54 protein-coding genes and 1 tRNA gene (1 of these 55 running past the window's edge) are annotated in these 56,600 nt (G+C 61.8%); 37 read left to right on the forward strand and 18 right to left on the reverse strand.

Features of this window, described 5'->3' with window-relative positions; genetic code table 11:
* The 5 genes from ENE74_RS09195 to ENE74_RS09215 form a co-directional block, all read left to right on the forward strand.
* On the forward strand, positions 1 to 1,595 hold a 1,595-nt coding region (locus ENE74_RS09195), incomplete at its 5' end, for a tandem-95 repeat protein (RefSeq protein WP_164847438.1).
* 348 nt (positions 1,596 to 1,943) lie between these two features.
* Entirely contained in the window at positions 1,944 to 4,373 is a 2,430-nt protein-coding gene (locus ENE74_RS09200) for a type I secretion C-terminal target domain-containing protein (protein ID WP_164847439.1), read from the forward strand.
* 616 nt (positions 4,374 to 4,989) lie between these two features.
* Complete coding sequence (locus ENE74_RS18495) at positions 4,990 to 6,270, forward strand: sugar transferase (RefSeq protein ID WP_241241929.1); 1,281 nt, start codon at positions 4,990 to 4,992, stop codon at positions 6,268 to 6,270.
* Between the two features lie 248 nt (positions 6,271 to 6,518).
* Positions 6,519 to 7,820, forward strand: a complete 1,302-nt coding sequence (locus ENE74_RS09210) for a UDP-glucose dehydrogenase family protein (protein ID WP_127690659.1) — start codon at positions 6,519 to 6,521, stop codon at positions 7,818 to 7,820.
* Between the two features lie 2 nt (positions 7,821 to 7,822).
* A complete protein-coding gene (locus ENE74_RS09215; RefSeq protein ID WP_127690660.1) occupies positions 7,823 to 8,800 on the forward strand; it encodes an SDR family NAD(P)-dependent oxidoreductase in 978 nt (325 codons plus the stop codon).
* A gap of 28 nt (positions 8,801 to 8,828) precedes the next feature.
* Here the strand turns inward: ENE74_RS09215 and ENE74_RS09220 are convergent, their stop codons facing one another.
* The 4 genes from ENE74_RS09220 to ENE74_RS09235 all read right to left on the reverse strand — a co-directional run bounded on the left by ENE74_RS09220 (position 8,829) and on the right by ENE74_RS09235 (position 13,765).
* Positions 8,829 to 9,965 (reverse strand): glycosyltransferase, encoded by a 1,137-nt coding sequence (locus tag ENE74_RS09220; protein WP_127690661.1) that lies wholly within the window; start codon positions 9,963 to 9,965, stop codon positions 8,829 to 8,831.
* 92 nt (positions 9,966 to 10,057) lie between these two features.
* Positions 10,058 to 10,930 carry a UTP--glucose-1-phosphate uridylyltransferase GalU gene (galU, locus tag ENE74_RS09225; RefSeq protein ID WP_127690662.1) on the reverse strand — a complete coding sequence of 291 codons (873 nt, stop codon included), beginning with the start codon at positions 10,928 to 10,930 and terminating at the stop codon, positions 10,058 to 10,060.
* 143 nt (positions 10,931 to 11,073) lie between these two features.
* Positions 11,074 to 12,822, reverse strand: coding sequence for an MFS transporter (locus ENE74_RS09230; RefSeq protein ID WP_420902580.1), 1,749 nt, complete (start codon positions 12,820 to 12,822; stop codon positions 11,074 to 11,076).
* A 43-nt stretch (positions 12,823 to 12,865) separates the two neighbouring features.
* Positions 12,866 to 13,765, reverse strand: a complete 900-nt coding sequence (locus ENE74_RS09235; protein ID WP_127690663.1) for a LysR family transcriptional regulator — start codon at positions 13,763 to 13,765, stop codon at positions 12,866 to 12,868.
* 93 nt (positions 13,766 to 13,858) lie between these two features.
* Between ENE74_RS09235 and ENE74_RS09240 the strand changes: the two genes are divergently transcribed.
* The 21 genes from ENE74_RS09240 (at position 13,859) to ENE74_RS09330 (ending at position 30,775) form a co-directional block, all read left to right on the forward strand.
* A complete protein-coding gene (locus ENE74_RS09240; protein WP_127690664.1) occupies positions 13,859 to 15,964 on the forward strand; it encodes a malate synthase G in 2,106 nt (701 codons plus the stop codon).
* Between the two features lie 102 nt (positions 15,965 to 16,066).
* On the forward strand, positions 16,067 to 16,249 hold the full coding sequence (locus tag ENE74_RS09245) for a CsbD family protein (protein WP_127690665.1): 183 nt from the start codon (positions 16,067 to 16,069) through the stop codon (positions 16,247 to 16,249).
* 177 nt (positions 16,250 to 16,426) lie between these two features.
* On the forward strand, positions 16,427 to 17,134 hold the full coding sequence (locus tag ENE74_RS09250) for a CoA transferase subunit A (protein ID WP_127690666.1): 708 nt from the start codon (positions 16,427 to 16,429) through the stop codon (positions 17,132 to 17,134).
* Positions 17,134 to 17,769, forward strand: coding sequence for a CoA transferase subunit B (locus ENE74_RS09255; RefSeq protein WP_127690667.1), 636 nt, complete (start codon positions 17,134 to 17,136; stop codon positions 17,767 to 17,769). Before ENE74_RS09250 ends, ENE74_RS09255 begins: the two co-directional genes overlap by 1 nt.
* Positions 17,732 to 19,093: a serine hydrolase domain-containing protein gene (locus ENE74_RS09260; RefSeq protein ID WP_127690668.1), complete on the forward strand. Its 1,362-nt coding sequence runs from the start codon at positions 17,732 to 17,734 to the stop codon at positions 19,091 to 19,093. Before ENE74_RS09255 ends, ENE74_RS09260 begins: the two co-directional genes overlap by 38 nt.
* Before the next feature lie 114 nt (positions 19,094 to 19,207).
* A complete protein-coding gene (locus ENE74_RS09265) occupies positions 19,208 to 19,660 on the forward strand; it encodes a hypothetical protein (RefSeq protein ID WP_127690669.1) in 453 nt (150 codons plus the stop codon).
* A 696-nt stretch (positions 19,661 to 20,356) separates the two neighbouring features.
* Positions 20,357 to 21,043 (forward strand): glutathione S-transferase family protein, encoded by a 687-nt coding sequence (locus ENE74_RS09270; RefSeq protein ID WP_127690670.1) that lies wholly within the window; start codon positions 20,357 to 20,359, stop codon positions 21,041 to 21,043.
* Between the two features lie 66 nt (positions 21,044 to 21,109).
* Positions 21,110 to 22,546, forward strand: coding sequence for a 3-isopropylmalate dehydratase large subunit (leuC, locus tag ENE74_RS09275; protein WP_127690671.1), 1,437 nt, complete (start codon positions 21,110 to 21,112; stop codon positions 22,544 to 22,546).
* A 31-nt stretch (positions 22,547 to 22,577) separates the two neighbouring features.
* Positions 22,578 to 22,709, forward strand: coding sequence for a hypothetical protein (locus ENE74_RS18660; protein WP_277601366.1), 132 nt, complete (start codon positions 22,578 to 22,580; stop codon positions 22,707 to 22,709).
* Positions 22,709 to 23,302 carry a 3-isopropylmalate dehydratase small subunit gene (gene leuD, locus ENE74_RS09280; protein WP_127690672.1) on the forward strand — a complete coding sequence of 198 codons (594 nt, stop codon included), beginning with the start codon at positions 22,709 to 22,711 and terminating at the stop codon, positions 23,300 to 23,302. Before ENE74_RS18660 ends, leuD begins: the two co-directional genes overlap by 1 nt.
* 100 nt (positions 23,303 to 23,402) lie before the next feature.
* Positions 23,403 to 23,561, forward strand: coding sequence for a hypothetical protein (locus ENE74_RS18225; protein ID WP_164847440.1), 159 nt, complete (start codon positions 23,403 to 23,405; stop codon positions 23,559 to 23,561).
* Positions 23,548 to 23,871: a DUF1476 domain-containing protein gene (locus tag ENE74_RS09285; RefSeq protein ID WP_127690673.1), complete on the forward strand. Its 324-nt coding sequence runs from the start codon at positions 23,548 to 23,550 to the stop codon at positions 23,869 to 23,871. The genes ENE74_RS18225 and ENE74_RS09285 overlap by 14 nt, the downstream gene beginning before the upstream one ends.
* Positions 23,872 to 23,881: 10 nt before the next feature.
* A complete protein-coding gene (locus ENE74_RS09290) occupies positions 23,882 to 24,115 on the forward strand; it encodes a BolA family protein (protein WP_127690674.1) in 234 nt (77 codons plus the stop codon).
* 31 nt (positions 24,116 to 24,146) lie between these two features.
* A complete protein-coding gene (grxD, locus tag ENE74_RS09295; RefSeq protein WP_127690675.1) occupies positions 24,147 to 24,479 on the forward strand; it encodes a Grx4 family monothiol glutaredoxin in 333 nt (110 codons plus the stop codon).
* 141 nt (positions 24,480 to 24,620) lie between these two features.
* A complete protein-coding gene (locus ENE74_RS09300) occupies positions 24,621 to 24,989 on the forward strand; it encodes a BlaI/MecI/CopY family transcriptional regulator (RefSeq protein WP_127690676.1) in 369 nt (122 codons plus the stop codon).
* On the forward strand, positions 24,986 to 26,641 hold the full coding sequence (locus tag ENE74_RS09305; protein ID WP_127690677.1) for a M56 family metallopeptidase: 1,656 nt from the start codon (positions 24,986 to 24,988) through the stop codon (positions 26,639 to 26,641). The genes ENE74_RS09300 and ENE74_RS09305 overlap by 4 nt, the downstream gene beginning before the upstream one ends.
* Positions 26,642 to 26,710: 69 nt before the next feature.
* The gene (locus tag ENE74_RS09310; protein WP_127690678.1) at positions 26,711 to 27,592 is read left to right on the forward strand and encodes an MBL fold metallo-hydrolase; all 882 of its coding nucleotides are present in this window, start codon (positions 26,711 to 26,713) and stop codon (positions 27,590 to 27,592) included.
* On the forward strand, positions 27,589 to 28,182 hold the full coding sequence (locus ENE74_RS09315) for a DUF4230 domain-containing protein (protein WP_127690679.1): 594 nt from the start codon (positions 27,589 to 27,591) through the stop codon (positions 28,180 to 28,182). The genes ENE74_RS09310 and ENE74_RS09315 overlap by 4 nt, the downstream gene beginning before the upstream one ends.
* A 7-nt stretch (positions 28,183 to 28,189) precedes the next feature.
* Positions 28,190 to 29,185: a quinolinate synthase NadA gene (nadA, locus tag ENE74_RS09320; RefSeq protein WP_127690680.1), complete on the forward strand. Its 996-nt coding sequence runs from the start codon at positions 28,190 to 28,192 to the stop codon at positions 29,183 to 29,185.
* On the forward strand, positions 29,185 to 30,054 hold the full coding sequence (gene nadC / locus ENE74_RS09325) for a carboxylating nicotinate-nucleotide diphosphorylase (protein ID WP_127690681.1): 870 nt from the start codon (positions 29,185 to 29,187) through the stop codon (positions 30,052 to 30,054). Before nadA ends, nadC begins: the two co-directional genes overlap by 1 nt.
* Positions 30,047 to 30,775 carry a ribonuclease T2 family protein gene (locus ENE74_RS09330; protein WP_127690682.1) on the forward strand — a complete coding sequence of 243 codons (729 nt, stop codon included), beginning with the start codon at positions 30,047 to 30,049 and terminating at the stop codon, positions 30,773 to 30,775. The genes nadC and ENE74_RS09330 overlap by 8 nt, the downstream gene beginning before the upstream one ends.
* A 636-nt stretch (positions 30,776 to 31,411) precedes the next feature.
* Here ENE74_RS09330 and ENE74_RS09335 read toward each other — a convergent pair.
* The 4 genes from ENE74_RS09335 to ENE74_RS09350 all read right to left on the reverse strand — a co-directional run bounded on the left by ENE74_RS09335 (position 31,412) and on the right by ENE74_RS09350 (position 35,500).
* Positions 31,412 to 31,834, reverse strand: a complete 423-nt coding sequence (locus ENE74_RS09335) for a DUF4112 domain-containing protein (RefSeq protein ID WP_127690683.1) — start codon at positions 31,832 to 31,834, stop codon at positions 31,412 to 31,414.
* A 21-nt stretch (positions 31,835 to 31,855) separates the two neighbouring features.
* Positions 31,856 to 33,322, reverse strand: a complete 1,467-nt coding sequence (locus ENE74_RS09340; RefSeq protein WP_127690684.1) for an ABC transporter substrate-binding protein — start codon at positions 33,320 to 33,322, stop codon at positions 31,856 to 31,858.
* Between the two features lie 83 nt (positions 33,323 to 33,405).
* Positions 33,406 to 34,338: a DUF808 domain-containing protein gene (locus ENE74_RS09345; protein ID WP_127690685.1), complete on the reverse strand. Its 933-nt coding sequence runs from the start codon at positions 34,336 to 34,338 to the stop codon at positions 33,406 to 33,408.
* Positions 34,339 to 34,453: 115 nt separating this feature from the next.
* On the reverse strand, positions 34,454 to 35,500 hold the full coding sequence (locus ENE74_RS09350) for a FemAB family XrtA/PEP-CTERM system-associated protein (RefSeq protein WP_127690686.1): 1,047 nt from the start codon (positions 35,498 to 35,500) through the stop codon (positions 34,454 to 34,456).
* A gap of 191 nt (positions 35,501 to 35,691) precedes the next feature.
* On the opposite strand from ENE74_RS09350, the gene wecC reads away from it, so the two are divergent.
* The gene (gene wecC / locus ENE74_RS09355; RefSeq protein WP_127690687.1) at positions 35,692 to 36,987 is read left to right on the forward strand and encodes a UDP-N-acetyl-D-mannosamine dehydrogenase; all 1,296 of its coding nucleotides are present in this window, start codon (positions 35,692 to 35,694) and stop codon (positions 36,985 to 36,987) included.
* A gap of 49 nt (positions 36,988 to 37,036) precedes the next feature.
* Here the strand turns inward: wecC and ENE74_RS09360 are convergent.
* From ENE74_RS09360 to moaA, 3 genes are all read right to left on the reverse strand, one after another.
* A tRNA-Asn gene (locus ENE74_RS09360) sits at positions 37,037 to 37,111 on the reverse strand.
* Between the two features lie 93 nt (positions 37,112 to 37,204).
* Positions 37,205 to 37,981 carry an NAD kinase gene (locus ENE74_RS09365; RefSeq protein WP_127690688.1) on the reverse strand — a complete coding sequence of 259 codons (777 nt, stop codon included), beginning with the start codon at positions 37,979 to 37,981 and terminating at the stop codon, positions 37,205 to 37,207.
* 4 nt (positions 37,982 to 37,985) lie between these two features.
* Positions 37,986 to 38,999 (reverse strand): GTP 3',8-cyclase MoaA, encoded by a 1,014-nt coding sequence (moaA, locus tag ENE74_RS09370; protein ID WP_127690689.1) that lies wholly within the window; start codon positions 38,997 to 38,999, stop codon positions 37,986 to 37,988.
* Between the two features lie 90 nt (positions 39,000 to 39,089).
* On the opposite strand from moaA, the gene ENE74_RS09375 reads away from it, so the two are divergent.
* A complete protein-coding gene (locus tag ENE74_RS09375) occupies positions 39,090 to 40,874 on the forward strand; it encodes a putative bifunctional diguanylate cyclase/phosphodiesterase (RefSeq protein ID WP_127690690.1) in 1,785 nt (594 codons plus the stop codon).
* On the opposite strand, the gene ENE74_RS09380 is transcribed toward ENE74_RS09375, so the two are convergent.
* Entirely contained in the window at positions 40,864 to 41,484 is a 621-nt protein-coding gene (locus ENE74_RS09380) for a PNPOx family protein (RefSeq protein ID WP_127690691.1), read from the reverse strand. The genes ENE74_RS09375 and ENE74_RS09380 overlap by 11 nt on opposite strands.
* 7 nt (positions 41,485 to 41,491) lie before the next feature.
* Complete coding sequence (locus ENE74_RS09385) at positions 41,492 to 42,130, reverse strand: carbonic anhydrase (RefSeq protein ID WP_127690692.1); 639 nt, start codon at positions 42,128 to 42,130, stop codon at positions 41,492 to 41,494.
* A gap of 94 nt (positions 42,131 to 42,224) precedes the next feature.
* Between ENE74_RS09385 and lipA the strand changes: the two genes are divergently transcribed.
* On the forward strand, positions 42,225 to 43,166 hold the full coding sequence (gene lipA / locus ENE74_RS09390) for a lipoyl synthase (protein ID WP_127690693.1): 942 nt from the start codon (positions 42,225 to 42,227) through the stop codon (positions 43,164 to 43,166).
* Positions 43,153 to 43,629, forward strand: a complete 477-nt coding sequence (locus ENE74_RS09395; RefSeq protein ID WP_127690694.1) for a type II toxin-antitoxin system RatA family toxin — start codon at positions 43,153 to 43,155, stop codon at positions 43,627 to 43,629. The genes lipA and ENE74_RS09395 overlap by 14 nt, the downstream gene beginning before the upstream one ends.
* On the opposite strand, the gene ENE74_RS09400 is transcribed toward ENE74_RS09395, so the two are convergent.
* Entirely contained in the window at positions 43,575 to 44,093 is a 519-nt protein-coding gene (locus tag ENE74_RS09400; RefSeq protein ID WP_127690695.1) for a CinA family protein, read from the reverse strand. The two genes, ENE74_RS09395 and ENE74_RS09400, sit on opposite strands and share 55 nt — an antisense overlap.
* A 5-nt stretch (positions 44,094 to 44,098) precedes the next feature.
* Entirely contained in the window at positions 44,099 to 45,271 is a 1,173-nt protein-coding gene (locus tag ENE74_RS09405) for a bifunctional 2-C-methyl-D-erythritol 4-phosphate cytidylyltransferase/2-C-methyl-D-erythritol 2,4-cyclodiphosphate synthase (RefSeq protein ID WP_127690696.1), read from the reverse strand.
* 94 nt (positions 45,272 to 45,365) lie between these two features.
* Between ENE74_RS09405 and dusB the strand changes: the two genes are divergently transcribed.
* The 7 genes from dusB to hflX all read left to right on the forward strand — a co-directional run bounded on the left by dusB (position 45,366) and on the right by hflX (position 54,743).
* Positions 45,366 to 46,421, forward strand: a complete 1,056-nt coding sequence (gene dusB, locus ENE74_RS09410; protein WP_127690697.1) for a tRNA dihydrouridine synthase DusB — start codon at positions 45,366 to 45,368, stop codon at positions 46,419 to 46,421.
* A gap of 2 nt (positions 46,422 to 46,423) precedes the next feature.
* The gene (locus ENE74_RS09415; RefSeq protein ID WP_127690698.1) at positions 46,424 to 47,539 is read left to right on the forward strand and encodes a two-component system sensor histidine kinase NtrB; all 1,116 of its coding nucleotides are present in this window, start codon (positions 46,424 to 46,426) and stop codon (positions 47,537 to 47,539) included.
* A gap of 20 nt (positions 47,540 to 47,559) precedes the next feature.
* Positions 47,560 to 49,017 (forward strand): nitrogen regulation protein NR(I), encoded by a 1,458-nt coding sequence (ntrC, locus tag ENE74_RS09420; RefSeq protein ID WP_127690699.1) that lies wholly within the window; start codon positions 47,560 to 47,562, stop codon positions 49,015 to 49,017.
* Positions 49,018 to 49,109: 92 nt separating this feature from the next.
* Positions 49,110 to 51,371, forward strand: a complete 2,262-nt coding sequence (locus ENE74_RS09425; RefSeq protein ID WP_127690700.1) for a sensor histidine kinase — start codon at positions 49,110 to 49,112, stop codon at positions 51,369 to 51,371.
* Entirely contained in the window at positions 51,361 to 52,734 is a 1,374-nt protein-coding gene (gene ntrX / locus ENE74_RS09430; protein ID WP_127690701.1) for a nitrogen assimilation response regulator NtrX, read from the forward strand. Before ENE74_RS09425 ends, ntrX begins: the two co-directional genes overlap by 11 nt.
* Before the next feature lie 131 nt (positions 52,735 to 52,865).
* Complete coding sequence (gene hfq / locus ENE74_RS09435; protein WP_277601371.1) at positions 52,866 to 53,372, forward strand: RNA chaperone Hfq; 507 nt, start codon at positions 52,866 to 52,868, stop codon at positions 53,370 to 53,372.
* 54 nt (positions 53,373 to 53,426) lie between these two features.
* Positions 53,427 to 54,743, forward strand: coding sequence for a GTPase HflX (gene hflX / locus ENE74_RS09440; protein ID WP_127690702.1), 1,317 nt, complete (start codon positions 53,427 to 53,429; stop codon positions 54,741 to 54,743).
* Here hflX and mazG read toward each other — a convergent pair.
* The 3 genes from mazG to ENE74_RS09455 form a co-directional block, all read right to left on the reverse strand.
* Positions 54,724 to 55,557, reverse strand: coding sequence for a nucleoside triphosphate pyrophosphohydrolase (mazG, locus tag ENE74_RS09445; RefSeq protein ID WP_127690703.1), 834 nt, complete (start codon positions 55,555 to 55,557; stop codon positions 54,724 to 54,726). The genes hflX and mazG overlap by 20 nt on opposite strands.
* Before the next feature lie 62 nt (positions 55,558 to 55,619).
* The gene (locus tag ENE74_RS09450) at positions 55,620 to 56,195 is read right to left on the reverse strand and encodes a retropepsin-like aspartic protease family protein (RefSeq protein ID WP_127690704.1); all 576 of its coding nucleotides are present in this window, start codon (positions 56,193 to 56,195) and stop codon (positions 55,620 to 55,622) included.
* Positions 56,196 to 56,218: 23 nt separating this feature from the next.
* Positions 56,219 to 56,600: the 3' end of an MBL fold metallo-hydrolase gene (locus ENE74_RS09455; RefSeq protein ID WP_127690705.1), read on the reverse strand. It continues 389 nt past the right edge of the window; 382 of the gene's 771 nt are visible here — the last part of the coding sequence; its start codon lies off the right edge, out of view; it ends in the stop codon at positions 56,219 to 56,221.

Raw genomic sequence — 56,600 nt, forward strand, 5'->3', positions numbered from 1 at the left:
GCTTCGTGTATACGCCGAACGCTAACTACAACGGCACGGACAGCTTCACCTACACGCTGAGCGACGGCGCGGGCGGCAGCGATACGGCGACGGTGAGCCTCACCATCGCGGCCGTCAACGATGCGCCCGACGCCGTCAACGATAACGGCGGGTCCACTGCCTATGAAACGCCCCGGTCGATCAGCCTGGCCAGCCTGCTGGGCAATGATACGGACATCGATGGCGGTGCGCTCAGCGTCGTTTCGGTCCAGAACGCGGTCAACGGCAGCGTTGCGATCGTCGGGGGCAATGCGGTCTTTACGCCGACGGCGGGCTATTCGGGTGCGGCAAGCTTTACCTACACGGTGAGCGACGGGGCAGGGGGCACCGATACCGCGACGGTGGCGCTTACGGTATCGCCGCCGGTCAGCGGCGATGATGATCTGTTCTTCAGCACGCTGGCCGACGAGCTGTTCGACGGGGCGGCGGGGAACGATACCGTCAGCTATCGCAACATCGCGATCGTGAACGGTCAGGGCGTGACCATGCGGCTGCGCGACAATACGCCGCTCAATACTGGCCCGGCAGGCATCGACACATTCATCAGCATCGAGAACATGAATGGGTCTTTGGGCAATGACGTGCTCTATGGCGACAGCAAGATCAACGTGCTGCGCGGCGACAGCGGCAATGACCGTCTGTTCGGTGGCGCCGGGAACGACCAGCTTTTCGGTGACGATGGCGATGATTTCGTCGATGGCGGTCTGGGCGATGATATTCTGTCCGGCGGTCTCGGCATCGACACGCTGGATTACCAGACGATGACGGTCGGCGTCACCGTTAGCCTTGCCAACAGTGGTGTCCAGAATACAGGCGGCGCGGGTCTTGACCGTGTGAGCGGTTTCGAAAATCTGCGCGGGTCGCGCGCCAACGACGTGCTGACCGGTAATGCCGGCAACAACGTCATTGGCGGCCAGACGGGTAATGACCGGATCATCGGCGGCGCGGGTAACGATCAGCTTTCCGGGGATTCGGGCGACGACATCATCGACGGCGGCCTTGGCGATGACGTTATGGCGGGCGGCACCGGCATCGATACGCTCGATTATTCGTCGATGACGACCGGCGTCACGGTTTCGCTGGCCATCACCCAGTTGCAGAACACCGGCGGGGCGGGGACCGATCGGGTCAGCGGCTTCGAAAATCTGCGCGGATCGCGCGTCAACGATGTGTTGACGGGCGATGGCAACGCCAATGTCATCAGCGGCCAGACAGGCAATGACATCATCTACGGCGGAGCGGGAGACGATCAACTCTTCGGCGACGCGGGCGACGATATCCTGTTCGGCGGTGCGGGCAGGGATGTTCTGGCCGGGGGTGTCGATGCCGACACGTTCGTCTTTACGTCGCTGGACAACGATCTGGTGAAGTTCGATGCAGCCGACGTCATCAACGTGTCGGCCTTTGCGGGAGCGAATGTGGCGATCAACAACGTCTATGGGCGCTGGTTCGTGACCTTCGATACCGACAACGACGGCCTGTTCGACAATGGCGGTTTTGAAGTGCAGGGTGCTGGTTTCGACGCTTCGAAACTAGATTTCGCTCCGCTGATCTGACACCGCGACACAGGCCCCAAAAAAAAAGGCGCATTTCGATGCGCCTCTTTTTTGTCGTCAGAAGGCTTACGCCGCGGTCGGCTGTGGCGTCGCGCCCGTGAATGGAGTGCACGGCCCTATCGACCATCGCCAACCGGCATGTCATGGTGAAAATCATCAAGCCCTGCCGTTTTTCTGACTGATCCGGCCAAAGGAATGGTTCTTGTGCTCAGCATGGTCGCGCATATTCGCCGGATTATCGCGCATTTCCGCCGCTTTGATGGTTTACGCCTGATCAACTGCGTTCACTTACTTGGTTTTACGCTGGCGCTGTCAATTCTGCCCTCACCAATTTCCAAGGGGCAGGCAATGAGCGATACTGTGGGAGCATTTGAAGGCGCGGAAGGCTTCGGTGCGGCGACCGTCGGCGGGCGCGGCGGCACCGTCGTGCACGTCACCAATCTGAACGATACCGGGATCGGGTCTTTGCGCTGGGCGCTCGAAAGCCTGAGCGGTCCTCGTATCATTGTGTTCGACGTCGGTGGCACGATCAACCTGAAAAGCAACATCCTGATCCAGAATGGCAATGTGACGATCGCGGGACAGACGGCACCGGGTGAAGGCATCACGCTCGCCGGAGCGGGTGTGCGGATCAAGGCCGACGAAGTCATCATGCGCGGCATGCACATTCGTCCCGGCGACGGCGAAGGGCACAAGCCGGACGATCGCGACGCGCTGATGATCGGTACGACCGACTTCGTCGTGAATAATGTCGTGATCGATCACAACAGCTTCACCTGGGCGATCGATGAAAATGTCGCGATCAACGGGAAGGTGCAGGACGTGTCCTTCACCAACAATATTGTTGGCGAAAGCCTGAGCCGCAGCCTGCACAGCAAGGGCGAGCACAGCAAGGGGCTGCTGATTTCGAACTGGGGCGGTGCAGACGATGATGCGCAGCGGATTACCGTTGCCAAGAATCTGCTGACCGACAATATGCAGCGCAACGCCGAAATCCGCGCCGGGCAGGATATCGAGTTCATCAACAACTATATCCATAACTATGGGCTGGCGCATGCCGGAACGGCGATCGGTGGCGGCAACAGCGGGACGCTGACGACCTCGGTCGACGTGATCGGCAATGTCTGGCAGCCGGGCGTCGATACGGGTAACAAAACCAAGGCACCGGTGATGCTGGCAACCATGGCTTCCGACAGCCTGATAACCCTTGTCGACAACGTCTATTTGAAGACCGCCGTGGACGCGAATGGTAACCAGAATCAGAACGGTATTTATTATCGACATTCAGGCAACGCCACCGTCCGCCTGGCCGATGACGACAGCAGCGGCCTCACCATTCTCGATTCCAGTGACGTGCGCAGCCATGTCCTTGCCAATGTCGGCGCCGTCAACGGCTCCGGCCGCGACGCGATCGATACGCGCATCGTCGCCGAGGCGGCCAGCGGCACCGGGCGCATCATCAACACGGTTTCTGAAGTCTACACCGCCCCGGCAGAGAAAGCCCAACCGGTCGCCGCAACGGACAGCGATCGCGACGGCATGGCGGACTGGTATGAGGATCTGTACGGCCACGACAAGCGCGTTGCCGACGACAAGGGCGATGCCGACGGCGATGGCTACACCAACGTCGAAGAATATATCAACGGCATCATCGACGGCTTCGATGAGAAGGGCGCGCGCCTGTCCGCGAAGAAGGTCGACCTGTCAAAAGGCGAAAAGCTGGATGTCGTGGCGCTGAACACGCCGCAGGCCGTCCTCGGTTTCCTGGCAGGCGGCGGCAAGGTCGACCTGAGCGCCGTGGTGAAGAGCTTCGACAGCAGCCAGAACCAGTTGTCCGATTTCGTCGAGATCGCGCATGCCGACGGCAACAGCTATGTTTCGGTCGATCACGATGGCGTGGGCGGCACCTCGATCAAGACGCTGGTTGCAGTGGTGCAGGACAGCCTGATTTCCATGACCGATGTGACAGTAAACCCCGCGAAGCAGGCGGCCGATGCGCAGGTGCCAGTTGTGGAGGAGGATGTGGCGCTGGCTGTACCGCCGGCCTATGATCCCACCATCTATGTACAGGGCACCAGCGGCAACGACACGTTCACCGTGCGATCGGAACTGGAGCGCATCGTGGAAACGGCCGATGGTGGTGCCAAGGACCTGGTGGTGAGCTATGTGTCGCACACGCTCGATGCCCATGTCGAAAATCTGTCGATGAAGGATGGTGCCATCAACGGCACCGGCAATGGCCAGGACAACCAGATCGTCGGCAATGCGGCGAATAATATCCTGACTGGTCTTGATGGAAACGACCGGTTGTTCGGCGGTGCCGGGAACGATCAGATCATCGGGGGAACTGGCAACGACTGGCTCGAAGGTGGTCTGGGCGACGACATGTTCTTTGGCGGCACTGGCGCCGATACGTTGTTCGGCAACGGCGGAAAGGACTTTTTCTGCTTCACTTCGGGCGAAAGCGGGGCGACGGTGAAAGCTGCCGAGGACCGTATCGTCGATCTGACGGCCGAAGATTGCGTTCTGATCGACAACAAGCTCGTCGAATGGGCCGATGTGACCGGCGTGATGATGACGCGCGGCAATTATGCGACGGCATTCGGCCTTGCTTCCAGCCTGATTGCCAAGGGCGAGGACAAGGTTGCGGTGCACGGCGCGCGCGATAGCTGGCTGTTCTGGGACAGCGATGGCGACCACATCATCGACTCCGGCGTCACCATGACCAACGCTTCATCGGTGCTGGCGTCGCTTACGACCGGTGCACCCGTCCTCTGACATCACGCATCCCATGTAGCAAGCATGCCGGGCCCTGTTCTACGGTGCTGCCGACCGAAGGACAGGGCCTGTCGCTGCCCGGTGCGGCATATCAGCTATATTGACGCGGCCGTTTCCGGTTTCCGCAAGACTGCTGCAGGGTGAACCGGTTTACATCGCTGCGTCCTCCGACCATCGGTGGCGCAGGTGCGGCGAACCGCGCTTCCGCAACGCGTTTTTTGCGTGGCAGCATAAGTATCTGTAAGCATGGGCTTAACTGCCCTCGCCGGAGTTCTGGCCAGTCCCGCTTTGAGACAGCGATACGCTGCGCGACCAGCATTTGCGGGCGATTTCTTCTGCTGAATTACTTATATCAGTTCGTCGCTATATATAGTCCGGTGCTCGTATAACACTATATCAACCATTGCTATCCATACAGTAGGCACGTAGAAATGCTGTGCCGCAGCAAAATCGGTGTTAGAGAGTTCGCCGCCAGTTCCGAGCCAACAGTTACTCGAGGTAACTTGTGTCGAAATTAGAGTATATTAGCCGTCCTGCTGCCCCGATAGAGACGGGCGCCCGCCTTGATAAGGAATCGTTGCGGCTCCGGCTGTACAGCGTGCTTTGCCTGGGTGATGTGGCATCCATCCTCGTCGGGTTCCTGCTGGCATCGCGTATTCCCTTGGTTACCGCGAGCCTCGAACAGGGGTTGTTTGTCGCTTTGATCATCGTGCCGATCTACGGTGTGTTCGCATTCGCAAATCAGGCTTACTCGCTTGCCGCGGTGGTCAGCAGCGTCGCGAGCGTCCGTTCCGCGCTGTTGTCTCTGGCGGCTACGATTTCGGTGGTGATCGCCGGATGTTACGCCATCCAGATGCTCGAACATCTCTCGCGGGGACTGGTCGGCGCAGGCAGCCTCATCAGCGCGTTTCTCATCGTGATAAACCGTACCGGCATGCGGCATTATGTCCGGCAGGCGCATGGCAAGGGCCTGAGCAGCGAAATCGTGATTGTCGATGCGCCGCTCGACGATGTGCAGGTGTCGGGCGAGAATATCGTCATCGCCCGCTACGCCGGGATCGAGCCTAATTTGAACGACCCGCTGATGCTGCATCGCCTTGGCGTCATCCTCCGCAGCTTCGACCGTGCGGTCGTCATTGCGGAGCCTGAACGCTGGGCGTCATGGTCGCTGCTGTTGAAAGGGGCCAACATCACCGGCGAATTGATGATGCCGTCGATCAACATGATCCGGCCAGTCGGTGTCGGTCGGCATGGCACTGACCATACGCTGGTTGTCGCACATGGCCCGCTGGCGCTGGCGAACCGCGCCAAAAAGCGTGCGCTCGACCTGCTGGTAACGATTCCCGCGCTGGTGCTGCTTGCGCCGCTCATGCTGCTTGTCGCGCTGGCCATTCGGCTGGATTCGCCCGGACCCATTTTCTTCAAGCAGCAGCGCATCGGTCGCGGTAACCGCATGTTCAACATCCTCAAGTTCCGTTCGATGTATCACAACCAGTGTGACCTTGAGGGCGCGACATCGGCCAGCCGCACCGATAACCGGATTACGCGCGTCGGTCGCTTCATCCGCGCGACCAGCATCGACGAGCTGCCTCAGCTTATCAACGTGCTGATCGGTGACATGAGCCTCGTGGGGCCGCGCCCGCATGCGCTTGGCTCTCGCGCCGGGGACAAGCTGTTCTGGGAAGTCGACCCGCAATATTGGCATCGCCATGCGCTGAAGCCCGGCATCACCGGTCTTGCGCAGATCCGCGGGTTCCGCGGCGCGACAGAGCAGCATTCGGACTTGCAGAACCGGCTGAACTCCGATCTTGAATATGTCGAGGGGTGGAGCATCTGGCGGGATTTGTCGATCCTTATCGCGACGGGGATGGTCGTGGTGCACAAAAACGCATTCTGATCGGCAATCAATCCAGGCTTGCTCGACAGTGCGTCGGCCTCATGCGTGTTACGCAATGCAATGGATCGTGATGCACCGAACAGCTTGGCTCTTGCGGGATTTCATAAATCTGACTTTGTCTTCTGTTGAAAGCCGCGGATGAACGGATTATCGCCGCAGGCCTGCCTATATCGCGGTTAATCGCCTTGCGAACTTCTTTGCCGCCACTATGGTGCGGCGCAACATAAAATGGTGGAGCTGCTACGACGATGCATATCACGATGATTGGTTCAGGCTATGTCGGTCTGGTTTCGGGGGCGTGCTTTGCCGATTTCGGCCATGACGTCGTTTGCGTCGATAAGGACGAGCGGAAGATCGCGGCGCTTCTGGAAGGGCGCATGCCGATCTTTGAGCCTGGCCTGGACGAGCTGGTCGCGCGCAACGTCGCGGCAGGGCGGCTGCGTTTCACCACCGATCTCAAGGAAGGCGTGAAGGACGCCGACGCCGTGTTTATCGCGGTAGGCACGCCGTCGCGTCGCGGTGACGGCCATGCCGATCTGTCCTATGTCTATGCCGCCGCCGAGGAAATCGCGCATGCCATCACCGGCTTCACCGTAATCGTGGACAAATCCACCGTGCCTGTGGGCACTGGCGACGAAGTCGAGCGCATCATTCGCGAGGCCAATCCGCAAGCCGAGTTTGCCGTCGTTTCCAATCCCGAGTTCCTGCGCGAAGGTGCCGCGATCGACGATTTCAAGCGGCCCGACCGCATCGTGATCGGTGGCGACGATCCACGCGGTCTGGAAGTCATGCGGCAGGTCTATCGCCCGCTTTATCTCAACAAATCGCCACTGATCGAAATGAGCCGTCGCGGGGCCGAACTCACGAAATATGCCGGCAATGCATTCTTGGCCACCAAGATCACGTTCATCAACGAAATCGCCGATCTTTGCGAAAAGGTGGGCGCGGATGTGCAGGATGTCGCGCGCGGCATTGGGTTGGACAACCGCATCGGATCGAAGTTTCTGCATGCCGGTCCGGGCTATGGCGGGTCGTGCTTCCCGAAGGATACGCTGGCCTTGCTCAAGACCAGCCAGGATTATGATGCGCCGCAGCGGATCGTGGAAGCGGTCGTTGCAGTCAACGACAATCGCAAGCGCGCCATGGGCCGCAAGGTGATTGCGGCCATGGGCGGCGACGTGCGTGGCAAGACCGTCGCCTTGCTTGGCCTGACCTTCAAGCCCAACACCGATGACATGCGCGACAGCCCGGCGATCGCCATCGCCCAGACGCTCGAAGACGCCGGTGCCACCGTGCGGGCCTATGATCCCGAAGGCATGGAGCAGGCAAAGCCTCTGCTGCCCAAGCTTGTGTACTGCACCGGTGCCTATGATGCCGCAGAAGGCGCAGATGCGCTGGTCATTGCGACCGAATGGGATGCGTTCCGCGCGCTCGATCTCGACCGGATCAAGGCGCTGCTGACACAGCCGCTTATCGTCGATCTGCGCAATGTCTATCCGCGCGACATGATCGAAGGTGCAGGCTTCACCTATCATGGTGTCGGCCGGTGAGCATGAGCGGACCTGTACTTGTCACCGGTGCCGCGGGGTTCATCGGGCACGCCACCGCGCATCGTCTGCTGGAGCGCGGTGAAACAGTCATCGGCGTCGATATCGTCAATGATTATTACGACCCGGCCCTGAAGGAAGCGCGGCTTTCGACCTTCAACGGGCGTCGGGAGTTCAGCTTCCATCGCGCGGACGTGTCCGACGTCGAAGCGATGGCCGCGCTGGTGCGTGACAACGGGGTCAAGCGGGTGGTTCATCTCGCGGCGCAGGCCGGGGTGCGCTACAGCATCGAGAACCCCTTTGCCTATGAGAAGTCGAACCTGGCGGGCCATCTTTCCATGATGGAAGCGTGCCGGCACGCCGAAGGCTTCGAACATCTGGTCTATGCGTCGTCCAGTTCCGTCTACGGCGAAAAGCCGATGGGCGGTGAAGGCTTTACTGAGGATGAAGCGGCGATGTCGCCCGTGTCGCTCTATGCTGCGACCAAGCGATCCTGTGAGCTGATGAGCCAGGCCTATGCCAAGCTTTATGGATTTCCGCAGACGGGACTGCGTTTCTTCACTGTCTACGGACCCTGGGGTCGGCCCGACATGGCCTATTTCTCCTTCACGAACAAGATCATGAAGGGCGAACCGATCGAAGTCTATGGGGAGGGCAAGATGGCCCGGGACTTTACCTACATCGACGATATCGTCGATGGCATCATCGGATCGCTGGACAATCCCCCCGAACGCGGTGTCAACCGGGTGCTCAACATCGGCGACAGCCATCCAGTGGGCCTGATGACGATGATCGAGACGCTGGAGGAGGCGATCGGCCACAAGGCGGAAAAGATCATGCGGCCGATGCAGCCAGGCGACGTGACAGCGACCTATGCCGATGTGTCCAAACTGCACGCCCTGACGGGGTACAAGCCCAAGGTGATGCTGAAGGAAGGCCTAGGTCGCTTTGCGGAATGGTATCGAGACTATTATAATCGCTGAATGATAGTCCGCCGCCTTTCCTGCGCGATCAGTTGCGGGAGGCGGCGGGCGTCCATATGGCGTAGGTACGCCCGCGTAGCGCATCGATAACGCCGATGAAGGTGGCCGCGATCGATAGGGCTATTTCGGTTATCTGCGACAGCACTGGCACCGCAAACAGTCGGCCAGCGACGAACAGCGCACCGCTCGCCAGGGCCAGACCGAGCGCATAGGCACCAAGACCGTTCAGCGTCATTGCAAGCAGCAGCGCGGCTATGCCGCAGGCCAATATCGGTGCGCCGAACCAGCGCAACAGCTTGTGCGACAGATATTTGTAGACATCTAGCGCCGTGAAATGCCGCCGGATGGAAGGCCAGAGATGGCGATGCGTGTTGAACGCCCGGCAGGCAATCCGCCGCTTTCGACGAAACTCGTCACGCGGATCGGTGGTGCCTTTTTCATAGGCGACGACATCGGACGCGCGGATCAACCGCAGACCGTGAAACGTCACGCTGATCGAGGCTGTCATGTCATCCAGCAGATGCGCGGGGACATGCGGATAGAGCGCGCGCCGTGTCGCGAAGATCGCGCCGTCGGCGCCCATCATCGATCCGCAGCGGGATTCCAGTGCCTTGATATGCTCTTCCAGCCGCCAGTAGAGACCGCCGACGCTGGCCGTCACGCCATCGGCATCGTTGATATAGCGCAACGTGCCGGACACGCCGCCAACGGCAGGATCGCGGAAATAGCTAAGGAGCGGTGTCACCGCCGCAGGATCGAGCAGGACATTTGCGTCGGTGAAGATACAGATGTCGCCGGTCGCTTGCGCCACCATGCGCCGCATACCCGTCGCCTTGCCCGTGCGTTCGGTCGCAGGCACAAGCGTGAGCAGGTCCGGCCGCCTCGCGAGCATCGCGGTCGTCGCGTCGCTACTCATGTCGGAATAGGCCAGGATCTCGATGTCAGGATTGCAGGCCTTGATCGCTTCGAGATTGGCGATCTTGGCGGGCAGCGCGGCCTCTTCGTTATAAGCGGAAAACAGCAGGCTTGCCGTGGGGAGCGGCGACGCGGGATCGGGCGCAAGCGGCCGTGCGCGCAACAGGCGCAGGCTCAGCGGATAGGTGACATAGGGGTGCAGGAACAGAACTGCACAGATCGCCGCCAGAAAATAGAAATGCGGTGACATGAGCGAAATGGCGACTTCCTGTCCAAAAGCTGTTCCCCGGCGCAGCCGGGGAACGCTCTAGCCGCAGGTCAGGTCATCACGCAAGGACGCTGTCACGCGCTCCGCGCGAGCATCTTCGTCGCGAAATCGCGAATATGCGCGCCGATGTCGTCGCGTTCCAGCGCCAGCGCGAAATTGGCTTCGATAAACCCGGCCTTGGAACCGCAGTCATAGCGGTCGCCTTTGAACGTCACGCCATGGAACGGCTGGCTGTCGATCAGCTTCGCCATGGAATCGGTAAGCTGGATTTCGCCGCCCGCGCCTTTGCCCTGCGTTTCCAGGAGTTTCATGACTTCCGGCTGGAGGATATAGCGGCCCGCGACGATCAGATTGGATGGCGCCGTTCCCGCCGCAGGCTTTTCCACCAGACCTTTTACGATCGTCAGGTCGCCATTGGTGCCCGCCGGATCGAGCACGCCATAGCTGGGCGTCTGTTCCATCGGCACTTCCAGCGCGCAGATGAGGTTGCCGCCTACCTGTTCATAGGCATCGACCATCTGCTTGAGGCAACCGGGTGTGCCGTGCATGAACTCGTCGGGCAACAGGATGGCAAACGGCTCGTCACCGACGATATCGCGCGCGCACCAGATCGCATGGCCCAGGCCCAGGGGCTCCTGCTGACGGATGAACACAGCGTTGCCCGGCGCCAGCCGGGTTCCTTCCAGCGCCGACATGTCCTTGCCGCGTTCCCGCTGCGTCGCTTCCAACTCGAAGGCCATGTCGAAATGATCCTCGATCGCATTCTTGCCGCGCCCGGTGACGAAGATCATTTGTTCGATGCCCGCCTCCATGGCTTCATCGACGGCATATTGGATCAGCGGACGATCGACGACCGCCAGCAATTCTTTGGGTACGGCCTTCGTCGCGGGGAGGAAGCGGGTGCCGAGACCGGCAACCGGGAAAACAGCCTTGCGTATCCGTTTCATGTGATTCCCACTGTTAAAGATGGAGAGCGTCTCGCCCGGCAGTCAACGCTTTGTCCTAGCCCGAATATCGTGACAATTGCGTGCAACGATGCACATCAAATCCGCATTTCGCAAGTGCGGTAACCATGTGCTTCGTTTCCCGGTCACCTGTTCAGAACACTCTGCCGCAGAGGCATGCCGCAACCAATGCTGTCCATGTGCGCGCGCAGCGTGGCGAGTGCACCGGCCTGGACACGCGCAGGCGGGATGCCGAGCGGAAGGAACGCCGCCCGGTCGAACAGCGCGACGCTGTATCCCGCGCAGAGCCGATCAATCGATGCAGTATCGAGCATCCCGAGCGAGAGCACCAGCGGCCGGACAAAGCGTCCGTGCTGGCTGCGCGCCAGATCGGTCGCGTAGACGCCGCCGCGCGGATCGACGATCACGAGATCGGTCGGGCTGGAGCGGATCAGCCGGTCGGCGGCGGCATAAGGCGCGACCCACAGATGCGCGCGCCAGGCAAGAAATGCCGTGCTGCAACAGGCAAGGACGCAGGCCGTCGCCAGCAACCGCAGCGGCAGGCGCCCCTGGCGTGACAAGGCGATCCAGCCATAGCCGCCCAGCAGACAGAAGCTGCCGATATAGCCGTGCATGTAGCGAAAGCCCCAGCCATAGACTTGAGCCGTCATCAGCGCCGCCCCCGCCGCGCAGCCCAGCGCCAGCGGGAGCACCGGTGTATCGCCCCGAAACAGACCGCGCCATCCGGCCGAGAGCACCGCCAGAACGGCCAGCGGTATCAGCAACAGGTTGTTCCAGGCAATGAAGCGGACCGAATAGGCAAGGGGGTACCAGCTACGGAACACGCGGCCGAAGAGGCTGGAAATCTTGTCGGCGACCCCGGCGGAGGGGCGTATGTCCGACGCCGGTCCGTAAAGATCGATCAGCAGTGCGGGCCACAGCTTCGCCCACAAGGCTACGATAACGACACAGACCAGCGCATGAAAGGCAAGGGCCGCCCAGCGGCGGTTCAGTGCGAACCAGAACAAAAAGCCGACGATAAAAAGCAGGACGAAATGCCACTGGTGTAGCCCGCCAGCAAGCACCGCGACGATGGCGGCCGCGCCATGCCCCCGCCAGCCGCCGCGCAGAATAGCAGCCAGCCAAAGCATGTTGAACGCAAAATGACCGGTCATCGCATAGGGCGTCATCGCCGTAACGAGAAGCTGCGCCGAGGTGAACGCCAGGAGCAGCGTCACCCACTGCGCATCCGGGCGGTCGGGGAACAGGAGGCGGGCATTATGCCACAATGCCGCAAGCCCGACAGCAAGCAGCACCGGCGCGGCCAGATCAGGATCGCCCAACCCGTCGAAAAGAGCGCGGATCGCGCTGTTCACCGGCAAATAGGTCGCCGCCCAATAATGGGTCGCGCCAAAGGGCGAAAAGAACTCCGGCACCAGTGCGCGGCGATAGTTGACCCATTCGGGCGGGATCGGCCAGGCGAGATGCCCGGCGCGCATATAGGCAGCGGCGAACTCCGCCATCTCTTCGTCACGCGACAGGCTGTAGTCCTGAAACACGATGGTCCGTCCGGCCCACGCCATCAGGAGGATTATCAGCATCGCGCCGCCCGCAATCCGCATGCTGGGCGGGCGCGGTGCGAAGGTCGATCCCCGTGTAGTCCAGAAGGCCAGCAAAACGATCGCGAGCAGGGTGCCCCACACCACGGGGAAATCCTGATCGAGCAAGAATATCTCTGCGATGCCGCGCCCCTTGGCCCAGCGGACATGCGCCAGATATGCCGCGCCAAGCAGCAACGCCATCGGGATGGTCCAGTCGAGCACCCATTCGCGTAGCCTGGCAGACGCCCCTGCTGACGTGTGCGTGACGGAGGAAGGCGGCGCGGCTGGCGTCATGCGCGGTGTCTTTGCCGGGCGCGGACGGCGGTGGCAACCCTCTTCACCTCTGCCGGTCCCATGGTGGCACGGGCGAATATAAGCCCTTGAGGAATTGTATGAACGCCGCGAGCGCGGGTGGCATATGCGGCATGGGAGGATGCACGGCATAAATCGCGATCCCCTGCGCCCCGGCGAAATCGGGCAGCATGCGTACCAGCGCACCCGAGTCCAGATCGCCATGGACATCCCACAAGGATCGCAAGGCGATGCCGACACCGCTGAGGGCCAGCTCGCGCACCACTTCGCTGCTGTTCGTGCGCACATGACTGACGCCGTGATGCAGCACCGTACCGCGCGGACCGCTGAGCCGCCAGGGCAATTGGCCCGTGGCGGCGAGCAGGCGATGCCCGGCAAGCTCCGCCAGCCGCTGCGGGGTGCCATGGGCCGCAATATAGGCCGGTGCGGCGCACAGCACGCGGGCATTGTCCGCCAGGTGATGCGCGGTGAGGCCGGGCGGTACATCGGCGGTAATGCGGATCGCGAGGTCGACAGTGCCTGCCATCAGATCGATGAAATCGTCCGAAAGGTCGAGCATAAAGTCGACGCGGGGGTGCGCGGATAGAAATGCCCCGACATGCGGCGCCAGATGAAGGCGTCCGAACGAGGTTGGCGCGGATATGCGAAGCGGCCCGCCGGGCGCTTCGACGTCGCCAGCCACTGACCGCTCCGCCTGCGCGAGCGCAGCCATGATGCCTTCAAGATCTGCATGAAACCTCTCGCCCTGCGCAGTCAGGGCAAGGCGGCGCGTCGACCGGTGGACCAGGCGCGTCCCGAGCCGCGTCTCCAGGCGGGAAAGCCGCTTTGACGCCATGGCGGGCGATATCCGCAGGCTGCGCCCTGCACCGGTCAGACTGCCGGTCGCGACAATCGCCATAAACAAGTCGTAATCGGGGTCCATCATGATTTTTGCATAGTAAGAAAAACTGTTGATCCTTTTACTCCTCTAGTAGGAATAATGCCGATCGTCTACATGCTGCAGCGAAGGAGAGATGCCATGACGATGATCCAGAAATCCGGCCTTCATGTCGCAGAGGTGCTGGCACGATTTACCGAGGAGCAAGCCTTGCCCGGTACCGGCATCGCGCCGGATGCGTTCTGGGCAGGCGTGGCCGATATTTTCGATCGTTTCGCGCCGCGCAATGCTGGGCTCCTCGCGAAGCGCGACGCCCTCCAGGCGCAGATCGATGACTGGCATCGCGAACGGGCGGGGAAGCCGATCGACATGGCCGAATATCGCGCCTTCCTGACGGCGATCGGGTATCTCGTTCCCGAACCCGACGCCTTTGCGATTACGTCCGCCAAGGTCGATGACGAATTGGCGACGCTGGCCGGGCCGCAGCTCGTCGTGCCGATCCTGAACGCGCGTTTCGTGCTGAACGCAGCCAATGCACGCTGGGGCAGCCTGTACGATGCGCTTTACGGCACCGATGCGATACCGGGTGCGGCGAGCGGCAAGGGCTATGACGCGGAACGTGGCGCACAGGTCATTGCCTGGGCGAAGGCGTTTCTCGACAAGGCCGTGCCGCTGGCGTCGGGTTCATGGTCGGATTTGGATGATGTTTCCGGCGGTATCGCGCTGCGCGATCCCGCGCAATATGTCGGCCAGTCGGAAAAGGGCCGACTGTTCCGCCACAATGGCCTGCATATCGAAGTGGTGTTCGATTCCGATCATCCCATCGGAAAGACCGATCCGGCGGGCATAGCCGACGTCATCCTCGAATCCGCCCTGTCCACCATCTGCGATCTGGAAGATTCGGTCGCCGCCGTCGATGCGGAGGACAAGGTGGCCGCCTATGCCAACTGGCTGGGGCTGATGAAAGGCGATCTGGCGGACACGTTCGAGAAAGGTGGGGCGATGATGACGCGCCGCCTCAATCCCGACCGCAATTACACCGCGCCTGATGGCGGCACGATCACGCTGCCGGGTCGCAGCCTGCTGTTCGTGCGCAATGTCGGGCATCTGATGACGACGCCCGCCGTCCGTCTCGCCGATGGCAGTGAAGCGCCGGAGGGCATTCTTGACGGCATCATGACCAGCCTGATCGCGCTGCATGACCTGAAGCGTGGCGGCGCGTTCGTGAACAGCCGCGCGGGCAGCATCTATATCGTCAAGCCCAAGATGCACGGGCCGGAGGAATGCGCCTTCACAAACGACCTGTTCGACACGATCGAGGATCTGCTGGGGCTGGAGCGGTACACGATCAAGGTCGGCGTGATGGATGAGGAGCGCCGCACCTCCGCCAATCTTGCCGCCTGCATCCATGCGGTGAAGGACCGGATCGTGTTCATCAACACGGGTTTCCTCGATCGGACCGGCGACGAGATGCACACATCGATGCAGGCCGGGCCGATGATCCGCAAGGGCGACATGAAGACGTCCGCGTGGATCAAGGCCTATGAGGATCGCAATGTGCAGATCGGCCTCGCCTGCGGCCTGTCGGGCAAGGCGCAGATCGGCAAGGGCATGTGGGCCGCGCCGGACCGGATGGCCGATATGCTGGAACAGAAGATCGGCCATCCGATGACCGGCGCGAATACCGCCTGGGTGCCGTCCCCCACTGCCGCGACGCTGCACGCGACGCATTATCATGCCGTCGACGTTTTTGCCCGGCAGGCGGAACGCAAGGCCGAACCCGTTGCGGACCTCGATGCGCTGCTGACCATTCCTGTCGCCGCCGGACAGAACTGGTCGCAGGAGGATATCGCGCAGGAGTTGGACAATAATGCGCAGGGCATATTGGGCTATGTCGTGCGCTGGGTCGATCAGGGGGTCGGTTGTTCGAAGGTGCCGGATATTCACGACGTCGGCCTGATGGAGGACCGCGCGACGCTACGCATTTCTTCGCAGCACATGGCCAACTGGCTGCTGCATGGGGTGTGCACGGCGGAACAGGCGGATGCGGCGCTGGTCCGGATGGCGGCCAAGGTCGATGCGCAGAATGCTGGCGATCCGCTGTATCGCCCGATGGCGGGGCGGGAAGCGGAGAGCCTGGCGTTTCAGGCAGCGCGCGCGCTCGTGTTCGACGGGATCGAACAGCCCAACGGCTATACCGAGCCGCTGTTGCACAGCTATCGTGCACGCGTGAAAGCGGCGGGGTGAGTGTCTTTCGGTTCGTCGCATCTGCGGGAACCGGAAGCACATATGGGCATTCTCCTCGATAGCGGGTCGGCAAGGCATCTGACGCACAGAAGGAGATTTCTCATGGGTGAACTGATCGACAAGGCCAAGGGCCTGGCGAACGAAGCCGCCGGCAATGTGAAGCAGGCTGTGGGCAATGCCCGTAACGACCCGGCGCAGGTTGCCGAAGGGCGCGCGCAGGAGCGTAAGGGCGAAGCGCAGAACCTCAAAGGCTCCGTAAAGGGCGCATTGGGCGACAAGGTCTGATCCGTCACGGATTGCGCCTGACATAGGCAAGGAAGGGCTGCACCACCGGTGCAGCCCTTTTTTGTTGTGGCCATTTGGTTTCAGGCATTTCCCTGCCAAAACCCAAATTGACCCGCGCGTTTCCGCCGCTTAAGGGCATTGCATCATCGCTATCCTTAAGAACGAGGGGCCACACCCATGAAGAAGCTGTATCCCGATGCCGCCGCTGCTTTGGAGGGGCTTTTGTTCGACGGCATGCACATGTGCGCGGGGGGATTTGGCTTGTGCGGTATCCCTGAGCGCCTGATTGACGCGATCCGCGACGCAGGCACGAAAGACCTTACGATAGCGTCCAACAACGCAGGGATCGACGGCGAGGGGCTGGGGAAGCTGCTCCGCACTCGGCAGGTCAAGAAGATGATTTCGAGCTATGTCGGCGAGAACAAAGAGTTCGAGCGGCAATATCTGGCAGGGGAGCTGGAAGTCGAGTTCTGTCCGCAGGGTACATTGGCGGAACGCTGCCGCGCGGGCGGGGCGGGTATTCCCGGTTTCTACACCAAGACCGGCGTCGGCACGCAGGTGGCCGAGGGCAAGGAAGTCAAGAGCTTCGACGGGCAGGACTATATACTGGAGCGCGGCATCTTTGCCGATCTGGCAATCATCAAGGGGTGGAAGGCCGACGAGTGCGGTAACCTCATCTTCCGCAAGACCGCGCGCAATTTCAACCAGCCGATGGCTACGGCAGCGAAAATCTGCGTTGCGGAAGTCGAGGAAATCGTGCCGGTGGGATCGCTCGATCCCGACAGCATTCACCTTCCGGGCATCTATGTGAAGCGCATGATCATCGGTGCGCCCTATGACAAGAAGATCGAGTTCCGCACTGTGCGTGAGAGGGAGAACGTATAATGCCCTGGACCCGTGACGAGATGGCCGCGCGCGCCGCGCAAGAATTGCAGGATGGCTTCTATGTGAACCTGGGCATCGGCATTCCAACGCTGGTGGCGAACCATATCCCCGATGGCGTAGAGGTTACGCTTCAGTCCGAAAATGGCATGCTGGGCATTGGGCCATTTCCGTTCGCGGGGGAAGAGGACGCGGACCTTATCAACGCAGGCAAGCAGACGATCAGCGAACTGCCGCAGTCGGCCTATTTCAGCTCTTCAGACAGTTTCGCCATGATCCGCGGCGGGCATATCGACCTGACCGTGCTGGGCGCGATGGAAGTTGCGGAAAATGGCGATATCGCCAACTGGATGATCCCCGGCAAGATGATCAAAGGGATGGGCGGCGCGATGGATCTGGTCGCGGGGGTCAAGAAGATCATCGTCGTGATGGAGCATACGTCCAAGAACGGCGACCCCAAGTTCATTCCCGCCTGTACCCTGCCGTTGACGGGCAAGAATGTTGTGGACATGATCATCACCGACATCGCCGTGTTCCAGCGGCCCGATCATGACAGTCCGTTCAAGCTGATCGAGACCGCTCCGGGCGTATCGGCGGAGGATGTACAGGCAAGGACGACGGCGCATTACATCGTATAAGATCAAGCGTAAGCCTCCCAAAGGCGGCCTGTTTTCGGGCTGGCGAACCAAGACGGTCGCCGCGTTGCTTCTGGGCGGTGTCGCGCTGGGCCTCGCGGCCTGGCCGTCGCACGGCCCGTCGCCGGATGGATCACGCTGGCCGATCGCGGCGCTCGCAGCCCAGCCGCAGCTTCCGCTCAGCCCCGAAGACTGGCGTGGCAAGGTCGATTATCGCGCGTTCGACGCCCGCATTCGCGCCATGATGGCGGACAAGGCGATGGCGGGTCTGGCCGTGGCGACGGTCGAGGATGGCAAGATCGTCTTCGTGCGCGGATACGGTCTTGCCTCCGTCGAAACGGGCGAGAAAGTGAATGAGCGCACGGCGTTCCGCTGGGCCTCGCTATCCAAGGGCGTGGCGGGCACGCTGGCGGCGCGGCTGGCGGCGGACGGGGTGCTGTCGCTGAACGATATGCTAGGCCAATATCCCACCACGCTGCGCCTGCCGGGTGAGGCACAGCGGATGCTGACGCTCGAGCAATTGCTCTCGCAACGCAGCGGCCTGCCGAAAAACGCCTATGACGACCGGCTGGAGGCGGGGCAGGAGCCGCAGGGCATCCGCCAGAGCTTCGCCGACGTACCCTTGGTCTGCGCAGTGGCGACCTGTCACAGCTATCAGAATGTCGCGTTCGACGCGATCAGCGAAGTCATCGGCGCGGCGACCGGCAAGCCTTATGGCGAAGTCGCGATGACGCGGCTGTTCCAGCCGATCGGCATGATCGGGGCGAGTGTCGGCATCGACGGGCTGCTGCGTGCGCAAAGCTGGGCGCGGCCGCATCGGGGACAGCGGACGCTGCCGGTGCTCGATTATTATTATCGCGTGCCCGCCGCCGCGGGCGTCAATTCCAGCATCGTCGATTTGGCCCGGTGGATGCAGGCGCAGATGGGGCTTTCCCCCGATGTGCTGCCCGCCGATGTGCTGACGACCGCGCAGCAGCCGCGCGTGAACACGCCGCGCGTCTATGGCAACACGCCGCTGGGGCGCGAACTGAAAGATCCGGGCTATGGCCTTGGCATGCGCAGCTTCACCTACAAGGGGCATCGGCTGGTGGGGCACAGCGGTGCCGTATCGGGATATCGCTCCACGATGATGTTCGATCCCGCGACGAAAAGCGGCATCGTGATGCTGTGGAACAGCGACGCGGGCGTCCCCTTCCGGTTACAACCGGAGTTCTTCGACCAGTATTACGGACTGCCGTTTACCGACTGGCTGGCGCTGAAGCCGGGGCAGGGCGAAGGCGAAGAGGGGCTGGGGGTGACGGAGCCTACGGTGGTGAAGGAAAGGTGATCAAATAACATTTTGCAAACCTGTTTATGTCAGGTTTTTGCACATCGCGGAGATATAATGTTGTAACTTCTCGGATATGCCGATCAACTTCATTGAAAATTGAACAGGCGAAAGATGAGAATATTCACTGCCATCGCCATCGTAACCCTCCTTTCGGGGTGCGCAAAGCCAACATGGCCGGAACAATATTTTCCGGCAGAGGTGGAAGTCAAACAAATCCTGTTTGCTAATAGTCAATTCGCCTTTCGTGAAGGCTGTACTGCTGTTGTAGCTGAAATAACGGACAGGGCCGGAAATAGTGTGCGTCGGTTTGAGCGGCGAAATGGCAGTGTGCATCCGCTGCCTCCAGATGGGTGGAAGAGTACGCCTATTGAAGATGAACCGCGCCAATATCGATTTTATGAGTCCGCCTTTGGAGGGTGTACCGGTGCGGGAGGATCGCCTCCAGGTGATTTAACGGGGGCTTTAATGCGGCCGGGAGCATTCTATAGAGTGACGCACAATGGGGAGGCTATCGCCATCATTGTCCCCGCTGCAAAGTTGGCTGGATTTTTCAGCTTCGGATGAAAGAAGCTTCAACTCTGCTCGCGCGATTTTTCTTTTGTCGCTTGCGAAGATTACACGAAAATGGCTGTTAGTACTTCTGTACCATCATTGTTGTTTCGCGCTCACGTTTAAGGAGCGTAATCGCATATTTCCCCTGTCCTACACCGCTCGAGCCTTGCTACCGCCCCACCAACGCCCATAGCCCTTGCCCTGCACGCAGGTCCATGCCGCACGCCCCGCCAGCCTCACAGAAGGCTGGTCAGCCAAGCGGCAGATGACTGCATTATGCACTGGCGAACATTGGCCCGGCGTTGATACCGCGCGGCGTCCTTTCGCCACGCAGGACGCACGACCGGGTGGGGTGCCTCAGGCTGGCCCGGCATTTGCGAGATGGGAATGTAAGTAAAGCGTGCAATCTTCCCATCCCCGTCATGCTGACGAAAGTCGGCATCCATTGGCTCTCCCGAAGAGAAAACCCGCAAACTTCGTACCAATGGATGCTGACTTTCGTCAGCATGACGGGAATATCGGTTAGTGCGAAACGAGCTTCTAAACATCCCCGATGTAGGAAAATGGGGCGCGACGTGCCGTGAACTTCCGCGCCTGGCGACCGCTTTTGATGCTGCTCATACAAGCCCAGCTTATCACCGCCCCTGCATTTCCATTTGGCGCGCGCCGTGTCCCCCGATACACCCCGCCGCGAAAAGGGAGACGACCATGACCTACACACTCATCACCGCCAACCGCAATTATTCGAGCTGGTCGCTGCGGCCTTGGCTGCTGATGAAGGCGCTCTCCATTCCCTTTGCCGATAGGGTCGAGCCGTTCGCGGCGGACAGCAATTACGATGCGTTTCGGGCATTCTCGCCCACCGGGACGGTGCCGGTGCTGGTCGATGGGGATCGCACGGTCTGGGATTCGCTGGGGATTACGCTCTATCTGGCGGACCGGCATCCCGGCGTGTGGCCGCAGGATGCGGCGGCGCGCGCCTTTGCGCAATGCGCGGTCACGGAAATGCACAGCGGCTTTTCCGCGCTTCGGAACGACTGCACGATGAATGTCGGCGTGCGTGTCGCGCCCAAGCCCATGTCCGATGCGCTTCGTAAAGACGTCGCCCGCATCGCGGAACTATGGGCGCAGGGGATCGGGAACTCCGGCGGACCCTGGCTGGCGGGCGCGGATTTCACGGCTATCGACGCCTTCTTTGCGCCCGGAGCCTTTCGCGTGCGGACCTATGGGCTGAACGTCGGCGCGGCGGGGCAGGCGTGGGTGGATAATATTCTGGCACACCCCGCGATGCAGCAATGGGAGACCGAGGCACTGGCCGAAAGCTGGCGTGAGGCGGGGCATGAGGCCGAACTGGCCGCCTGCGGTACGATCATCGCCGATTATCGCGTACGATAGACATTTAGTTACGCCGTTCGCATGGCCCTCTTTAACTATCGCAATGTTGGCGCTAGGGGGACGGGCATGACAGAGGCTCGCACACTTTACGACAAGATATGGGATGCGCATGTCGTCGAACAGCGGGACGACGGCACCGCGCTGATCTACATCGACCGGCATCTGGTACATGAAGTCACCAGTCCGCAGGCGTTCGAGGGGCTGCGCCTGGCCGGACGCCCGGTGCGCAGGCCGGAGCTGACGCTGGCGGTGCCGGATCATAATGTGCCGACGACCGCGCGGGTCGATGCGGACGGCAAGCGCATCCCAATCGCGGACCCGGAAAGCGCGCAGCAACTTGCGGCGCTGGAGCGCAATGCGCCGGAGTTCGGCATTCGGTACATCGACGCTACGGCACCGGAACAGGGCATCGTGCATGTCGTGGGGCCGGAACAGGGCTTTACCCTGCCGGGCCTGACCTTGGTCTGCGGAGACAGCCATACCGCGGCACATGGCGCACTGGGTGCGTTGGCATTCGGCATCGGCACCAGCGAGGTCGAGCATGTGCTGGCAACGCAGACGCTGCTGCTCAAGAAGTCGAAAAGCATGGAAGTGCGAGTCGAAGGCGATCTGGGATTCGGTGTCAGCGCCAAGGATGTGATCCTGGCGATCATCGGCCGGATCGGGACGGCGGGCGGCACCGGCCATGTCATCGAGTATCGCGGCACTACGTTCGACGCCATGAGTGTCGAGGGTCGGCTGACGGTTTCCAACATGTCGATAGAGGCAGGCGCGCGGGCAGGGGTGTTTGCGCCCGATGAAGCGACCTTTGCCTATATCAAGGGCCGCCCGATGGCACCGCAGGGCGCAGATTGGGACAAGGCCGTCGCCTATTGGAAGACGTTGCGGACCGATGACGGTGCCCGCTTTGACCGCACGGTCCATCTTGATGCAACGCAGATTGCGCCCAATGTCACCTGGGGCACCAGCCCCGAGGATGTCGTGCCGATTACCGGCAGCGTGCCTGATCCCGACAGTTTCGAGGATGCTTCGAAACGCGCGGCTGCGCGCACGGCACTCGACTATATGGGCCTTTCGAGCGGACAGCGGATGCAGGATGTCGGCGTCCAGCACATCTTTATCGGCAGTTGCACCAACAGCCGGATCGAAGACCTGCGCGCCGCCGCCGCGATATTGCGGGGGCGTCATATCGCGGGCGGCATCAAGCAGGCGCTGGTCGTGCCCGGGTCCGGCCTAGTCAAGCGACAGGCGGAAGCCGAAGGGCTGGACCGGATATTCGTGGAAGCCGGTTTCGAATGGCGGGAGCCGGGCTGTTCCGCCTGCCTCGGTATGAACCCGGACAAGGTGCCTGCGGGCGAGAGCTGCGCCTCGACATCCAACCGCAATTTCATGGGACGCCAGGGTCCGGGTGCGCGCACGCATCTGGTGTCTCCGGCGATGGCCGCCGCCGCCGCAGTGACCGGACGGTTGACGGATGTGCGCGAACTGGCGACAAGAGATTGATGGTTAACAAGAAACGAGTGGGACGGGCGCAATGAAGAAGGCATTCTGGTTGTTGGCGCTGGGCGCGCTGGCGAGTGCCGTGATGGCGGCAAGCATCGGCCGGGCGGAAGACAAGCCGGTCGGTCGGGCACCTTCGCAAATCCGGGGTGGGACAGCACACTGATGGAGCCGGTCACCCAGATCGACGGCCGCGCCTATCCCTTTGGCGTCAAGAATGTCGATACCGACATGATCATCGCGGCCGAATGGCTCAAGACCATCAGTCGCGTCGGCCTTGGCAAGGGGGCCTTCGCCGCGCTGCGCGCCGATCCGGCCAATGTGTTCGACGATCCGGCCTATGCGGGTAGCCCCATCCTGATTGCGGGCGACAATTTCGGTTGCGGATCGAGCCGGGAGCACGCAGCTTGGGCGCTCGCGGACATGGGTGTGAAGGCAGTCATCGCGCCAAGCTTTTCCGACATCTTTTCGGGTAATGCCTTCAAGAACGGTATTCTCACGGTCGTTCTGCCGCAGGAGCAGGTCTACCGCCTCATGGAGGTCGCGCGCACCGATACGATCCATATCGATCTTGCCGAGCAGATGGTGACGACCCCGTTCCAGGATCGCATGCCGTTCGATATCGACCCGTTTCGCAAGCAATGTTTGATGGGTGGGTTGGACGAGGTGGGCCTGACGATGGCGCGCGGCGAAGCGATTTCCGGGTATGAAATGCGACGCATGCAGGCGGAACCGTGGCTGGTGCCTGTAGCGGCTTAGACTTCAATAGCGTTGATCCCGTTACTCTCGTCATGCTGACGAAAGTCCAGACCCACACCCTGCCTGGATTGCATGTTTCTGCAAAAAACTGCGCTAATGGATGCTGAACCAGGTTCAGCATGACGAATGGGTGATAATTCTGCTGCCACAGGAATTGCTTTCCACCCTCTGCGCCGTTGCCTATTCGCCGCGCCCGCTCTATCCCGGTGCCAAGAACGCTTATTCAGCCAGTGAGGCCCCCATTCATGACGACCTTTGACGAACGTGAGCGCGCTTTTGAAAATCAGTTCGCGCATGACCAGGAGATGCAGTTTCGCATCACCGCGCGGCGCAATCGCCTGCTGGGTGAATGGGCGGCGGCCAGGATGGGACTGACCCCGGAAGAGACCGATGCCTATGCAAAAGCGGTGGTTCAGGCTGATTTCGAGGAAGCGGGCGATGAGGATGTGATCCGCAAGATCGTCGGCGATCTGACGTCGGCCGGGATCGATATTGACGAACCGACCGTACGCAGCGCGCTGGAAGAACAGGCGGTCATTGCGCGCCGCCAGTTCATGGAACAGAAGTAAGGCCCGCCCCATGCCCATGGCCGCCGACGACATTATCGCTATGATACGCGACGCCATTCCCGACGCGCAGGTCGAAATTACCGATCTGGCGGGGGATGGCGATCATTATGCAGCAAAGGTCGTATCCGGCAGCTTCCGGGGGATGAGCCGGGTGAAACAGCATCAGGCCGTGTACGCCGCGCTCGGCGGGCGGATGGGCGGGGTACTGCATGCCTTGCAACTCACCACGGCCGTTCCCAACTAGCGGCCACGCTATCAGCACTGGAACCCAAGACATGACCGAAGCCGTCGAAACCCGTATCGCCCAAATCGTCCGCAGCCACGATGTCGTGCTGTTCATGAAAGGGACGCCGCTATTCCCCCAATGCGGCTTTTCGAGCAAGGCGATTGCGATCCTCGAGCATCTCGGCGTCGATTATGACAGCGTCGACGTGTTGCAGGATCAGGAAATCCGGCAGGGCATCAAGAGCTTTTCCGACTGGCCGACGATTCCGCAGCTCTATGTCAAAGGCGAGTTCGTCGGCGGCAGCGACATCATGATGGAAATGTATGAAGCTGGCGAATTGCAGGCCATGATGGACGAACAGGGTGTCGCCAAAGCGGGCTGATCCCTGGTCTTGCCCCCGGCCCGCACAGCAGACGTCATCTCACCTCCGCTCATTACGTTAATGTTGCGTTCATCCGTTCGATTACATATGTAGTCGTATCGACGACAATCGTAGTCGTCGGGTATAGGCAGGGTGGGCGGCATGACCGAAAAGATCAGCGACGCGGAACATGCCGTGATGGAGGCGCTCTGGGAGAGCGCACCACTGACCGCCGCCGAGGTTGCCGAACGGGTTCAGGCCAGTCGCGGTTGGAGCATCCAGACCGTCAAGACCCTGCTTTCACGACTGATGGCAAAGCGCGTCATTGGTGCCGAGCAGGACGGTCGGCGTTTCCTTTATCGGCCGCTGGTTGACCGTGACGCCTATGTGACCGGCGAATCGCGCCGTCTGGTCGATCGGTTGTTTGGGGGCCGTGCCGCGCCACTGGTTGCGCATCTTGCGCAACAGGATCAGTTGAGCGATCAGGACATCGCCGAGATCGAGGCGCTGCTGAAGGCGCTCAAGCAATGACGGTATCGGCAATCGGGCCATGGCTGGCCGAGGCGCTGATCGCTTCTGCCTTGCTGATGGCAACGGTGCTTGTGCTCCGCCAACCCGTTATGCGTTTCCTTGGAGCGCGCGCAGCCTATGCGCTGTGGATCGTGCCCGCTTTGCGCTTCGTTCTGCCGCCCCTGCCGGACGGCGCAGCGCCCGCGACGTTGCTGCTGCCTGGCGCGCCAGTTGTTAGTGTGACGGCCATGCGCGAAGCCGTGACAATGCCCGCCACACAGATCCCATGGCTGGAACTGGCGGTCACCGTGTGGCTGGGTGGGGTGATTCTGTTCCTCGCGATCCATGGCATCGGCTATCTGCGGTTTCGCGGCATGATGTTGCGCGACGGCATAGTCATCGGTCGATCGAGGGGTGTCACGTTGCTTGAAAGCGTTCATGCGACTGGCCCTTTGGCATTCGGCATCGTCCACCGGCATGTGGTGGTCCCGATCGACTTTACCGATCGCTACACTGCCTCGGAGCGCCAACTGGTTCTGGCGCACGAATACACGCACCATGCACGCGGGGATCTGGCCGCCAACCTGCTGGCGATCGTTCTGCTGGCGCTGCACTGGGGCAATCCGATTGCGTGGTTTGCCTACCGCGCGTTTCGCGCCGATCAGGAACTGGCCTGCGACGCGCAGGTGCTTGGCGAAAGCGGCCAGGACAAAGCCCAGGATTACGGACGGGCGATATTGAAAGCGGCGATCGCGGGGCCTGCTTCGGGCATGGATCGCTTCAGCATCTGCCATTTGAACAGCGTCGATACACTGAAAGGGAGGTTGAAAATGCTCTCCACACATTCCGCTACGCTTCATCGGATCACTTGGGGCATGTCGGCCGTTGCGGTCGTCACGGTCGCCGGGCTTGCGTTGACCGCTTCGGGCAGCAAGGCCGCCCAGGAAATGGCCACCGTGTCACGTCAGTTTTCGGACACGAAATTGTCGCGCCTCGCCTCGCTGCTCCCTTCATCTGCACCGCGCGCCGATCTGCCAGAGCCGCAGGCGCCCCTGGCATTGCCTTCGGTTGCGGCAATAGCGCAGGCGCCGGATACGCTCGAAGCGCCCGAGCCTCCGGCGCCGCCCGCAGCCACACAAGCCCCGGCCGCGCCAATGCCGCCCGCCGCGCCTTCCACAACACGTCGCGTGAAAATCACGTCGCATGATGGCACGACATTCTATCATGACATCGCTGCCCCGACCGAAGCGGAAATTGCCGCGATGGTGCCGATTGTCCGGGTCGATCATCGTTGCGACGGCGCAGCGATGGTGCGGACGCAGGACTATAGCGACGCGTCCGGCAAGCGGCATGTGAACGTCTCGATCTGCCAGCGGGCCATCGATCGCACGGCCATGGCGGAGGCCAAGGCGAGCATGGCGGATGCAAAGGCTGCATTGAAGCTGGCACGAGCTGAAAATGCACGAACACGCGCAGAGGCCCATGCGGCCGATGGGATTGCAAGAGCACAGGCCCGCGCCGAAGATGCGCGCGCGCGCGCCGAGGCTCACGCACAGGACAAAGCCGCAAGAGCGCTGGCATGGGCCGAGAATGAACGAGCCCGCGCCGAGAATGAAAGAGCCCGCGCCGAAGCAATGCGTGAGAGGGACAGGCAGAACATTCCAGCCCGCTAATCTCCGCCCCTTCGTCCATTTCGCCGACAGCATGCTTGAAAAAAGGTGCCGAGGTGGCACATGGGGTGCATGGACGCGCCCTTCGACATCACGAGCCTGCCTACGGGGGTGCTCATGCCCCTGTCGCCCTTGGTTTCGCGTGTGCTGGCACCCAATCCGTCGCCGTTCACCTTCACGGGCACGCAAAGCTATTTCGTCGGGCAGACGGAACTGGCGGTGATTGATCCCGGTCCCGCCGATCCTGCGCATATCGCGGCGCTGATGCACGGCATTGCAGGGCGGCCGGTTACGGCAATCCTGTGCACCCATACGCATCGCGATCACAGCCCCGCCGCGCGTCCGCTTGCCGCCGCAACTGGTGCGCCCGTCATCGGTTGTGCGCCGCTGACGCTGGAAGACGATGGCCCGCGCGCCGATGCCGCGTTCGATCCCGATTATGCACCCGATCATGTGCTTGCCGACGGGGATCGGGTCGCAGGCTCCGGCTGGACGCTGGAGGCCGTTGCGACACCTGGGCATACATCCAATCATCTCTGCTTCGCCCTGCTGGAGGAGCACGCACTGTTCACCGGCGATCATGTCATGGGCTGGTCCACCACCGTAGTTTCACCTCCGGACGGGAACATGGCCGATTACATGCGATCGATGCAGCGGCTGATCGATCGCGACGACCTGGTCTATTATCCTGCGCATGGAGATGCGGTAGAAAAGCCGCAGCGGCTGGCCCGGTCCATGATGGGGCACCGCCGTCACCGCGAGGGGCAGATATTGCGGCATCTGGAGTCGGGCGGCTCCGTCGCGATCGCCGATATGGTGGCCGACATGTACCGGGGCGTGGACCCGCGGCTGCATCCCGCCGCAGGACGATCGGTGCTCGCCCACCTCCTTGATCTCCAGACGCGCGGCCTGACGCGGGAGCATCATGGCCGGTGGGAAGCCGTTGCGGCATGAAGAGCCTGATCAAATGGATCATCCTGGCGCTGATGATCTTCGGCCTCACCTTTGGTGGCGCTTATTATTATCAGCAGCAAGCTAACCTGAAACAGGGTGGCGCGGCCCGATCGACTGCCGCTACTACGCTGAAAAGCTTGCAGGAACAGCCACGGCTGCCCGTGTTTTCCGCCAGCTTCGTTGCTGTCGTCAGCGGTCAGCCTGCCACGCTGGTACCCGGCGTGGTGCGCTATGAGATAGATGTTGCGAAGATCGCGCAGCGGGACGTGAAGTGGGATGACAAGCGCAAGACGCTCGCCATCGCCCTGCCGCCGCTCGTTCTTTCCGCGCCGGAGGTTGACGCCGGCGCCATTCGGGCGATCGATAGCGGTGCCGCCGCGGCGATTCCCGACGGCGCGGAGCCGCTGCCCGATGATGCGGTACGCAAGTCGGGGGAAGACGAAATAGCGAAACTGGCGCGCGGCGAATCGGCGATGGCTCTTGCGCGGGAGGCCGCGCGCGGTGTCATCGAGCGCAGTTTTGCTATGCCGCTGCGTGCGGCCGGGATAAAGGCCGTCGTAAAGGCGACTTTCGCCGACGAACAAGGATAGGACGGACATGGACGCGAGACATGGCATCGGCGGCAGCCTGAAAGGGCTGGATCTGCGCGCGGAGATCGACCGGCTGCGCAAGGAGCGCAACGCCGTCATCCTGGGCCATTATTACCAGAAGCCGGAAATCCAGGACCTGTCCGATTTCGTCGGCGATTCGCTGGAGCTTTCGCGCAAGGCGGCGGAGACGGATGCGGACGTCATCGCCTTTTGCGGTGTGCGGTTCATGGCTGAAGTGGCCAAGATTCTCAGCCCGGAAAAGATCGTGATCCTGCCCGATATGGAGGCGGGATGCAGCCTTGAGGACAGTTGCCCGCCCGCGCAGTTCAAGGCGTTTCGAGAGGCCCATCCCGATCATATTGCCTTGAGCTACATCAACTGTTCGGCGGAAGTGAAGGCGCTCTCCAACATCATCGTCACCAGCAGTTCGGCGGAGAAGATTCTGAGTCAGATACCCAAGGAACAGAAGATCATCTTCGGCCCGGACAAGCATCTGGGCGGCTATCTGAAGCGCAAGCTGGGCCGTGACATGCTGCTGTGGCCGGGTGTGTGCATCGTGCATGAGAGCTTCAGCGAGACGGAATTGCTCAAGCTCAAGGCGCAATATCCCGGTGCGCCGGTCGCCGCGCATCCCGAATGCCCGCCTTATATTGTCGATCATGCGGATTATGTCGGGTCGACCAGCGGAATCCTAACTTTTGCCAAGACGATGCCCGGCGAAACGCTGATCGTCGCGACCGAACCGCATATCATTCACCAGATGGAAAAGGCGGTGCCGGAGAAGCGCTTCATCGGGGCGCCCGGCGCGGACGGCAACTGTAACTGCAACATCTGCCCCTATATGGCGCTCAATACGATGGAGAAGCTGTACGTGGCGCTCCGTGACCTGACACCGCGCATCGCGATGAACGAAACCCTGCGCCTCGCCGCTCGTAAGCCGCTGGATCGCATGCTGGAGATGGCAAGCGCGACGGTCGGGCAGGGGGATGTGGGCGCGCGGTGATGCAGCAGCCATCGCCCCGATCAGAATTACGTCTTTCTGGATTTGATCTGTCCGCCTTCATCGCCGCAACCCTTGCCGAAGATCTAGGCCCGGATGCGCGCGATGTGACCAGCGAGGCGGTGATCCCGGCCGATGCGCGCTTTAGCGGGGTCATGGACAGCCGCGACGCCGTGACGATCGCGGGTTTGCCCATCGCTGCCGCTTTCTTTCGCGCGCTCGATCCCGATGTGGAGATCGAGATGCTGGTGCAGGATGGCGACCGGGTGGCGGCGGGAACCGACATCATGCGGTTGCGCGGCCAGGCGCGGGCGATGCTGACGGCGGAGCGGTCAGCGCTCAACACGGTGCAGCATCTGTCCGGCATCGCGACGATGACTCGCGCCTATGTTGATGCGATCGCGGGCACGGGCGCGACCCTGCTCGACACGCGCAAGACGATCCCCGGCCTGCGCGCGCTGGAGAAATATGCGACGCGGATGGGCGGGGCGACCAATCACCGCATGGGCCTGTGGGACGCGGCGATGATAAAGGACAATCATATCGCCGTTGCCGGATCAGTCGAGGAAGCGGTGCGCCGCGCCGTCGCCGCCGGTATCGAACGCATCATCGTGGAGGTCGATCGGATCGACCAGATCGAGCCTGCGCTGGCTGCGGGCGCCACGCATCTGCTGCTCGACAATATGGAGCCGCCGACCCTGCGCCGGGCTGTAACCCTGGTCGGCGGACGTGTGCCGACCGAGGCGTCGGGCGGCGTGCGGCTCGATACCATTCGCGCGATCGCGGAAACCGGCGTGACCTATGTCAGCGTCGGGCGCCTTACCCAGTCCGCTCCGGCGGCGGACATTGGACTGGATTTCGCCCATGTTTAGGCTGTTGCTCGGGGTCACGCTGACGTTCGCGCCCGCCGCCGCGCTGGCGCAGGTGGAGCAATGCACACCGCCGCGCACCGTCCCACGCCCCCGGCCGGACTTGCCCTCCGCCAGCCAGCCCAAGCGGGTGCTGCCGATCGGCGGCTATACGCTGGCGATCACCTGGTCCCCGCAATATTGCGCGGGCAAGACCGGTGCGCGGGATGCCTTCCAGTGCGCCAATCGTACCGCGCGCTTCGGCTTTACGCTGCATGGGCTGTGGCCGGACGGCGTGGGGAAAGACTGGCCGCAATACTGCCGCGCCACCGGCATATTGTCGCGCGCGACGATCCGGCAGAACATGTGCGTCACCCCCTCGGCGCAGCTTATCCAGCATGAATGGGCGAAGCACGGCACCTGCATGACCGCCAATGGCCAGCCGAACGGACAACCGATCCGCCCGGACGCCTATTTCGGAAAGTCGCGCGCGCTCTATCAGGCGCTGCGCTTTCCCGACATGGCGGCGCTGGCCCGGCGCGAAAGTGTGACCGCAGGCCAGATCGCCCGCGCCGTCGCCGACGCCAACCCCGGCATCCGCCCCGACATGATGCGGGTGACGGCCACCCGTGACGGGTGGCTGGATGAGCTGTGGCTGTGCCTGGACCGCCGCTTTCGCTACGCAAAATGCCCGGCGCATCAGGGTGGGGTGAATGAGGGGGCGAAGGTGCGGGTGCGGGGGTAGGCGCATCAGTTTTCGACCATCCTTGGTTACTCCGCCGGACCATCCGCATTCCTGAAACCGGCTACTCAGTCAGATAGCAAGTCGAACGCTGGATGAACTACGGTAATCCGAGGCAATGCCGTATAATTGGTCGGTCACTTGCCCTCATACGGTAATTGCTAATTAGGTACATTCGAGCGCGAGTACCTCCCCCCTCCGATTTGAGAATAACTTCAAGGTGACGAACCTCATTGACGAGCGGTTTTGTGTGGTCGAGGCGAGCTGAAGTACGAACGAAGAGTTTCAAAAAGCTGCGTTTTCGTCCGTGAGTTCGATTTGCCACCGCCAGTCCGACGCCAGACCGTTTGCTCAGACATGCCGCAACGTCGCGCGGTGGTCGCGGGCCTGCCGCTTCAAATCGCAGCGTCATCGCGTTGTCGTACTGGCTGGTTGTAACTTGAGCACTCGTTGCCAGGGCGGTTACAAAGAGCACCACTGAGCCTGTCGTATGGTCAAGCATTGCAGCATCCTCCCACACCAGCGAGGCGTCAGCAATTAGGACGTTTAATGCCGGATGATTTTCACCGCCAAGCGTCAGCTATCACTGATCACCGCCCGAAAAGCTGTCTTTCGGCAATCCACCCCACAATCACATCTTCACCGCTCGATAATCACCGTCCCCGGGTGATGTTTGTCGAGATGCTTGCGGATGATCTTCAGGTTCTTCGTATTCGATTTGAAGAAGAAGTCGAAGGCGTCGCCGGCGAAGGGGATGGCGCCGATCAGCGTGTCTACGCCGACATTGGCGGCCATGCGGGTGATCTGCCATTTCGACATGCCCAGGTTCCGCGCTTCCCACACGATCCATGCGCCCATCGCCGCGGTCGCGATGTCGCCGATTACCGGGATCAGGCCGACGAGGCTGTCGAGACCCACGCGGCGATTGGTGCCGGGCAGGACGAACAGGCCTTCCAGCATCGCTTCCATCGCCTCTATCCGGCGGCGCACCGATGCGGGATCGCGGCCGAAGCCGGGCAGGTCGCGGGTCAGGCGATCGAACTGGTCGGGGGAAATGGCCAACTGTATTACTCCTTGATAACACTAGTTGGTGGTGCGAAAGAGCTGGTTCAAGGGGTGGCGCGCGCGGGTGGACGGGGCAAAGCCGTTGAGCGCCCGATCGACCAGCGACCAGCGGATCGGCGCGCCCAGCGGGAAATAGCCGTTGTGCGCGACGGTCAGCGCCTCCGCCTCGGCGATGCGGCCCTGCACGGCGTCGACCGCCGTCGCCAGTTCTGCCTCGATCAGCTTCTCCTGCGCAGCGGCATCGCAATGCACCTTCCGCGCGCAGCTGACGCGGCCCAGATACCAGAGCGCACTGTCATAAGCGGCCACTTCGTCGATCAGGCGCAGGTCGGCGTCGGCGTTGGGCGGGACCTGGCGCGACGGCACGCCTATACGCGCGAAATCCTGCGCGATCAGGGTGAACAGCAGGCGCGATCCCGACCCGAGCGGCATGGCGATTCGCAGTGGCGGAATTGCGCCATTCGCGGCGCGCCATTGCGCGATCGTCGCCTGCGCGCTGACGCGGCGGTCGTCCACCGACAAGGCGGACCATTCCGGTGCCGTGGGTTCGCGCGGAAGATCCAATATCTGCGGCACGATGCGGTCAGTGACGGTCCAGCCCCCCAGGCTGAACGCATTGGGCAACCGTTCGCGGTCGATCGCGCTGTTGAGCGCTGCCCGCACAGCGCGATCGTTCAGGAAATCACTCCGGCCGACCACTGCCAGGCCGAACAGCCCCTGCACCGGATCGACACGCACGGCACGATTGGGAATGTCGGCCCTGTTGACCAGCGGCAGATCCTGATAGCGGCCGCCCAGCACCAGCGAAGCGAGACCCAGCTTGAACCGGGCGATCGCCATCGCTCCCCGTTCGGCCCGCAGAACCCGGTTCTCCCACGCGGGAATCGCGGCTTCCGCCTCGGCATCATCGACGACGGGGCGCAGGAACCACGCGGCCCCGCGCCGTTCCTTGCGATAGGGGCCGGTGCCGCCATCGCGCCGAGTGATCGCCATCTGCGGCTGTGCAAGCATTTGCAGCAGATAGGGGCGCGGCACAGACAGTTGTAGTTCCAGCACTTCCCCGGTCATCGAGGATACGTCCTGGATTGCCGCCAGATCGCCATGGCTGTCGAGCAGCAGGTTGGTCGCAATTCGGTTGCGGAGCAGGGCGGTGACATCGGCAGCCTCAATCTTCGCGCCATTTGCCCAGCGTGCGCGGCGCAGGCGGAAGATGTAGCTGCGCCCGTCATCCTGCACGATCCAGCGTTGCGCCAGCGCAGGCATGACATCGCCGCGGGCATCGAACGCGACCAGACCCTGAGCGGTCGATTCGAGCATCAGTTTGCCCGCGGCACTCAGCGGATCGTGCAGCGGGTCTGCCAGTTGCTTCGTCGTGCCGATAACGCTGACGACCACCGGACCATCCTGCCGTTCCGAACAGCCCGCCAGACCACCCAACAGCATGAGAGTGGCGGCGAGTGCGCAATGCAGGGAAGGGCGGGTCATGGCCAAAGGGGGTCCAGTCGGGGCTGCCGTCCGTCTCGTCTAGCCCGCACCAACGGTATAGCCAAGCGGCAGGACGACAACGCCTAACGCTTTATCTTGTGCACGACGAACGCGATGATGCCGCCCACGATCAGCCCGATGATGCCCGATCCGACGGCGTTCACGATCCATTCGGTCACCGGTGCGAGCGGGCCGGTGGCGTGACCCGCAGCTACGGCGGCATGATGCAGCCCTTCCGGAATGGCACCGAGATGAAACTCTTCCAGGCCATGAACAATGATGCCACCCCCGACCCACAGCATTGCCGCCGTGCCGATGACGGAAAGCGCCTGCATCAGGACGGGCATGGTCTGCACCAGACCGCGTCCGATCACCGGGCCGATCCCGTTGCCGCCATCGCGGGCCATGTGGAGGCCGATGTCATCCATTTTCACGATCAACGCGACTACCCCATAGACGCCAGCAGTGATGAAGAGCGACACAGCGAGGAGCACCAGCGCCTGCTCCCACAGCGGCACATCGGCAACCGTCGACAGGGCAATCGCCATGATTTCGCCCGACAGGATGAAATCGGTGCGAATCGCGCCGCTGACCTGCCTGTCCTCCAGCGCCTTGGGGTCGGGGTTGGCAGCGAGTTCCTCGATGGGGTGGCCTGATGGTCCCTGGAGCTTTTCCAGCAGCTTTTCCGCCGCCTCGAAACAGAGAAAGGCGCCGCCCAGCATCAGCAGCGGCGTCAAGGCCCAGGGGATGAAGGCACTGATGGCAATGGCGGCGGGCAGCAGAAACAGCAGCTTGTTGCGCAGCGATCCCAGCGCGATTTTCCAGATGATCGGCAATTCCCGATCGGGCGTCAGACCGACGACATAGCGCGGAGTGACGGCCGCATCGTCGATCACGACGCCCGCAGCCTTGCTGCTTGCCTTGCCCGCCGCCCCGGCTACGTCGTCCAGCGAGGACGCCGCCAGCTTGGCAATGCCGGCGATATCGTCCAGCAATGCAATCAATCCCGATGCCATTGGTCAGTTCCCCCGTTCAGAACGCAGCCGATCCTTAGCCGTGACGACAGATCGTGCAAAGTCTTGCCGTGAACCCCCGATGCGCGCCGACGTTCCGCAGGGAAATCCGTTTCAGCTATCCCAGTCCGCGGGCGATCCAGGGGCCGACGATATTAGCAACGGGCAGGGGCAGCCGTTTCCACATATCGACCTTGCGACTATGTTCGGCACTGTCAGGCTTGATGTTGCGTGGTTTGCCGGAAAGCGTGCGCGTATAGCTCATCAGCGGAACGGGATCGAAGCCCCAGCTTGACTTCCATTTCGCCTGACCACTGTTCACCTTGGACCGGCCGAAGTCGAAGGCGGTGCAGCCACGTTCCCGCGCCCGGTCCATCAGGCGGAAATAGAGCAGCTCGTTCGATCGCAACTGCCGCGCTTCGGCGATACCGCCGCCCCAATAGGGCATGGCGACGCCGCGATGGTAAAGCGTGAGGACGGCGGAGACGGGGCGATCGCCATCGCGCACAAGTGTGATCTCCGCATCGTCGCCGAAGCTATCCATCACCGCCGTAAACAGACCGCGCGGAAACACAGGCGTGCCCAGATTGCGCACGCTGTTTGCATAGACATGGTAATGGGCGCGGATCAGCGCGGTATCGCGGCCATGGCTGACCGAAAGCTGGCCATTGCCAAGCCCCTTGCGCACTTCGGCGCGATGCTTGCGCGGAATGATCGCCAATTGCGCGTCAGTGTCCGCCGCCAGCGGCGCCTTGAAGCCGAGGTGCAGATCGTCATGTCGTGTCCAACCTGCGCCGGGACAGGCGCCGCCGCGCAGTTCCAGCGTGGGGCAGCGCAGGCGTGCGGCAAGGGGGATGAGTGCCTCGGCAAGGCAATCCGCAATTGCAATATCATCGGCCAGCATGCCGCCCCGCACCGCAAAACCTGTCGAAACCAGCGCATCGCCGAACAGGCGCGATCGTATATGTGACAGCGGCACGAGGCCCACGACATCCGTTCCCCGCATCGCGATCAGCATATGCGCCTGATTGCCCGTGCCGCGTGCGATCGCGGTCAACCAGGCTCGCCGATGAAAGGGCGTTGCTTCAGGATGCGCCGAGACATAGGCGTCAATCCGCGCCTGTGTGGCAGGGTCGTCGAGATCGGCTTCGAGGATGGCAGTCATGGGTTGGGTCACTAACGCGCAAAGCGATATATAGCGTTAATGCCCTGCCGCTTTCTAAAGCAATGGCCGCGCCCTGCTGCACTGCGCGGCCGCGCGCCGCCACTGCCCTCGATCTGCACCAGCATTACCGAAATCTTCAGCATTTCCGGGCACACATTTCGGCGAATTGGTTTGCCGAAGGACTGCCCCTTATGCCCGTCGATATCGAACAGCAGGTTTCCGTCATCGGGCTTGGCTATATTGGTTTGCCGACCGCTGCCCTGATCGCCCGGAGCGGCGCGCGGGTGTTGGGGATCGACGTTTCTCCTCATGTGGTGGCGACGGTAAACAGCGGGCGGGTGCATATCGAGGAAGTCGATCTGGACGGGCTGGTGCAGGGCGTGGTGGCGCGCGGATTATTGCGCGCATCGACGCAGGTGGAGCCTAGCGACGTGTTCGTCATCGCCGTGCCGACGCCGGTGTCTGAGGATCATGCGCCCGACATTTCCTTCGTACTGTCTGCCGCGCGGACGATTGCGCCGGTGCTGAAGGCCGGGGATACGGTGATCCTGGAATCGACGTCGCCCGTCGGCACGACCGAAGCGATGCGCGATCTGCTGGCGACGTTGCGCACGGACCTCAAGATGCCGGGGCAGGGCGGGGTGCCCGATGTGTCGATTGCTTATTGTCCGGAACGGGTGCTGCCCGGCCGCATCCTTGTTGAGCTGATCGACAATGATCGCTGCATCGGCGGCATCACCCCGCGTTGCGCGCGCAAGGCGCTGGGCTTCTACCGCCAGTTCGTGCGCGGCCAGTGCATCACCACGACGGCGCGTGCCGCCGAGATGGTCAAGCTGGTGGAAAACAGCTTTCGCGACGTCAACATCGCCTTCGCCAACGAACTGTCGGTCATCGCCGAGGGCATGGGCATCGATGTGTGGGAAGTCATCCGCCTCGCAAATCGCCATCCGCGGGTGAACATATTGCAGCCAGGGCCAGGCGTGGGCGGGCATTGCATCGCCGTCGATCCCTGGTTCATCGTGCATGGTGATCCGGACAATGCGCGCATCATTCGCACCGCCCGTGAGGTGAACGATGCCAAGACCGATCATGTCGTGGCAAAAGCATCCGACCTGATCGACGCGTATCCGGCGGCCGACATCGCCTGTCTGGGGCTCGCGTTCAAGGCGAATATCGACGATTTCCGCGAAAGCCCGGCGGTGAAGGTCGCGGCGCGGCTGGCGCGGCGCTATGGCCGCCGGGTGAAGCTGGTGGAACCTTATGCCCAAGACCTGCCGGTCGATTTCGTGGGGACAGGCGCGGAACTGATCGACATCGACATTGCGCTGGAACGCTGCGGCGTCTTCGTGGTGCTGGTCGATCACGACATCTTCAAGTCCGTGCCGGTCGAGGAGCGGGCAGGCAAGATTGTGTACGATACGCGCGGCATCTGGCCCGATCAGCCGATGGCCGCCATGCCGGTCGCACGGGTGGCAGGCGTGGCATGACACGGGTGCCGATGCGGCAACCCACCCATGTGCCTTCGATCAGAAAAAATGGCTCCCCGGGCCTGATTCGAACAGGCGACCATTCGATTAACAGTCGAACGCTCTACCGCTGAGCTACCGGGGAGTGACCCCGCTTCCGCCGGGCAGGCCGCGCCTATAGCAGCGGATTTTTGCATAAGGCAAGCCCTGTTGCCGAAAAATGACGACGGCGTGAAAATCAGGCGATGAACTGCTCCGCCGCGATGCGGTCGTCCAGCGTATGTTCCGGATCGAATAGCAGGGTCAGCGGCGTGGTGCGATCGATCTTCACCTCCACCCGCGCGACGTCGCGCACTTCGCGCTGGTCGGCAACGGCGCTGACCGGCCGCTTGACCGGGTCGAGGACGGCGAAGCTGACGGCCGTGTTTTCGGGCAGGATGGCACCGCGCCAGCGCCTGGGGCGAAAGGGGCTGATCGGCGTCAACGCCATCAGCGCCGATCCCAAGGGCAGGATAGGGCCGTGCGCCGACAGATTGTAGGCTGTCGACCCCGCGGGTGTCGCCACCAGTACGCCGTCGCACACCAGTTCAGGCAGCACGATCCGCCCGTTTACCTCCACTTCCAGCTTGGCCGTCTGGCGCGTTTCGCGCAACAGCGACACTTCGTTGATGGCGGGGATCGAAAATTGCTCGCCGTCGACCGTATCGACAATCATCCTCAAAGGATTGACCTTGAACGCTTTTGCCGCCTGAAGGCGCTGCTCCAGCCGTTCCAGCCGCCATTCGTTCATCAAAAACCCGACGGTGCCAAGGTTCATGCCGAAAACGGGCAGGATGCGCCGCGCTTCCAGCATCGCGTGCAAAGTCTGGAGCATGTAGCCGTCGCCGCCGAGCGCAATGACCATATCGGCCTGTTCGACCGGCACGAAGTCATAGCTCATGCGCAGCCGCTCTTCGGCCGTGCGCGCCGCTTCGGTTGGCGACGCCACCAGCGCCCGCTTTGTCTCGCTCGCCATCGCGTCAGCCGCCCGTCACGCTCATATGCCGCTTGGTCGCGGCCAATGCATCGCCGCCGATCCGAAAGTCATGGGCGAGCGGCTTTGTCGCGAGGGCGCGGTCCAAGAGCGCATCGACGGCTGCCACGCCGCCTTCGCGGAACGCGCTTTTCAGATCGATATGATCGTCGTGGCCCAGGCACATGTAAATACGCCCCTGACACGTCAGGCGCATCCGGTTACACCCCGCGCAGAATGTTTCGCTCAGCGGCGTGATGAGGCCAAGGCGGACCCTGAAGCCCTCCACCGCGAAATAGCGTGCAGGCCCGCTGGTGCGATCGGCGAGGGGGGTGACGGCGTGGGTTTCCCGAATCTGCTGGAGCACGTGCGAGAGCGGCAGGAAACGATCGCTCCGGTCCTCGCCGACATCGCCAAGCGGCATGGTCTCGATCAGGGTCAGATCATGGCCGTGATCGTCGCACCAGCGCAACATGGGCAGGAACGCGTCGTCGTTCAGGCCCTTCAACGCGACCATGTTGATTTTGACTGCGATTCCGGCCGTACGGGCGGCCGCGATCCCCTGAAGCACCGGCCGCACGTCGCCGACACGCGTGATGAACGAGAAGACCGCCGGGTCGAGCGTGTCGAGGCTGACATTAACGCGCTTGACGCCAGCCTGCGCCAGCATTTCGGCATGTTCGGCCAGATGCGTCCCGTTCGTGGTCAGCGTCAGTTCGTCCAGACCCTTGCCGATATGCCGCCCGATGCGCCGTACCAGATCGGCAAAATCACGCCGCAACAGAGGCTCTCCGCCACTGAGCCGGATTTTGGTCACGCCTCGCGCAATGAAGCGATCGGCGATGATCGCGATCTCCTCCAGCGTCAGGATGGCACTGCGCGGCAAGAATGTCATGCGCTCCGCCATGCAGTAACGGCACCGCAGATCGCATCGATCCGTCACGGAGATGCGCAGATAATCGATCCGTCGGCCAAAGCCGTCGGTCATTCCTTGCACATCCGTCTTTCCCGTTGCCGACATCGGCTTTAGCTAGGGCATGCCGGTGCGCGGCGCAAGCGCGGGCACGGTGGTAACAGGCTGCTAACACCTGTGCGTTAAGACGCATTGCAAATGAAAGGGCAGGGCATTTCGAACAACGCGGATGCGATCGAACGGGATCGTCGGCGAGCCGTCGGCAGTCATCGAGATCACGCGCTGTTCATCGTGTCGCGCACCGATCGCGATGCGCTATCGGACCTTGCCTCCAGCCTCGGATGGAAGGCAACGGCGGTCCGACGGACAATCGACGCGGAACGCCGCTTTCTGGCTGGCGACGCCGTGATCGCGCTGGTGGATGTGCGCCACGGGGATGAAGCCGTTCTGCCCCTGCTGGCCGATGCCGTCGAGGCGTGTGGCGGCGCGCTGATCGCGTTGATCGCTGACGACGACATGGGGCGCGTGCCTGCCCTGGTGGCGGCAGGCGTGACGCATGTCATCCAGGCACCTCTGGATGCAGATCGTTTGGCGGCGGGACTTGCCTGCGCCGGGGCGATGATTGCACGGCTAGCGGGGCAAAGCAGCCCGTTGCGCGGTGAACCGGCGTCGCGGAACGTCGCGACCCCGGAACGCCGCACATCCCAACAACGCGATTTCGTGACCGGCCTTGCCAGTCGCGCTGTCGCGATTGACTGGATCGAGCGTCAGCTTCGTTCCGGGGACGGCGCGCCGATCGTGCTGCTGCTGGCAATCGGTCCGTTCGAACGGATCAATGCGGCCTACGGCGAAATGGCAGGCGACGCTCTGCTGGGACGCGTGGCGCGCCGAATCGAGCGGCTCGCCGAGGACTATGTCGGGCCTGACGTCATGGTTGCGCGTATATCGGGTGCCGAATATTTCGTCGGTCTCACGCCCGGCGCTTTCAGCACCGAACGGGCGATGTTCCTCGCGCGGAGCCTTGTAGCGGCGGTCGGACAGCCATTCAGCGCAGGCGATCATCTTATCCGCCTGACCGGCCGGTGCGGCATCGCCGAGGCGTTGGCGACGGACGATCCGACACGGTTACTCCGACGCGCGGGCACCGCGCTGGCCGATGCGCGGGCATCGGATGGAGAAGGCATACGTATCCTTACCGCCCATGCCCGCAGCCGTGAGGCCGATCCCGATCAACTTGAAAGCGACCTGCGGCTGGCGCTTGACCGCAATGAGATCGATATCGTTTTTCAGCCGCAATATGCCTGCGCCGACGATCGCCTCATCGGCGTGGAGGCGCTGGCGCGCTGGCGTCACCCCCAATATGGCGCGCTCGGCGCGGCGACGTTGTTTTCGGCCGCCGAGCGATCCGATTTTCTCCTGCCGCTGTCGTCTCACATCCAGCAGGCGGCGCTGCGTCAGGCGGCGTCATGGCCGCAGGCGCTTCGCGATGTACGCCTGTCGCTCAACGTCACCGCCTCAGACATAGCGCAGCCCGGCTTTGCGCAAGCATTTCTGGCGATGGTCGATGCCAGCGGCTTTCCGCGTGCGCGCCTGACGGTCGAAATCACCGAAAGTGGTCTGATCGAGAACATTGGCACGGCTGCGACAATTTTGGACGATCTGCGGACGGCCGGTCTCGCCGTGGCGATCGACGATTTCGGCACGGGCTATTCCAGTCTCGCCTATCTCAAGGGCCTGCGGCTGGACTATCTGAAGATAGACAGCGGTCTGGCGCAGGATATCGCAGGGTCGGAGCGTGACCGGATCATCGTCCGTGGCGTCATCCAGATGGCGCGATCGCTGGGCATGAAAGTCATTGCCGAAGGTGTCGAGACCGAAGTGCAAAAGGCCTTGCTCACCGACGAAGGATGCGAAGTTTATCAGGGATTTCTGCGATCACGCGCCTTGACGGGTGCTGATCTGGTCGCGCTCTTCAAGGGATAAGCCATCGGCCGGACCAGCCAGCCCCATCGGTCGCAAAACGGGCGCGCCGGTGTCCGGCCGCTGCAAGGTAAAGCCAGTCGATCGAGTCGATCGACGCGACAAGCACCGCAAAATGAGCACGAGCGGGGCTGGTTTCGCTGGCGGTCGGCACCCGGGCGACTAGATGCGCGGGCAATCCCGCATCACCGACGGCTATTTCGGTGCCCGGCCCAGGTTCCGCCAGATAGCAACGACGGCTCGACAGGGTGGATGCCGCCCATGCAGCGTCAGCCAGATCATCGTTGCAGTGAACACGGGCGATGCCCGACAGCCGCAACTGCACTTTTGCGCCGGGATCGTAGCCAAGGACGCTGACCGGTTGTTCGTCGGCTGCGGATCGGACCTTGGACGACCGAGCGTCAGTATGAAATCGCAGGGTACTCGCTACCACGTCCACAGCGCGCAGTACCATGATGCGCTGGTCCGGCCGTCCGCCCTGCGCGATCGTACCGACCGACAACGTGTGCAGCGGCGACCGGCGATCCGCCTTGCCCCGGACGAGTCGTGGCCAGATATCGGCCCACACCGCGTCGAGCGAGTCCATGCAGGCAGTGTCGGGGGGATGGCTCATCCCGTGGTCACGCCGGTGCGAAGCTGTCCGTCGTTTCGTTCAACACATGCAGCACGCCATCCGATATTGCAAAGAATGCGCCGATCAGACGCAGCGCCCCGCTGCGCTCCTTCTCCTGCACGCAGGGGAACGTGCGCAGATTGGCGAGGCTGGTCCGGATGCCTTCCTGCTCCATTGCCCGCTGCGCTTCGGGCGTTTCGCTTTCGCCATGGGTCGCCACTACCTGCGCGCGTGCATCGTCGAGCAATTCGATCCAGTCGGCTATGAAGCCGCCCTGGCCAGGCGGCTGGTTCTTCAGGGCACCCGTCAGAGCTGCCTTGCACCCGCCGCAACTGCCATGACCCATGACGACGATCTCGCCGACCTTGAGCACCTGCACGGCAAACTCCAACGCCGCCGATACCCCGTGATGGCCCGGTGTTGTCTCATAGGGCGGCACCAGGGCGGCGACATTGCGTACGACAAAGATTTCGCCCGGACTGGTATCGAATATCTGCGACGGGTCGACCCGGCTGTCAGAACAGGCAATAATCATCACGCCAGGCGATTGGCCTTCGCTCAGTGCACTCCAGCGTTCGCGCTGCTGCTGCCATCCGGTTTCCCGAAAGCGACGATAGCCTGACAGCATATGCGCAAAATCGGTCATCGGTCGCCTCCTTATGGACGTGAGTATTGGAGCACAGCGATAGGCGGGCGGGAAGGCACTGGCAAGACGCGTTCGGGATCGCTATGTGAGCGGGATGAACGAAATATTGCCCGCTGGCCTGCCCTTGCCGCGTCAACGCAAGCCCGACTGGATCCGCGTAAAGGCGCCGACCAGCCCGGGCTATGTCGAAACCAAGAAGCTCATGCGCGAAAAGGGGCTTGCGACGGTCTGCGAGGAAGCGGCCTGTCCTAATATCGGCGAATGCTGGAGCAAGAAGCACGCGACCGTGATGATCTTGGGTGACGTGTGCACCCGTGCCTGCGCCTTCTGCAACGTGAAGACCGGCATGCCGCGCAAGGTCGATCCGCTGGAGCCGCTGCATCTGGCAGAGGCAGCCGCGGAAATGGGGCTGGAGCATATCGTGATTACGTCGGTCGATCGGGATGACCTGCCCGACGGCGGCGCGTCGCAGTTTGTGAAGGTCATCGAGGAATTGCGGCGCACGACGCCGAACACGACGATCGAAATACTGACCCCCGATTTCCGCAACAAGCATGAACGCGCTGTAGAAGCGATCGTCGCCGCGCGGCCGGATGTGTATAATCACAATCTGGAGACCGTGCCCCGCCTGTATCCCACGATCCGTCCTGGTGCCCGCTATTATGCGTCGCTTCGGCTGCTGGAGATGGTCAAGCGGCTCGATCCGTCGATCTTCACGAAATCGGGCATCATGCTGGGCTTGGGGGAGGAAAGGCTCGAAGTGCATCAGGTGATGGACGACATGCGGTCGGCCGACATCGATTTTCTGACGATGGGCCAATATCTGCAACCGACGCCGAAACACGCAAAGGTCATCGAGTTTGTTCCGCCAGCAGGTTTCAGTGCCTATGCGGCTATTGGTCGCGCCAAGGGCTTTCTTCAGGTGGCGTCTAGCCCTCTGACACGTTCAAGCTATCATGCGGGCGAAGATTTCGCGCAAATGCGCGCGGCGCGCGAGGCGCTGCTTGCGAAGAAGGCGACGCATGGCGCGGCATGAAGAGACGCGGCATTTGCCGTACAGTCCCGAGCAGATGTTCGATCTGGTCGCCGATGTGCAACGTTATGAAGAGTTTCTTCCCTGGGTAAGCGCCATTCGCGTGCGGTCGAACAGCGGCACGGAAATGGTCGCCGACATGGTCGTCGGCTTCAAGGGCCTGCGGGAGACGTTCACGTCGAAGGTGCTGAAGCAACGGCCCAGCGAAGTGCGTGTCGATTATCTCGACGGACCGCTGAAGCATCTCCATAATCTGTGGCATTTCCGGAGCGACGGGCAGGGGGGTGTGCTCGTTGACTTTGAAGTCGAGTTCACGTTCAAGAATCGGCTGTTCGAGGCTTTGGCGGGGCAGGTTTTTGACAGTGCGCTTCGCAAGATGATCGGAGCATTCGAGGCGCGCGCTGCTGCGCTCTATGGCGCGGATGCTTCGGGCAGCAACAGTTCGAGCGCACAAAGCGCCGCCTGAAGGCGCACACCGCCGCGTCCGTTGTTTTCGAAATGGCGTGTGTCGGCGATCGCATGATCCTCTGGCGCGCCTTTTTCGGCGCGCGCGAACACCACCGTGCCGACCGGCTTGTTTTCCGATCCCCCGCCCGGGCCCGCCACGCCGGTTATGGCGACTGCGATATCGGCTTGCGTATGCTCCAGCGCGCCGCGCGCCATCGCCCATGCGACGGCAACCGATACGGCGCCAAAGGTGTGCAGCACATCTTCCGAGACCTTGAGTAATTGCTGCTTCATCTCGTTGGAATAAGTAACAAATCCCGCCTCGAAGATATCTGACGAACCAGGGATTTCAGTCAGCGCCGCGGCCACCAGTCCACCCGTGCAGCTTTCCGCGACGGCCACGGTACGGCCTGCGCGCCTATTGGCTTCGACTACCTTGCGTGCCAGATCGACCAGTTCGGTGGGAAGGATGGTGTCGGGCATGGCGATCAGAACAGCTCCGGCAGGGATAAGGTTGCGACGGCCTGAGCAGCGATGCCTTCGCCGCGTCCGGCAAATCCAAGCCGCTCGGTCGTTGTTGCCTTCACGCTCACCTTTTCAACGGCGATGTCAAGCAATGCAGCGATGCTGGCCCGCATGGCATCACGATGCGGACCGATTTTGGGAGCTTCGCATATGATTGTGACATCGACATGATGCAGCACTCCACCCCGCGCGGCCACCAGCGCGCGGGCATGTTCGACAAAGCGCGATGACGCAGCGCCACGCCATTGGGGATCGGACGGCGGAAAATGGCTGCCGATATCGCCGTCCGCCAGCGCGCCGAGTATCGCATCGACCAGCGCATGCAGTGCAACATCCGCATCGCTATGACCCGAAAGGCCCTTGTCATGGGGAACCTGAACGCCGCACAGCCACAATGTTTCACCGGGAACAAGGCGGTGGACATCATACCCCATACCAGTCCGCGTTGCGTACCGTGCCGTCATCCGCTGCTCTGCGGCAAGAAAATCGGCCGGATGCGTCAATTTTTCCAGCATGGTGTCGCCCTCTATAATCACAACATCATGGCCCATCGCACGGAGCATTTGCGCATCGTCGGTTGGCTCCGGCTGATTGTGCCAGGCCTGATGCGCCGCAAGAATCGGCCCGACGCGAAACGCCTGCGGTGTCTGCACCCGCCATAGATCGGCTCTGTCCACGCTTTGGGAAACGGTTGCCGTGCCGCGCACGAGCGTATCGACGACGGGCAGGGCGGGGATGGCACCATCGGCATCGTCCAGCGCCGCCAGCAGGCGTGCGATGACCGCTTGCGGCAGAAAGGGGCGCGCGGCGTCGTGAACCAGAACCTGGGCAATGCCGCCCACCTGCGCGAGCGAGTCCAGACCGGCCCTGACGGACGCCCGCCTGCTGTCGCCGCCCCGAGCGAACAGGATGGTCGCCCCCCTGATATCGCCAATCACTTGCCGAGCATGATCTTCCTCGCCTTCGCCGATGACAATGACAATGGTGGTAATGGCAGCATGATCGGCAAGCGCCATCACGGCATGGGCGAGCACGGCGCGGCCGGCGACCATGCGATACTGTTTCGGCAGATCGCCACCCGCGCGCAGGCCGCGTCCGGCGGCGACGACGATGGCGGCGATGGTTGCTGCTGTCATCCTGCGCGCATAGCCGAGGTGATCCGCCTTCGCCAGTCGCTTGCCGTTTGGTGCATTTGACGCTACATCGCTGCCTCTTTTTTAGGCACTGTTCATGATCGACGACTCCGCGCCCCGCTCCACCCTTCGGCCGATTGCCATCGGCGACGTGCGCATTGCCATGCCCGTGATTCTGGCCCCCATGACGGGTGTAACCGACATGCCGTTTCGGACGTTGGTGCGCCGTTACGGCTGCGGTCTCAACGTCACGGAAATGATTGCCTCTGCCGCGATGATCCGCGAAACGCGCCAGTCAATCCAGAAGGCCGCCTGGCATCCGATCGAAGAACCTGTCTCGATGCAACTTGCGGGCTGCGCGCCGCAGGAAATGGCCGACGCCGCAAGGCTGAACGCCGATCGCGGCGCCGCGATCATCGATATCAACATGGGTTGCCCGGTCAAGAAAGTCGTCAATGGCGATGCGGGCAGCGCGTTGATGCGGGACCTGCCGCTGGCCGCCTCGCTGATCGCCGCGACCGTGAAGGCAGTCAACGTGCCGGTAACAGTCAAGATGCGGATGGGTTGGGATCATGCCAGCCTGAACGCGCCCGAACTGGCGCATATCGCCGAGGATCTGGGCGCGAAGATGATTACCGTGCATGGCCGCACCCGCAATCAGATGTACAAGGGATCGGCCGACTGGGCGTTTGTGCGGAAAGTGAAAGAGGCCGTTTCGCTGCCGGTGATCGTCAACGGCGATATTTGTTCGCTCGAGGACGCCGACGAGGCGCTGCAGGCCAGCGGTGCCGATGGCGTGATGATCGGGCGTGGTGCCTACGGCCGACCATGGCTGATCGGTCAGGTCATGCACTGGTTTGCAACCGGTGAGCGCCTTGCCGATCCGTCGCTCGCGGAACAATATGCGGTCATCGTCGATCATTATCGCGCCATGCTCGAGCATTATGGGCGCGAAACGGGCGTGAATATGGCGCGCAAGCATATCGGCTGGTACACAAAGGGCCTGCCCGGTTCGGCAGAGTTCCGCCATGCCGTCAATCAGGAACCTGATGCGGATCGCGTGCTTGCCATGCTGGAACGATTCTATGCGCCGCTCGTCGATCTGGGCGACGCTGCCCTTGATCGTGCGCCGCCGCTCGTTCGCGCCGCCTGACTATGGTCACCACGGCCGCGCCGCCCCGGCGGTCACGCAGTGACGAGCCTTCGCTGGGCGATATTGTCACGGCCTTTCCCGTGGCGACCTTGGTCGTCGGGCCGGACAACCGGATCGCCAATGCCAATGTGCGGGCCGAAACGCTCTTGAACATGGCGCGATCGGCGATCATCGGCAGCGATATCGCGCGAACCCTGCGCCTCGCGGATATCGATGGGCGATATGACGTCTGGAACTCGCAGAAGCCTCTCGCCGCCTATGACGTGCAGGTTCACGCGGGGCGTACGGCGGCAATGGAAGTCGATCTTATGATCGCGCCTATCCCTGATTTCGACGGGTGGCGCGTCATATCAATCCATTCGAAAAGCGAGGCGCAGAAGCTCGCTCACCGGCGCACCGGGGGCGGCACCCGATCGGCGATGGGCGCTGCCGCAATCCTCGCCCATGAAATCAAGAACCCGCTTTCGGGCATACGCGGTGCCGCGCAATTGCTTGATTCCGGGGACGACGACGGCGCCAGCGCTCTTACGCGCCTGATCTGCAACGAAGTCGATCGCATCGCCGCGTTGATCGATCGGATGCAGGATTTCACCACCGAACGCGCCCTGCAATGCCGACCCGAAAACATCTATCCCTTGCTCGATCGCGCTGCGGAGGTGGCGATTGCGGGCTTTGCCCGCGATATCCGCATCAGCAAGAATTATGATCCATCGCTTCCCTTTGCCCTGGTGAACGGTGATGCGCTCGTCCAGATCATGATCAACCTGCTGAAAAATGCAGCGGAGGCATTGGTGCAGGCGGAGCGGCCGGTCACTCGACCGCGTATCCGCATCGTGACGTCATTCCGTCACGGGATGTCGGTCATGCTGCCCGGCGGCAAAGGCAATGCATCGCTGCCTATCGAGATATTGGTTATCGACAACGGTCCCGGCGTACCGGACCATATCCGCGAGCATCTTTTCAATCCCTTCATCACGGGCAAGCGTTCCGGCCAGGGTTTGGGGCTGGCGCTCGTCGATAAATTGGTGCGCGATATGAACGGGTTTGTGCAATTCCAGCGCGACGCGGAAGCAGGAGAGACAGTCTTTCGCATCCTTCTGCCGATGGGCATCGCCTGATGGTCGCGATGACACGGACGATGCGGGGAAAGATCCTGGTTGTGGACGACGATCCGGCGATCTGCATCGTGGTGGGCGAGGCGTTGCGCCGCCAGGGACATAAGGTCAAGACTGCGGCGACCATAGCCGAACGGGCATCACTGCTCGATACATTCATGCCCGATGTCCTCATCACGGACGTGATGCTGCCCGATGGCAATGGCCTCGACGACGTGCCGACCATCATCGCGGGTGCGCCGGACATCAGCGTTATCATATTGTCGGCTCAGAATACCCTGAACACTGCGGTCAGCGCGACGGAAAAAGGGGCGTTCGAGTATCTGCCCAAGCCATTTGACCTCAACGAACTGACGCGCGCGGTGGCCGATGCGCTGGCCACGCGGTGCGAGAATGAGTCGCTGGGTGATGGCGATGTTGAGATTGACATGCCCGAACAGGACGGCCTGCCGCTGGTCGGCCGGTCAGCGGCGATGCAGGAAGTCTATCGCACCATCGCCCGCGTCGTATCCAATGACCTCACGATCCTGGTGCTCGGCGAATCGGGGACCGGCAAGGAGCTGGTCGCCGAAGCGATCCACAAGCTGGGACGCAGGCGGTCTCGCCCGTTCGTTGCGATCAACATGGCGGCCATCCCGCGCGAACTGATCGAGGCGGAGCTGTTCGGCTATGAAAAGGGTGCGTTTACCGGCGCCAATACCCGCACTGCCGGCAAGTTCGAACAGGCCAATGGCGGCACGCTGTTCCTCGACGAGATCGGCGACATGCCGCTGGAGGCACAGACGCGGCTGCTGCGCGTGCTCCAGTCCGGCGAAGTGACGACTGTCGGCGGCTCCGCGCAAGTGAAGGTGAATGTTCGCATCATTGCTGCGACGAATAAGGATTTGCCTTCGCTGATAGCAGAGAACAGATTTCGCGAGGATCTGTACTACAGACTCAATGTCGTACCGATCCCGCTGCCCGCATTACGGGAGCGGCGCGACGACATTCCCCTGCTGGCTAGGCATTTTCTGGATCGCGCGGCGAGCGAGGGGTTGCCGCGCAAGACTTTGGCGGATGATGCGGCCGCATTGCTGGCCAGTTGGACATGGCCGGGCAACGTCAGGGAACTGCAGAATGTCATGCAGCGGATGGCGGTGCTGACGCGCGAGAACGTCATTACCGCCGATATGTTGCGATCCAGTCTGCCGCATCTGTCGCCCGCTTCGGACGACGGCGCTGCCGGAGCGATGCGCGTAACCGACTCGCTGCGCGAGTGGATCCGCGCGCACCTCGCGGTGGGTGCGCGATTGTCGCAAACCCGGCTTCACGATGATATGCTGGCGTTGGTGGAACCTGTGTTGCTGCGTGAGACGTTGCTTGCCACCGACGGAAACCAGATCAAGGCGGCCAGTATGCTTGGCATCAATCGCAATACGCTGCGATCCAAGCTCACTCACTATGGCATCGAGCCGATTGTCCTGCGCCAGCAGGATAGCTGATCCGACCAAAGCTTCACCGCAATCGACCAATCGCAACAATTCTGTCAAAAACTGTGTTTTAGCAGGCACATTATTGTTGTATCCCTGCAACTATGTCGGACAGCGCGGAGCAGCCGCAACATCATGATTCGGGTTGGCAGCGGTTTCTCCCGGCATTGCTGAAGGGGCCGCGGCGCGCACGCATATTTGAGGCGGCCACGGTTATCCTGCTCGTCGCGATAGGCGTGCTGACTTATCTGCTGGTGTCGTCGCAGGGCGATTCCTACTCGCTGCTGACACCACCTATTGTCGCGCTGTTGCTTGTGGCCAATCTTGTGCCAGCTATTGCCTTGCTGGTTCTGCTCGGGCGGCGTCTTGCCATAGGCCGGGCTGAACGCACTGCAGCCGGCAGCGAAGGTCAATTGCACGTTCGCCTCGTCGCGATCTTTTCGATCCTGTCGAGCGTGCCGATGCTTCTCGTCGTCATATTCGCGTCGCTGCTGTTTCAATATGGCGTACAATTCTGGTTCTCCGATAGCGCGCGCGGCATGCTGGAAAACGCGAACGACTTTGCGCGTGGCTATTATGAGCAGAATCTGGCGGAAGTGCGCGACGAGACGCTGACGATGAGCAATGACCTGCGCGACTATCTCAACCAGTCGTCGGTCTCCAGCCCCGAGTTTCGGGAAGGCTATGTTTATCAGGTCGTGACGCGCAAGCTGAACCGGTCGGCGATCATCGAAATCGGCCAGGACGGGATCGAGCGCACGGTGGCCAATGTCGCGTCCGATGATCGCGTGGCGAAAAACATCCTGACGCCCAACGTGATCGCGCGGCTCGGGCGAGGCGAGGATGTGGTCGTCAAAGCCAGCCCGAACCAGATCGAGGCAGTGACGCTGCTGTATCCGCGCGAGCGTATCTATCTCTACGCAACGCGCGATGCCGACGCCCCGGCTTTCAGCCAAGTCACCCGGGCCCAAGCCGTTCTGTCGGACTATGACGATTTCGCCGCCCGCTCGCGCAGCTTGCAGCTTCGGTTCAACATCTTTCTCTATGTGGGTTCCTTGCTGCTCGTCGGGATCGCCGTCTGGATCGCGCTGACGGTTGCCGACAGGCTGGTTCGCCCCGTCAACGAACTTGTCGATGCGGCGCGCAGGATTACCGCAGGCGATCTGTCGACTCGCGTTTCAGGGCCGCATGCCCGCGATGAAATCGGCACACTCGCCAGCGCGTTCAACCGGATGACGCAGCGTCTTGAGGCGCAAACGGGTGCGCTCGTTGCAGCAAACGGGCAACTCGACAACCGCCGTGCGTTTATCGAGGCGATCCTTTCGGGCGTGACCGCCGGTGTGCTTTCGGTCGATCAGCAGCAGAAAGTCCGTTTGCTCAACAGTTCAGCCGCGCGGATATTGGCGGAGGATGGCGATGATCCAGTGGACAGGCCGCTCGCGCAACTATCGCCGGAACTGGCTGCCCTGCTCGACGAAGAGCAGGACGCCGGGATCGTTCAGATACGGGCGAGGGGGGAAGTGCGAACCCTCGCGGTCAAGCTCTCGCGCGACGCTTCGGGTCACGTTTTGACGTTCGACGACATCACCCAGCAGCTTTCCGATCAGCGCCGTGCCGCCTGGTCCGACGTCGCACGGCGAATAGCCCATGAAATCAAGAATCCGCTGACACCGATCCAGCTCGCCGCCGAACGCCTTCAGCGTCGTTATGGTGAGGAGATCAGTAGTGACAAAGCGACGTTCGCCCGGCTGACCGGCACGATTGTGCGGCAGGTCGGCGATCTGCGTCGGATCGTCGATGAGTTCTCCTCTTTCGCGCGTATGCCCAAGCCGGTCTTCCGCCGGGAGGCGATCGTCGATATCGCTCGCCACGCTTTGTTCCTGCACGAAGTGGCGCATCCTGACATCAGCTTTGCGTTCGACGCAAAGGCCGGACCGGTCGATATCGTGTGTGACCGGCGGCAAATCGGTCAGGCATTGACGAACATCGTGAAAAACGCCGTGGAAGCGATAGAGCCGAAGCCCTCGCGGGACGATAGCGCGCCGCGGGGCCACATCCGCATGATCCTCGACCGGGCCGACCCGCATCTGTTGTGCATCACAGTCACCGATGATGGCGTCGGCCTGCCGCCCGAGCGGGAAAGGATGCTGGAACCCTATATGACCACGCGGGCCAAGGGCACCGGCCTTGGCCTCGCGATCGTCAAGAAGATTGTCGAGGAACATTGCGGGAAGATAGTTTTTCGCGATGCCAACGGCGGTGGAGCCTGCGTGACGATCACGTTCGACATGCAGGCATTGGAACGACTGGAGGCGGCCCCAGACCTAGCCGCCGCGAAGGGAATAGTGACGGCACATGGCGCTTGATATTCTGATCGTCGATGATGAAGAGGACATTCGTGATCTCGTCGCGGGTGTGCTGGAGGATGAAGGGTACGAAGCGCGCACCGCCGCCAGCAGCGAAGCGGCGATCGACGCGCTCGACGCCCGGCGACCTTCGCTCGTGCTTCTTGATGTGTGGCTTCAGGGATCGAAGCTGGACGGGCTGGAATTGCTCGAAGAAATCAAGCGGCGGGATCCCTCGATCCCGGTGTTGATGATTTCCGGGCATGGCAATATCGACACGGCCGTCGCGGCGATCCGCAAAGGTGCGGTCGATTTCATCGAGAAGCCGTTCGAGGCGGATCGGCTGATCCACCTCGTGTCCCGCGCGACGGAGACGGAGCGGCTGCGCCGGGAAAATCAGTCACTGCGCGCGCGCGTTGGACAGGACGACGAACTGACTGGCAACAGCAGCGCCATCAACGCCGTTCGCGCCACCATCAAAAAAGTCGCCGGAACGGGCAGCCGCGTCCTGATTTCCGCCCCCGCAGGTGGGGGGAAGGAAGTGGCCGCTCGGATGCTCCACGCCTGGAGCGGCCGGGCCGGTGCGCCTTTCGTCGTGGTGTCCGCCGCCCGCATGGAGCCGGAGCGGGTCGAGGAGGAGTTGTTTGGCATAGAGGATAGCGAAGGCTTGGTTCGCCCCGGCTTTCTGGAGCAGGCCCATGGCGGGACGCTGTATCTGGATGAAATCGCCGATATGCCCACGACAACGCAAGGCAAAATCCTGCGGGTTCTGACTGAACAGAGTTTCACCCGGGTAGGGGGGCAACGGCAGGTCAAGGTCGACGTTCGCGTGATATCATCGACTGCGCGCGATCTGGCCCGTGAAATAGAGGAAAAGCGGTTCCGCGAAGACCTTTACTATCGCTTGAACGTCGTGCCGCTGGTGATTCCCCCGCTCAGCGAGCGTCGCGAGGATATTCCGCCGCTGGTCGATCATTTCCTTGCGCGTTTTGCGGCCGAGCGACGCGTGCCGTCTCCCGATGTCGCAACAGACGCCATGGCGGCGTTGCAGGCTTGCGAGTGGCCAGGAAATGTCAGGCAGTTGCGCAATGTCATCGAACGCACGATGATTCTCGCGCCAGGCGACCGGATCGCCCGCATTGAACTCGACATGCTCCCGGCGGAAACAACCGGTGGCGGCGGTGGCGAGGGCATCGGTACGAGTGCTATCATGGGTTCACCACTGCGCGAGGCTCGGGAGAGTTTCGAGCGGGAATATCTGCGCGTACAGATTCGCCGTTTTTCAGGAAATATATCGCGGACGGCGACATTCATTGGCATGGAACGATCAGCATTGCACCGCAAACTGAAGCTGCTCGGTATCACCGATGGCAAGGATCAGTGAGGCTCAATCCTGTTGCATGAGATGGGCTTGGACTTATCTCGCACTTGCGTTAAAAGACAGTCGTCTTCCGGTTGGCGGAGGCAGCACGATGTCCTTGCAAAGGGCACAGGCGCGGGCAACGTCCCGCCAAGATAGAAAGGCTTTCAACGATGGCCGACAAAATCAACAATCTTCAGGATATTTTCCTTAACAGCCTGCGCAAATCTAAAACGCCTGTGACGATGTTTCTCGTCAAGGGGGTGAAGCTGCAAGGCATCATTACCTGGTTCGATAACTTCTCCGTCCTGCTGCGTCGCGACGGGCAGTCGCAGCTTGTGTACAAGCATGCGATTTCGACTGTGATGCCAGCGCAGCCTATGGACCTTTCAGAAGTCCGCAAGGCATTCGAGGCCAATGACAAAAAGGCGCGGCTGCTTCAGGAAATCTTTCTGAATGCGGTGCGAAAATCGGGACATCCGGTAACGATGTTTCTTGTCAATGGTGTCATGCTTCAGGGCGAAATCGCCGCGTTCGATCTGTTCTGCATGATGCTGGAACGCGACGGGATGGCCCAGCTGGTATACAAACATGCGATTTCGACCGTCCAGCCCTCGCATCCGCTGGACCTGTCGGCCGAAGGCGAAGCCGATCAGGACTGATCCTGCACGCGTGCACACTTGCAACATTGCAGCATTGATGCGCGTTGAATGCCCATGAGTGTTTTTGATCGTGATTCCAAGGATGACGTATCGCGCGGCGCGCGCGCTGTCGTTGTCCATGCAGAGCTTGCCGGCGGTGACCGGCGCGATCCCGACGCGCGGCTTGAAGAGGCGCGGGGCCTTGCCCGTGCCATCGGCATCGATGTGCGCGGTTCTCAGGCGTTTCGTGTTCGCGATCGCAAGCCGTCCACCTTGTTCGGCAGCGGACAGGTTGAGGCGATTGCCGCGCTCGCCATGGATCATGACGCCGAACTGGTCATTGTTGATAACGCTCTTTCCCCTGTCCAGCAAAGCAATCTTGAGAAAGTGACCAAGGCGAAGGTCATCGATCGCACAGGCCTTATCCTGGAAATCTTCGGAGAGCGGGCCGCGACGAACGAAGGCCGCCTGCAAGTCGAGCTGGCGCATCTCGATTATCAGGCAGGGCGGCTGGTGCGAAGCTGGACCCATCTGGAGCGGCAACGGGGCGGTTTCGGCTTTCTTGGCGGTCCGGGCGAAACGCAGATCGAGGCGGACCGGCGCATGATCCGCGATCGTATGGCGAAGATACGGCGGGAACTGGAGCAGGTAACTCGTACGCGCGGCCTGCATCGGGCCCGCCGCCAGAAAGCGCCCTGGCCGGTGATCGCCCTCGTGGGCTATACCAATGCCGGGAAATCGACATTGTTCAACAGAATGACCGGCGCCGATGTGATGGCGGAAAATCTGCTGTTCGCGACGCTGGATCCGACGATGCGGCAGATTGCGTTGCCCGGGCTCGACAAGGCAATATTGTCCGACACGGTCGGCTTCGTGTCCGACTTGCCGACGCAGCTTATCGCGGCGTTTCGCGCGACGCTGGAGGAGGTGCTGTCCGCTGACCTGATTGTCCATGTTCGCGACATCGCCCATCCCGACAGCGATGCGCAGCGTGACGATGTGCTCCAAGTACTTGAGGAACTCGGAATTTACGGGGAGGGGGCAGATCCGGCGACAGTCCCGCCGATGATCGAGGCCTGGAACAAGATGGACATGTTGGACTCCGAAGACGCCGCGCATGTTCGTGAAGTGGCGCAGCGGCAGGAGGCGGTTATCCCGCTGTCCGCGATCACCGGAGAGGGGCTGGACAGGCTGCAACGGGCCATAAGCGAAACATTGACTGCGGGTGCGGAAGTGCATGCGATAACGCTGGACCCGGCCGATGGGGCTGCCGCGGCGTGGTTGCATGAACATGGCGAAGTGTTGGACAGCATAGTGTCGGATCAGACACTTGCACTCAACGTACGTCTATCCCATTCCGCTTATGCGCGTTTCAGGGCGCGGAAGGCTTAATCTCGTCGCTTTTCGCGGCCTGCCACAACGCTTCCTTGTCCATGAGAGGGAGCGACGGAAAAGCATCGCCCACCATGTTTTCCATCGCGCGAAACCGTCTATCAAACTTGCTGTTGGCGCCGCGCAGCGCTGATTCTGGGTCGACATTCAGATGCCGTGCCAGATTGACTACGGCAAATAACAAATCGCCAACTTCCTCTTCTTTCTGATCCTGCGAACTGGCATTCACAACCTCTTCAATTTCTTCGAATATTTTCGCGATGACACCTTGCGTGTCGGGCCAGTCAAAGCCTGTCCGCGCGGCACGTTTTTGCAATTTTTCCGCCCGTAACAGTGCAGGTAACGCCAGTGCCACGCCCGCCAGCGCGCTGCTGTCCATACCGCGACCCGCTCGTTCCGACGCCTTGATGGCTTCCCAATTTCGTTCAACTGTTTGCGCGCCATCAGCTGACGTTTCGGCAAAGACATGGGGGTGGCGCCGGATCATCTTCGTGCAAATGCTGTCGACGACCGATTGCAGTGTGAAATGCCCAGCTTCATCCGCCATCCTTGCATGGAACACCACCTGAAGCAGCAGGTCGCCCAGTTCGTCGCAGAGCGATACCATGTCGTTGCGGCCGATCGCATCGATTACCTCATAGGCTTCTTCGATGGCGTAGGGTGCGATCGTTGCAAAAGTCTGTTCGAGATCCCAAGGGCAACCGCCGTTCGGATCCCGCAACCGCGTCATGATCGCCACCAACGGACCGATGTCGGCGGATGGGGCATCGGGAAGCGCCGGAGCAGGGCGATCGGGGATCTCATCGGCAGACATAGATATCCTATAGTTCGATAATATATATTATGTTAAATTTAATTGTGAACTGGCGCCGATGATCATGGTTCCAACACCATCTCGCCGTTGCGGACCTGCCAGCTTTGCAATCGCGAAAGCATATTCATGCCGATCACGTTGATCTTTCCGAATTGCGGCGCAACGACCACGGGTACGTCATGCATCCGTATGGAGCCGACGACGAGTTCGGTCACGCGCGCGCGCTGTGCCTCGACTGGACCGTTGGCCGTCTGCATCACCACAGGCATGCGTTGCCTGTCCGGCACGATTCCGGCAGCGCGCGCGGTTTCTGTAGAGAGCGCCGTTACTGTTGCGCCGCTGTCGATCAGAAAACGTGCACTGGTGCCGTTGATCGTACCTTCAACCCAGTAATGGCCGTCGGACGCAACCGCGACCCGCATGCTGCTGCCGTCTGTCGTCTGTCGTGGACGCCCCAGCACGTCGCCGGACACCCGACGAAACACCCCGGCCAGTTCTTCGCGATAGCTTATCGCGACCAGAACGACCGCGAAAATGGCGATCCACGCCAATATCATGCCGAAGGCGCTGCGCCACGGCACCCGACGGGTCAGAAAAGCCGATCCCACAAGCAACAATATCAGAGCATACCAGATCATGCTCGCGATATCGGAGCCTGCCGTCACAGGGCAACGACCATGCCGTCATATCCCGGCTCGACTGTATCTGGCAGGCTCTTGGATAGTGTGCGGTAATCCATACTGTTGTCCATGTGCGTCAGGATCGCACGACCCGGCCTTACCCGTGCGATGGCATCCAGTGTCAATGCCAGATGCGGATGTGTCGGATGCGGCCGTTCGCGCAACGCATCGACGATCCATAAATCGACCGCACCGTAAAGCCTTTCCATTTGTGACGTCACGGCATGAAAGTCAGTCGCATAGCCGACGGATTTTCCGCCAGCCGTGAACCGAAATCCGGTTGAATAGATCGCACCGTGCGGCTGATCGACGCAGCCGACATCGATGTCATCGATGCGTAAAATGTCAGGAAGCACATGCGGC

The sequence above is a fragment of the Sphingobium algorifonticola genome (assembly GCF_004005485.1).
In the GTDB taxonomy this organism is placed as follows: Bacteria; Pseudomonadota; Alphaproteobacteria; order Sphingomonadales; family Sphingomonadaceae; genus Sphingobium; species Sphingobium algorifonticola.

What these genes read in the sequence shown, in the direction of transcription:
- ENE74_RS09200 (WP_164847439.1), top strand. Translation starts at nt 1,944, where the DNA reads ATGAGCGATACTGTGGGAGCATTTGAAGGCGCGGAAGGCTTCGGTGCG.
- ENE74_RS09210 (WP_127690659.1), top strand. Translation starts at nt 6,519, where the DNA reads ATGCATATCACGATGATTGGTTCAGGCTATGTCGGTCTGGTTTCGGGG.
- ENE74_RS09215 (WP_127690660.1), top strand. Translation starts at nt 7,823, where the DNA reads ATGAGCGGACCTGTACTTGTCACCGGTGCCGCGGGGTTCATCGGGCAC.
- ENE74_RS09220 (WP_127690661.1), bottom strand. Translation starts at nt 9,965, where the DNA reads ATGTCACCGCATTTCTATTTTCTGGCGGCGATCTGTGCAGTTCTGTTC.
- galU (WP_127690662.1), bottom strand. Translation starts at nt 10,930, where the DNA reads ATGAAACGGATACGCAAGGCTGTTTTCCCGGTTGCCGGTCTCGGCACC.
- ENE74_RS09230 (WP_420902580.1), bottom strand. Translation starts at nt 12,822, where the DNA reads ATGACGCCAGCCGCGCCGCCTTCCTCCGTCACGCACACGTCAGCAGGG.
- ENE74_RS09235 (WP_127690663.1), bottom strand. Translation starts at nt 13,765, where the DNA reads ATGATGGACCCCGATTACGACTTGTTTATGGCGATTGTCGCGACCGGC.
- ENE74_RS09240 (WP_127690664.1), top strand. Translation starts at nt 13,859, where the DNA reads ATGACGATGATCCAGAAATCCGGCCTTCATGTCGCAGAGGTGCTGGCA.
- ENE74_RS09245 (WP_127690665.1), top strand. Translation starts at nt 16,067, where the DNA reads ATGGGTGAACTGATCGACAAGGCCAAGGGCCTGGCGAACGAAGCCGCC.
- ENE74_RS09250 (WP_127690666.1), top strand. Translation starts at nt 16,427, where the DNA reads ATGAAGAAGCTGTATCCCGATGCCGCCGCTGCTTTGGAGGGGCTTTTG.
- ENE74_RS09255 (WP_127690667.1), top strand. Translation starts at nt 17,134, where the DNA reads ATGCCCTGGACCCGTGACGAGATGGCCGCGCGCGCCGCGCAAGAATTG.
- ENE74_RS09260 (WP_127690668.1), top strand. Translation starts at nt 17,732, where the DNA reads ATGTACAGGCAAGGACGACGGCGCATTACATCGTATAAGATCAAGCGT.
- ENE74_RS09265 (WP_127690669.1), top strand. Translation starts at nt 19,208, where the DNA reads ATGAGAATATTCACTGCCATCGCCATCGTAACCCTCCTTTCGGGGTGC.
- ENE74_RS09270 (WP_127690670.1), top strand. Translation starts at nt 20,357, where the DNA reads ATGACCTACACACTCATCACCGCCAACCGCAATTATTCGAGCTGGTCG.
- leuC (WP_127690671.1), top strand. Translation starts at nt 21,110, where the DNA reads ATGACAGAGGCTCGCACACTTTACGACAAGATATGGGATGCGCATGTC.
- ENE74_RS18660 (WP_277601366.1), top strand. Translation starts at nt 22,578, where the DNA reads ATGAAGAAGGCATTCTGGTTGTTGGCGCTGGGCGCGCTGGCGAGTGCC.
- leuD (WP_127690672.1), top strand. Translation starts at nt 22,709, where the DNA reads ATGGAGCCGGTCACCCAGATCGACGGCCGCGCCTATCCCTTTGGCGTC.
- ENE74_RS18225 (WP_164847440.1), top strand. Translation starts at nt 23,403, where the DNA reads ATGCTGAACCAGGTTCAGCATGACGAATGGGTGATAATTCTGCTGCCA.
- ENE74_RS09285 (WP_127690673.1), top strand. Translation starts at nt 23,548, where the DNA reads ATGACGACCTTTGACGAACGTGAGCGCGCTTTTGAAAATCAGTTCGCG.
- ENE74_RS09290 (WP_127690674.1), top strand. Translation starts at nt 23,882, where the DNA reads ATGCCCATGGCCGCCGACGACATTATCGCTATGATACGCGACGCCATT.
- grxD (WP_127690675.1), top strand. Translation starts at nt 24,147, where the DNA reads ATGACCGAAGCCGTCGAAACCCGTATCGCCCAAATCGTCCGCAGCCAC.
- ENE74_RS09300 (WP_127690676.1), top strand. Translation starts at nt 24,621, where the DNA reads ATGACCGAAAAGATCAGCGACGCGGAACATGCCGTGATGGAGGCGCTC.
- ENE74_RS09305 (WP_127690677.1), top strand. Translation starts at nt 24,986, where the DNA reads ATGACGGTATCGGCAATCGGGCCATGGCTGGCCGAGGCGCTGATCGCT.
- ENE74_RS09310 (WP_127690678.1), top strand. Translation starts at nt 26,711, where the DNA reads ATGGACGCGCCCTTCGACATCACGAGCCTGCCTACGGGGGTGCTCATG.
- ENE74_RS09315 (WP_127690679.1), top strand. Translation starts at nt 27,589, where the DNA reads ATGAAGAGCCTGATCAAATGGATCATCCTGGCGCTGATGATCTTCGGC.
- nadA (WP_127690680.1), top strand. Translation starts at nt 28,190, where the DNA reads ATGGACGCGAGACATGGCATCGGCGGCAGCCTGAAAGGGCTGGATCTG.
- nadC (WP_127690681.1), top strand. Translation starts at nt 29,185, where the DNA reads ATGCAGCAGCCATCGCCCCGATCAGAATTACGTCTTTCTGGATTTGAT.
- ENE74_RS09330 (WP_127690682.1), top strand. Translation starts at nt 30,047, where the DNA reads ATGTTTAGGCTGTTGCTCGGGGTCACGCTGACGTTCGCGCCCGCCGCC.
- ENE74_RS09340 (WP_127690684.1), bottom strand. Translation starts at nt 33,322, where the DNA reads ATGACCCGCCCTTCCCTGCATTGCGCACTCGCCGCCACTCTCATGCTG.
- ENE74_RS09345 (WP_127690685.1), bottom strand. Translation starts at nt 34,338, where the DNA reads ATGGCATCGGGATTGATTGCATTGCTGGACGATATCGCCGGCATTGCC.
- ENE74_RS09350 (WP_127690686.1), bottom strand. Translation starts at nt 35,500, where the DNA reads ATGACTGCCATCCTCGAAGCCGATCTCGACGACCCTGCCACACAGGCG.
- wecC (WP_127690687.1), top strand. Translation starts at nt 35,692, where the DNA reads ATGCCCGTCGATATCGAACAGCAGGTTTCCGTCATCGGGCTTGGCTAT.
- ENE74_RS09365 (WP_127690688.1), bottom strand. Translation starts at nt 37,981, where the DNA reads ATGGCGAGCGAGACAAAGCGGGCGCTGGTGGCGTCGCCAACCGAAGCG.
- moaA (WP_127690689.1), bottom strand. Translation starts at nt 38,999, where the DNA reads ATGTCGGCAACGGGAAAGACGGATGTGCAAGGAATGACCGACGGCTTT.
- ENE74_RS09375 (WP_127690690.1), top strand. Translation starts at nt 39,090, where the DNA reads ATGAAAGGGCAGGGCATTTCGAACAACGCGGATGCGATCGAACGGGAT.
- ENE74_RS09380 (WP_127690691.1), bottom strand. Translation starts at nt 41,484, where the DNA reads ATGAGCCATCCCCCCGACACTGCCTGCATGGACTCGCTCGACGCGGTG.
- ENE74_RS09385 (WP_127690692.1), bottom strand. Translation starts at nt 42,130, where the DNA reads ATGACCGATTTTGCGCATATGCTGTCAGGCTATCGTCGCTTTCGGGAA.
- lipA (WP_127690693.1), top strand. Translation starts at nt 42,225, where the DNA reads ATGAACGAAATATTGCCCGCTGGCCTGCCCTTGCCGCGTCAACGCAAG.
- ENE74_RS09395 (WP_127690694.1), top strand. Translation starts at nt 43,153, where the DNA reads ATGGCGCGGCATGAAGAGACGCGGCATTTGCCGTACAGTCCCGAGCAG.
- ENE74_RS09400 (WP_127690695.1), bottom strand. Translation starts at nt 44,093, where the DNA reads ATGCCCGACACCATCCTTCCCACCGAACTGGTCGATCTGGCACGCAAG.
- ENE74_RS09405 (WP_127690696.1), bottom strand. Translation starts at nt 45,271, where the DNA reads ATGACAGCAGCAACCATCGCCGCCATCGTCGTCGCCGCCGGACGCGGC.
- dusB (WP_127690697.1), top strand. Translation starts at nt 45,366, where the DNA reads ATGATCGACGACTCCGCGCCCCGCTCCACCCTTCGGCCGATTGCCATC.
- ENE74_RS09415 (WP_127690698.1), top strand. Translation starts at nt 46,424, where the DNA reads ATGGTCACCACGGCCGCGCCGCCCCGGCGGTCACGCAGTGACGAGCCT.
- ntrC (WP_127690699.1), top strand. Translation starts at nt 47,560, where the DNA reads ATGCGGGGAAAGATCCTGGTTGTGGACGACGATCCGGCGATCTGCATC.
- ENE74_RS09425 (WP_127690700.1), top strand. Translation starts at nt 49,110, where the DNA reads ATGTCGGACAGCGCGGAGCAGCCGCAACATCATGATTCGGGTTGGCAG.
- ntrX (WP_127690701.1), top strand. Translation starts at nt 51,361, where the DNA reads ATGGCGCTTGATATTCTGATCGTCGATGATGAAGAGGACATTCGTGAT.
- hflX (WP_127690702.1), top strand. Translation starts at nt 53,427, where the DNA reads ATGAGTGTTTTTGATCGTGATTCCAAGGATGACGTATCGCGCGGCGCG.
- mazG (WP_127690703.1), bottom strand. Translation starts at nt 55,557, where the DNA reads ATGTCTGCCGATGAGATCCCCGATCGCCCTGCTCCGGCGCTTCCCGAT.
- ENE74_RS09450 (WP_127690704.1), bottom strand. Translation starts at nt 56,195, where the DNA reads ATGATCTGGTATGCTCTGATATTGTTGCTTGTGGGATCGGCTTTTCTG.